This window comes from Micromonospora olivasterospora (genome assembly GCF_007830265.1).
In the GTDB taxonomy this organism is placed as follows: domain Bacteria; phylum Actinomycetota; class Actinomycetes; order Mycobacteriales; family Micromonosporaceae; genus Micromonospora; species Micromonospora olivasterospora.
Window position 1 is genome coordinate 2,980,991 of sequence record NZ_VLKE01000001.1, and the last position, 57,671, is coordinate 3,038,661.

Genomic DNA, 57,671 nt, shown 5'->3' on the forward strand with positions numbered 1-57,671 from the left:
TCCCTGGCCGCGACGACCAGCGGCCCGGGTGCGGTCCCGGTGCTGCGTCCCTGGCCGTTGGAGGAGGACGACGTGCCGATCGGGTCGACCCTGCGCGAGGGGGTGGACCCGGCCGAGTGGCCGATGCACGACTGGGAGGGGGAGAAGGAGCTGGCGGTCGGCGTCGCCCGGCCGCGCGCCGACCGTCCCCCGATCTACGTGGCGGTGCCGCCCCGGGCGCTGGTCGAGGAGGCGCCGGTGGTGCGCCAGCTCGCCCAGGCCGTGGCCGCGGCGGTGGAGGCGCAACGGTCGCTGCACGAGGAGCACCGGATCGCGGTGACCCTGCAACGCAGCCTGCTGCCCCGCCGGCTGCCGCAGGTGGCCGGGCTGGACCTTGCCGTCCGGTACGAGCCGGCGAGCGCCCAGACCGAGGTCGGCGGGGACTTCTACGAGCTGGTGATGCTCGGCGACGAGCTGCTGGTGGCGATCGGCGACGTGGCCGGCCATTCGCTGCACGCCGCGACGGTGATGGCCGAGCTGCGGCACGCCGTGCGGGCGTACGCGATCGAGGGGCACCAGCCCGGGGCGATCCTGAATCGGGTCGACGAGCTGATGCGGGCCCTGCTCCCGGGCGAGCTGGCGACGGTCTGCGTGCTGCTGCTGCACCCCGGCACCGGCCGGATCCGACTGGCCAGCGCCGGGCACCTGCCGCCGCTGCTGACCCGGGACGGCGAGGTGGAGTACGTCCAGCACACCGCCCCGCTGCTCGGCGTCCGGGCGGAGCGCCCCGCCGACCTGGAGTTCGTCCTGCCGGCGGGGGCGACGCTGGTGTTCTACACCGACGGGTTGATCGAGCGCCGCGACGCGACCATCGACGACGGGCTGGCCGCGCTGGCCCGCTGCGCGCGGCGGGTGGACGACGACCTGGACGCGTACTGCCAGCGGCTGGTGGTCGAGCTGGCCCCGACGGAGATCCACGACGATGTCGCGGTCGTCGCCGTCCGCCGCCGGTAAGCAGGTAAAAGCCTCTTCTGACACGCGGGCCCGCTGGTTCACACCGTGCTGATTGGACGGTTACCGTGGGCGTGGCCACCGCGTGCACGGCCGACGCGCCGAGGCCGCCATCCCCGCACGTCCGACCGGTACGGAGGCTGTCCGTGGAACTGTCGCCCATGCTCGAACACTTCGCCGAGGAGTTGCGGCTGGCCCGGGCGGTCGCCGGGCTGTCCCAGGCGGCCCTGGCCGAGGCGGTCAGCTACTCGGCGGCGCTGGTCGCCAAGATCGAGCAGGGGGACCGCCGGCCGAGCGCCGACTTCGCCCGCCGCTGCGACACCGTGCTCGGCACGGAGGGCCGCCTCGCCCGCATCCAGCGCCGGATCAGCCGCGAGTCGGTGGTGCCGTACTTCCGCGAGTACGCCGGGATCGAGGAGGAGGCGGTCGCGCTGCGCGGGTACGAGCCGCTCTACGTCCCGGGCCTGCTCCAGACCGAGGCGTACGCCCGCGCGGTCCTTTCTGGAAGCGGACTGCTCTCGGCCGAGGAGGTCGAGCGGCAGGTGGCCGCCCGGCTGGAGCGGCAGGAGATGCTGACCCGGGAGCACGCGCCGACACTGACCGTGGTGCTCGACGAGTCGGTGCTGCGCCGCACGGTCGGCAGCCCGGAGACCATGCGGGAGCAGGCGCGGCACCTGGCCAAGGTCGGGGAGTCGCTGCCCCGGGTGCGCATCCACGTGGTGCCGCTCGCCGTGGGCGCCTACGCCGGGCTCGAAGGCCCGTTCGTGATCGCCACGCCCCCGGTCGGGGAGGATATCGTCTATGTCGAGGATCAGCTCGGCGGGAAGGTGACGGACCGCCCCGAGGATCTGCGCCGGATCGTCGCCGTCTGGGAGTCGATCCGTGGTGAGGCGCTGCCCCACCAGCAGTCGATCGAGCTGATCACGCGGATGACGGAGGCGGAGACGTGGACCTGACCGGCGTGAGCGCGGGCGGCGTGGACCTGACGGATGCCCGGTGGCGCACCAGCAGCCGGAGCAACGGTACGGGCGGCAACTGCGTCGAGGTGGCCGGCAACCTGCCGGGCGTGGTGGCCGTACGCGACTCGAAGGACCGCGGCGGGCCGGTGCTGGCCTTCCGGCCGGCGGCCTGGCGGGCCTTCGTCAACCAGTTCGACCGCTGACCGAGCGCGCGTACGCGGCCGGGGAGACCCCGGTCGCTGCGGTGAACTCGCGGACCAGGTGGGCCTGGTCGGCGTAACCCAGGTCGGCGGCGAGCCGCGCCCAGTCGACCGGCCCGCCGGCGGCCTGCTCGATCGCCTCCTGCACCCGGTACCGCCGGATCACCCACTTCGGCCCGACGCCCACGTGGTCGAGGAAGAGGCGTTGCAGCCGGCGTACCGAAAGATCGTGCCGGCGGGCCAGGTCGGCGACCCGCAGCAGCCCCCGGTCGACGCGGATCTCCTCGGCCAGCGCCGTCGCCTCCGTCGCGGCCGGGTCGGGCCGCGGGTCCCAGGCGAGCAGCAGCGCGTCCAGGGTGGCGCGGCGCTCGTCGTCCGTACCCGCGCAGGCCTGCCGGCCCGCGACGAGGCCGGCGGGCACCGGGCGGCGCCGGCCGGTCAGCTCGGCGACGGGCCGCCGCCAGAACGGCCGGAACGCGCCCGGGCGGAACTGCACCCCGCTGACCCGGCCGGTGCCGGCCAGGGTGACCCGGAACAGCTCCCGCCCGACCCCGGCCACCTCGGCGGTTTGCGGGCCGGCGCCGACTCGCTGGAACACCAGGTTGACGGCCGGGTGCGGCAACACCCGCTGCTCGAAGGGCTCGGCCAGCTCCCAGTCGATCAGCCAGTAGTGCTCGACGTACGGCCGCAGCGCGACGGCGGGCAGCCACCGCCGGAAGCGGACCTCGCGCCGCAGCCGGCCGGGGTCGAGGATGCCCCGGCTGTCCGCGCGCGGTTCGTGTCGCATTTCTTCAAGACCACCCGTTTACGCTGCCCTTATGGCCACGAAGACTAGCGATCTGCTGGCGGCCGCCGCGCCGCGTACCGTCGCGGTGGTCCGCGCGATCACCGACGACCAGCTCGACCTGCCCACCCCCTGCGTGGAGTACACCGTCCGGGAACTGCTCAACCACCTCTACCAGGTGGTGGTCAACTTCCAGTCGCTGGCCGCGCGGCAGGCGGTGGACTGGTCGGAGAAGCCGGACTACCTGACCGACGGCTGGCGGGAGCGGTTCGCCGCCGAGACCGAACGGCTCGTCGAGGCGTGGGCGGACCCGGCCGCCGAGGAGGGCGTGTCGCCCGGCATGGGGCTGCCGCAGCAGACCGTCGGCGCGATGGCGCTGGCGGACCTCACCGTGCACGGATGGGACCTGGCCCGGGCCACCGGCCAGCCGTACGACGCCGAGCCGGCCGCGACGGACACGCTGCACGGCTTCATGGACGCGATGGGCGACACGGGCCAGAAGATGGGCGCCTTCGGCGCGCCGGTGGACGCTCCGCCGGACGCCACCCCGCTCGACCGGATCCTCGCCCGGATGGGCCGCCACCCGGGTTGGACTCCCCGAGACTGAGACCGGAGCGAATGGCCTGACGGGCGTAACTCCGCAGCCGGCGGTGATGCTGCTGCGACCGGGAGCCCGGCACCGGGCCCCGGGGCCACCAGCCCCAGGCGTCGCCAGCGGGAGACCAGCAGATGCAGCACCAACCGGCCGGGCGGTCCGCGATCGACTCGTACGGTCCCACAACGGGTCATCAGCCATGATGGAACAACGGGCACGGACACTCCTGGCGATCACGAGCCGTAAGCTAGGCGTAAGCAGCTTCATGATCATGGTTGTCCGTGCCCGCCTCGTATCTGGGGCAGCGCGTCTGACCTATTTGCGCGGGCTCTTACGCGGAATGGCTCATTGCGTCCGGGGATTTACGAGGAGGCGTTCGGCCCGATCGAAATATTCGGCTCATCGCGTCGGCGGACATCGGCCACTTCACGCTCCGCCGAGGCTGCCCCCGCCGTCAACGCGCAGCGTCTGGCCGGTGATGTAGCCGGCCTCGTCCGACAGCAGGAACGCGATCGCGGCGGCGATCTCCTCCGGGCGGCCGAACCGGCCCACCCGCGACGCGGCGCGGTACCGGGCGACGCTTTCCGAGCCTTCGGGGTTGTACTGCCAGAACAGCTTGGTCTCCGTCGGCCCGGGAGCGACCGAGTTGACGGTGATCCCCGCCGGGCCGAGTTCGTTCGCCCAGGCCCGGGAGAAGAACTCCAGGGCGGCCTTCGCCGCCCCGTACGCCGTGCGGTCCTGTAGGCCCACCGTCACCACGCTGGTGACGTTGACGATCCGGCCCCACCCTCGCGCCCGCATCGACGGCAATGCCGCCTGCGTCACTTGAACCGCGGCCCTGACGTGCAGGTCGTAGACCTCGGCCAAGTCGTCGAGGTCCACCGCGCCGATCATGCCCGTACGACCGTTCCCGACGTTGTTGACGACGGCGTCGACGGGACCGCCGGAGAGCACCTTCTCCAGCGCGACGTCCGTCGCCCTGCGGTCGGCCAGGTTCACCTCGTAGAACTCCCCGGGAAACTCTGCGGGTGCGGACCGTGCCAGGCCGACCGGCACATGGCCGAGGCCCGCCAGCCGCTCCGCCAGGGAGTACCCGATTCCCTTTGACGCGCCGGTGATCAGCATCCTTCTCGTCGTCATCCCTCGCCCTTCCTGCTTCCAACTACTTTGGAGTGATCGATTTTGAGCGTCTGTTTAGCCCAGTGCGGATATGGGCGGCTGTTTCGCTGCTACAGTGGGGGCCCGCTGGTTCCCGTGGTGGCGCGACGAGGGGCAAGGCTATGGGCCCGTGTCGTTTCTGGATGCTTCCGTCCCGCGCTCCGACGTTGCGTTCGGCGGAGAAGTTTCGTCTCGCGCTCCCAGATGCCGCACACGAGGGTTGTGACCCAGGGTCTGGTCGGTGTCCACGGGCACAGAAACCAGCACCGAGCGCCCGTTGGGGGTGCGACAATCGGCGAGGACTTCATCGAGGTTGGACAAATCCGGTTCCAGCCGCCATGCCTTCCACCTGTAGGCAATGGCTGCCGCGACGAAGTCGAGAGGCGGGAGCACACTGTGAAAGCGATCGCGTCCCACTTCGGGAGCGATCTTGTCGTATCCCTGTTGGATAATGCCGTAACCGCCGTTGTCGATGACGAACACGACTATCCCGAGATCAGCCACATCGGCCAAAGCGCCCCCGTAGAGACGGAAGCAGCCGTCGCCGGTGAAGCAGAACACGTCGGTGTGTGGCGAGGCGATTTTGGCCCCAACGGCGTGTCCGAAGGCGCTGCCCATCGTCGACGCTTGGTGCGCACTGAAGACTTGAACGGCCCCGCTGGGTCGCTGAGTGACGAACTGTCGGTCCTTGTAGGCCAGGCACACGTCATCGAACACAAGTGTCCCGGGCCTCCATTGTCGATGCAGCCTGAGGAGCAGTTCGGCAAAGTCCACCGATCCTGGTGCCGGGGTATAGGGCGGTGTGGGGTCGTTGAGATTGGTCGGGGCGTAGGGTTGGCGGATGCTGTCCACGGGCCCCTGCTCGAGGAGCGGTAGCACGGCGGCAAGGACCTGGCCGATGTCGCCCCTCACCAGCCGGTATTCCCCGGCGCATCGGTGCGCGAACCCGCCGTTGCGGCTACCGTACGGGTTTTGCCAGGCGGTAATGTGCACCACGGTTCCGGCTTTGATCCGCTCCATGCCCAGCACGTACTCACCGGGATCGAGGCCCAGAGCAATGACCACGTCATCGGATGTCAGGCTCTGCCATAGCTCGTTCGCCCGGTCGTTGCCGCCGAAGCCGATGCAGCCATAGGCGAAGGGACTGTCGGCGGATACCGCGCTCGCCGCGCTCTGCGACCACACGGTGGGTGCGCCGAACGTGTGAGCTAGCCGCTTCGTCAGGCTTGCTACTCCTGGGCAACGGGCTACCTCTTCCCCCACGAAGAGAACCACCCTGCGCCCCCGTACCAACGACCGCAGGTGCCGTTCCAACGCTGACGCGTCCACCTGCGGCCCCAGGGAATCCAATTCGCTTTCCGGAATGTCGCAGGTGGGCATCGCAGAGTTTAGGGCTTCCGGGGCCACAGCGAGAACGACCGGACGCGAATCGCTGAGCAACCGCCTCGCCTTCTCGAGTTGCGTATCGATGTCGTGGATGTCTTCGATCAGAAGGCACCCGTCCCCAATCTCGGCCCTCAGTTGTGCGACAATGTTCATGCCTTCGGGCGTCACATCTTGGAGGGGGGCCAAGCCCGCAGACGTGCCGGCATTGAGGCCGACCAGATATACGGCGGGGATATTGTGCATCTTCGCATCGCTGATTCCGCACGAGGCCAGCTTCGTAGCGCCTCCTGCCGTGGCGACTGCGGCAGCGATACGGCCCGTCGCTAGATAGTGGCCAACGGGGACGAAGCCGGCGACGAACTCGTTCAGTGTCAGCAAGAAGGGGCGTTTGTCATCAGCGTCGGGCCGACAGTCGTCAGCACCGGCCGCCGAACGGAAGGGTTCGAGCTGGGTGGTGAAACGCAGAATATTGCCGCCTGTGACACCGGCATAGCAGGTCACACCCATGTTCCGGAGCAGGGCAATAATTCGGCTGCTTCCGTCCATTCCTTCTCTCCAAGAGCAGATGGGGCGTTCATGCGGGCGGTAGCCGGTCAGTGCAATCGAGTCGCACGGGGCTATCTGGGCATCAAAAAGTTCTTGAACCCCTCAAAGCGCGATTTACCGACGAGGTCAACGCACGCAGCACCGCGTCGCCGATGTTATCCGCTAGGCCGGCACCCCACGTGGCGCCGCGTTCGGTTACCACCCTGCTGTAGGCCGCGATCTCGCCGCACTCCTCGGCGCGGGCGGCCTGAGTGATAACATCGGCCGTCTCAATCTGGATGCCGCATTGAGCCATAGCCACCTTGAACGCGGACAACTGGTCGATGCCGGCGCCTTCTCCGTGGATTTCCCGACCGTCGACGGTGTACAGGACGTGGACACAGACCCTGTCATCGCCATCATCAGGGTGACCAGAATGGTCCGTAACCCGGAGGTAGTCGTCCGTTTTCAGATACTCCTCGGCGAACACCTCCCACAGCAGCTTGGGGCCAACCTCCTGCCCTCGAGCGTCGCTGATTTTCTGCACCGCCTCCGACAGTTCCGCTTGCAGGGGGCGCGGCAACTCCAAGCGGAAAACGGTCTTGAGGACGTAGGCGATGCCGCCTTTGCCCGACTGACTGTTGATCCGCACGACTGCCTCGTAGGACCGCCCCAGATCCTGGGGGTCGATCGGGAGGTAGGGCACGCGCCAGGGCTGTTCTCCCGGGGCTGTCCCGGCCTTGAGCGCAGCCTGCTCCAGCGCGTCGAAGCCCTTCTTGATCGCATCCTGGTGTGTTCCTGAGAAGGCCGTGTACACGAGATTGCCACTGTAGGGATGGCGATCGTGAACGGGCATCTGAGTGCACCATTCGACGACCCGGCGAATGCCATCGATGTCGGAGAAGTCTAATTGCGGATCGATTCCCCGCGTAAGAAGGTTGAGTGCCAGGGTCACCAGACAGACGTTGCCTGTCCTCTCGCCATTGCCAAACAGCGTTCCCTCGACTCGATCGGCGCCGGCCATCATCGCCAGTTCTGCCGAGGCGACCGCCGTGCCACGGTCGTTGTGGGGATGGACCGAGAGAATGATTGAGCCACGATTGTCGAGGTTCCGGTGCATCCACTCGATCTGGTCCGCGTACACGTTGGGTGTGTCAACCTCCACAGTGGACGGTAGGTTGAGCGTGACCGGGCGGTCCGGAGTGGCACACCATCGTGCCGCGACGGCATTGCAGAGTGCCAGGGCGAACTCAGGTTCGGTGAGATTGAACGCCTCAGGTGAATACTCGAACCGTACAGCCGCGGAGGGCATACGGTCCGCGCCGCGAAGCACCCGCTCGGCGGCATCCAGTGCTAACTGGGTTATTCGCTCTTCGTCCAACGCGAAAACAACCTTGCGCCACTCTGGCGCGGTGGCATTGCAAAGGTGTACGATGGCATTTCTGACACCTGCCAGGGACTCGAATGTCCGATCAATCAGTTCCGCGCGGGCGGGTGTGAATACAGAGATGGTGACGTCGTCGGGAATGAGATCACGTTCGACGAGCTGGCGGACAAAGTCGAAATCGGTGGCACTTGCCGACGGGTAACCGACCTCGATCTCCTTGAAACCCATCGCCACCAGCAACGCAAACAGCTTGCTCTTGCGCGTCGGGTCCATCGGGTTGGGTAGAGCCTGATTGCCGTCGCGCAGGTCGACCGAACACCATAGCGGGGCGTTCTCGATAACCCGCGACGGCCACCGACGCTCTACTGCGGCCGCAGCGATTTGTGGTTCGGGGCGACGGTACCGGGCGGTCGGTGGCGAGAAGCTGAGTTGCGGGTTCCACCATGGTTGGCCTTGTCGGGCCAGGCGTGCGGGCAGCCGGAGTTCGGGCAGTGGCGGTTCCTCGAGATAGCTGGTGGACATGTTGTTGGCCTTCCTCATTCAGTTGCCTTGCGGCACGCGCGTGGGGGGTTTTAGCGTCTTCAGGTATTCGCGCAGGGTGGGACGCTGCCCCCATGCCGCGACACTCGCGATGCACAGGTCGTCGAACGAAGGGTCCTCAACTTGGTTGGCGAACGTCGCAAGATCGGCTGCGGTGATCCCGAACTGCTCATCCAGGTCGGCCGCAATGTGCTCGGCGGTGAGCCGCCACGCTCGTCCCATCGGCGTGCCGCCGACACCGTGGCTCGATGCGTGAACCCCCGTATGGATCAGCCCATTCGCACGCAACTGCGCGGGGAATGACCGCGACCATTCGTAGTCACTTCCCATCCGTTTGGTGGCGACCGCCATGATCGCCTTGCTGACCCTGCGGTACAGCGGATTCGGCGATGAGTCGAACGGGAACGGCCCGGTGTCTTCGAGAAGCAGCCAGCCACCTGGTGCCAGCCAGCGCACCACCTTGGCGAGCATGGCGTCACGGTCGATGAGGTGCTCAAACACAAACCTGGAACAGATCAGATTGAAGCTGCCCTCCGGGAAGGCGTCGACAGTCACATCGTGCGTGATGACTTGCAGGTTCGACGGACGTCCCTCTTCGGGGATCAAACTGGTATCGAGATCGGTGGCGATCACCTCGCCATGAGGACACTGGGTCGCCAGCCAGTGTGCGATCGTGCCGACGCCAGATCCGATCTCCAAGCAGTTCCAGTCGGACTGGATGCCGAGGCGTTCGATCCGGTGGATAGTGTCCTGGTCGAACGCTTCGGCCAGGGCAGTCAATCGCTCTGCCTCCGCATTGTGGCTATGCGTGAAGAGAAGATGACCATAAGGCGCTGCCGTCAAAGCCATAGCTTCGGACGTATACAAGCCGGCCATTGTCACCTAACCACCTCTTACAGATACCGAAACGGGTTAGCGGGCAGGCGCAGCCCACCCTCAGCAATAGGGTTCGACATCCCCCTGGCGGGGATATGGGAAGAGTCGCAAACGTGGCTCGCCTCACGATACCCGCAACGCGATAAGTGGGGAAGATTTTCGTCGCATCTGATGCTTTGCAGCGCACGCAGCCACGACAAATGTCGAAAATTCGGGTTTATCCACGGAGCCTTCCGAGTAACGGTGGAAGGACTTACAGTGGTCTACCCGGCCGACGGTTAAAGACTGGTGACAGTAAGCATTCAGGCCATTCGCGAGGCGTGATGGTGAGTGTGGGGATGCGCGGATCGCCGAGTTGGTGGACAGGCTGGCCCGGTTGGCGCATCTGCTGTCGCGGAACTCGTCCAATTCGTCGCTGCCGCCGTCGCGGACGATGATGCGGGTCGCACGCCGCCCAGGCCGAGCCCGGGCAGTGCCGCGAAACGGGTCCGGGGCAAGCAGCCGGGTGCGCCACTGGGCCCACGCCCGATCGCCCGGAGCTGCTGGCCCTGCTCGCCGTCGCGCTGGTGCTGGGGATCGTCCGGCTCGCCGTGCAGGTGGCCTGTGCCCAGCTCCACGTGCGGCGGGTCCGCCGGCCCCGGGGACACCGGCCGGTGGTGAACGTGCCGGTGTCGGTAATCGTGCCCGCGTACAACGAGGCGGCGAACATCGCGGCCACCGTGCGGTCGCTGGTCGGCAGCGCGTACCCGGCGCTGGAGGTGATCGTCGTGGACGACGGCTCCACCGACGACACCGCCGGCATCGTGGAACGGCTGCGGCTGCGCGGCGTACGGGTGATCCGGCAGGCCAACGCCGGCAAGCCGGCGGCGCTGAACACCGGCATCCGGGCGGCTCGGGCGGAACTGCTGGTGCTGGTCGACGGGGACACCGTGTTCCAGCCCGACACCGTCCACCGGCTCGTGCAGGGCTTCGCCGACCCGACCGTGGGCGCGATCTCCGGCAACACGAAGGTCGCCAACCGGCGGCGCCTGCTCGGCCGCTGGCAGCACCTGGAATACGTCATCGGCTTCAACCTCGACCGCCGGATGTACGACGTGCTGGAGTGCATGCCGACGATCCCCGGCGCGATCGGCGCGTTCCGCCGGGAGGTGCTGCTCGCCGTCGGCGGCGTTCCCGCGGACACCCTCGCCGAGGACACCGACCTGACCATGCGGGTGCTCCGGGCCGGCTGGCGGGTGGTGTACGAGGAGAAGGCGATCGCCTGGACCGAGGCCCCGTCGACGCTGCGCCAGCTCTGGCGGCAGCGGTACCGCTGGTGCTACGGGACGATGCAGGCGATGTGGAAGCACCGGCACGCCCTGCGCGAGCCGGGATCCGGCGGCCGGCTCGGCCGGCGCGGCCTGCCGTACCTGACCGTGTTCCAGATCGTGCTGCCGCTGGCCGCCCCGGCCGTCGACGTGTTCGCTGTCTACGGCCTGCTCTTCCTGCCGTGGGCGTCGCTCGCCCTGGCCTGCGTCGGGCTGCTGCTGCTCCAGGGCCTGACCGCCGCGTACGCGCTGCGGCTGGACGGGGAGCGGTACGGGCCGCTGTGGTCGCTGCCGCTCCAGCAACTCGTCTACCGCCAGGTGATGTACCTGGTGGTGGTGCAGTCGGTGGTGACGGCGCTGATCGGCAACCGGCTGCGCTGGCAGCGGATGATCCGCACCGGCGACGCGGCGGCCCTGGTCGGCGCGCAACGGTGAGGCGGCGACCGTCGCGCCAGGGATCCGTCCTTCCCCTCCCGGGCCGGGAGGTCGCAGGATAGCCGGATGGACCTCGTGCCGATCGACGACATCCGGGCCGCCGCCGCCGACATCGCCGCGACCGTGCTCCGTACGCCGCTGCTGCGAACCCGCTGGGACGACGAGCTGTGGCTGAAGCCGGAGAACCTGCAACCGGTCGGGTCGTTCAAGCTGCGCGGGGCCACCCACGCGGTCGCCCGCCTCGACCCGGCCCGGCGCGAGCGGGGCGTGGTCACCCACTCGTCGGGCAACCACGGCCAGGCCCTCGCGTACGCGGCCCGCGCGGCCGGGATCCCCTGCACGGTGGTGGTGCCGGAGGGCGCCCCGGAGGTGAAGGTGGCCCAGATCCGCGCGCTGGGTGCGACGGTGCTGCTGGTGCCGCCCGCGCGGCGGTTGGTCGAGGCGCAGCGGGTGGCCGCCGAGACCGGGGCGGAGCTGGTGCCGCCGTTCGACGACCCGCGGATCATCGCCGGCCAGGGCACCATCGGCCTGGAGATCCTCGACGACCTGCCCGGCGTGGAGGTGGTGCTGGTCCCGGTCGGCGGCGGCGGCCTCTCCTCCGGGGTGGCCACGGCGGTCAAGGCGCTGCGCCCGGCGACCGCCGTGATCGGCGTGGAGCCGCTCCTCGCCGCCGACGCCCGCGACTCGCTCGCCGCCGGGCGGCTCGTGCCATGGGACGTGGCGGACACCTACCGCACCTGCGCGGACGGGCTGCGTACCGGCCTGTCCGAGCTGACCCTCGCCCACCTGCGGGAACGGCTCGACGGCATCGTCACGGTGACCGAGGAGGAGATCCGCGCGGCGGTGGGCCGGCTGGCCCGCGACGCCCGGCTGGTGGTCGAGCCGAGCGGCGCGGTGGCCGCCGCCGCCCGGCTGTTCCGCCCCGACGAGCTGCCGGCCGGGCGTACGGTCGCGGTGCTGACCGGCGGCAACGTCGACCCGGCGCTGCTCGCCGACCTCGTCGCCGCCTGACGCCGCCGCGAGGCCGGAAGCAGCCGGCCGCCTTCCTCACACTCCCAGGCGGTCGAGGATCCAGGCGTTGATGAACGCCTCCTCACGCCAGGAGTCGTACCGGCCGCTGGGCCCGCCGTGACCGGCGCCCATCTCGGTCTTGAGGAGGTAGTCGCCCTGCGGCGCCACCGCGCGCAGCCGGGCGATCCACTTCGCCGGCTCGTGGTAGAGCACGCGGGTGTCGTTCAGGCTGGTCACCGCGAGGATGGCCGGGTAGTCCAGCGGGGCCACGTTCTCGTACGGCGTGTACGACTTCATGTACGCGTACACCTCCGGGTCGGCCAGCGGGTTGCCCCACTCCTCCCACTCGGTGACGGTCAGCGGCAGCGACGGGTCGAGGATCGAGGTGAGCGCGTCCACGAAGGGCACCTGCGCGACGATGCCGGCGAAGGCGTCCGGGGCCAGGTTCGCCACCGCGCCCATGAGCAGGCCGCCGGCCGAGGCGCCCCGGGCGACCAGCCGGTCGGGCGAGGTCCAGCCGGACTTGGCCAGGTGCCGGGCGCACGCGACGAAGTCGGTGAAGGTGTTCTTCTTGGCCAGCAGCTTGCCCTGGTCGTACCAGCGCCGGCCCAGCTCGCCGCCGCCCCGGATGTGCGCGACAGCGAAGACCACCCCGCGGTCCAGCAGGGACAGCCGGGCCACCGAGAACCACGGGTCCATGCTCGACTCGTACGAGCCGTACCCGTAGATCTCGCAGGGGGCGGAGCCGTCGCGCGGGGTGCCGACCCGGCACACCAGTGAGATCGGCACGCGGGTGCCGTCGTCGGCGAGGGCCCACTCGCGGTGCTGCTCGTAGTCGGCCGGGTCGTACTCGCGGCCGTCCGGGCCGGGCAGGACGGGCTTGCGGCGACGGAGCACCAGCTCGCGGGTGACGAGGTCGTAGTCGTACACCGAGTCCGGGGTGACCAGCGAGGCGTAGCGCACCCGCACCTGCCGGGTCCGGTACTCCGGGTTGGCGTGCAGCCCGACGCTGTAGATCGGCTCGGGGAAGTCGATGTCGTGGCCCTCGCCGCCGCCGATCGGCAGCACCCGCAGGCTGGTGAGGCCGTTCGTGCGCAGCGAGACGACCAGGTGGTCGGCGAACGCGTCGACCGCCTCCAGCCGGGTGCCGGGGGTGTGCGGGATCAGCGGGACCCAGTCGCCCGGCGCGTCGGCCGAGGTGTACGCCAGCGCGAAGTCCTCGGCCTCGTGGTTGTGCAGGATCAGGAACCGGTGCCCGTGGTGCTCCACCGAGTACTCGACGCCCTGCCGGCGCGGGGCGACGACGGCCGGCTCGCCGGTGGGGTTGCCGGCCGGGATGACCAGCACCTCGCTGGTGACCTTGCTGTGGATGTCGACGAGGATGAACTTCTCCGACCGGGTCAGCTCGACGCCGACCCAGAAGCGTTCGTCGTCCTCCTGGTGGACCACCACGTCCTCGCCGGCCGGCGCGCCGATCCGGTGCCGCCAGACCCGGTTCGGCCGCCAGGCGTCGTCCACGGTGACGTAGAAGAGCACCGAGGCGTCGGCCGACCAGGCGGTGCCGTAAAAGGTGTCGGGCACCTCGTCGGCCAGCACCTCACCGGTGGTCAGGTCCTTCACCCGCAGGGTGAACCGCTCGTCGCCGGCGAAGTCCGTCGAGTACGCCAGCCAGCGCCCGTCCGGGCTGACGTCGAACGTCCCCAGGGCGAAGAAGTCGTGGCCGTCGGCGAGCAGGTTGCCGTCGAGCAGCACCTCCTCGCCCTCCAGCGGGGTGCCGTCCAGGCTCGTCGGCGGCTCGGTCTCGCCGTCGCGGACCGCCCGCCGGCAGTGCACGCTGTACTGCTGGCCCTCGACCGTGCGCGTGTAGTACCAGTAGCCGCCCTTGCGGACCGGCACCGTCAGGTCGGTCTCCTGGACGCGCCGGCGGGTCTCCTCGAACAGCGTTTCGCGCAGCGCCTCCAGGTGCGCCGTCCGCGCCTCGGTGTACGCGTTCTCCGCCGTGAGGTAGGCGATCGTCTTGGGGTCGTCCTTGGCGTGCAGCCAGGCGTACTCGTCGACGACCGTGTCGCCGTGGTGGGTGCGCTCGGTGGGGACGCGCTGGGCGACGGGCGGCGTGGTCTCGGTGGTCACGCCGGTCAGGTTACCGGCCCCCGCGCGCCCGCGCCCGCCCCGCGCGCCACCCCGCTCGCGCGACTCGCCGACGGACCGTTCGAACACATGTACGATGACCGGCATGGCGGCAGCGGCAAGTTCGATCGACCGGTCCGGGGCAATGAGCATCACGCGTCGACTCACCGAGATCTGTGGCCCGCCCTTCGCCCGGTTCGCCGGCGCGGCCGACGAGGTCGCCGGCCGGCCGGCCCGGTGGGTGGCGGTGCCCGGCAACCCGCAGGCCGCGGCCGAGGTGCTGCGGCTGGCCGCCGCCCACGACCTGACGGTGGTGCCCCGCGGCGCCGGCACGAAGATCGACTGGGGTGCGGCACCGGAGCAGGTCGACATCCTGCTCGACACCGGCCGGCTGGCCGGGATCGGCCACCAGCAGCCGGGCGCCCCGGTGGCCGACGTCGGCGCGGGCACCCCGCTGCGGGCGGTGCAGGCGACCCTGGAGCGTACCGGGCAGCGGCTGGCCCTCGACGCGCCCTCGCCGGGCGCCACCGTCGGCGGGGTGCTGGCCGCCGACGAGGCGGGCCCGCTGCGGCACCGCCACGGCGGCCCCTGCGACCAGCTCGTCAGCGTGCGCTACCTGGACGCCGACGGTGAGCTGGTCAGTGCCGGCGGCGGCCGGCGTGGCCTGGAGCTGGCCCGGCTGCTCTGCGGGTCCCAGGGCACGCTCGGGGTGCTGGTCTCGGCCACGCTGCGGGTGCAGCCCGTGCCGGCCAGTCGGTTCTGGGTCGTCCGGCCGGTGTGGACGCCGCTGGAGGTCTACGACGTGGTCCGCGCGGTGCTGGCCGCCCGGCTGGATCCGGCGGCCGTCGAGCTGGACCTGCCCGCCCGGGCCACCCGGGTGCACCCGTCGGTCCACCCCGACCACCCGTCGATGGCGGCCCGCGCCCGCCACCCCTCGATGTTCCGGCGCCGGCTGGGCGTGACGGGGGCGGGCAGCCTGGCGGTGCTCCTGGAGGGCGGCCCCGCGGATGTCCACGAGCGGGCCGAACGCCTGCTCGCGGTGCTCGGCGACGGGGCGAGCGTGGAGCACTCGGCCCCGCCGTGGTGGCGGCGCTACCCCTTCGGCCCCGGCGAGACCGCGCTGCGCATCGAGGTGCCGATCACCGACCTGCACGCGGCGGTATACGCGCTGCGGGACGCGGCCGGCGGCCCGGTGCCGGTCCGGGGCTCCGCCGGCCAGGGAGTGGTGCACGCGGCCCTGCCCAATTCCCTGCCGCCCGAGCGGGTGGCGTCCATCGTCACCGCGGTGCGCGGGGTGCTGCTCGCCCGGCACGGCCGGTGCGTGGTGGTCGCGGCGCCCGCCCCGGTGCGGCAGGCGGTCGACCTCTGGGGCGAGCTGACGAGTCTGCCCCGGCTCCGGGCGGCGAAGGCCCACCTCGACCCCCACCAGCGCCTGGCCCCGGCCGCCTCCCCGGCGGCCTGTGACGCGCCCCCGGCGCTGGTGCTGGCCGCCCCCCGCACCCCCGCACCCCCCGCACCCCCGCACGCCGCGATCTTGCACTTTCGGCCCTTGATTCGCGTTATTAGCCCGAATTGCCGGGGCCAAAACTGCAAGTCACCCGGTCTTTTCGGGACGCCTCGCAGGCGTGAAAATGGTGGACAGGTCGCCCGCCGACGCCGATCGATCTTGGTCTAGTTGAGGCCGTCTGCAAGTCTGGCGCCGCGTGTGTGCGGTCGATGTGGCCAAGGAGTCGGGGATGGTGTGTACCCGGCTACCCGCCGCGGGTGGGCGGCGGGTGAGCCGGGTGTGGCAGGTGACGGCGACCACGAACGCGGTCAGTGACCTTGCCGCCGATCTGGTGGCGGCGGGGGTGGAGAAGGTCACCGTGGAAAGCACGTCGGACTACTGGCGGATCTGGTTCTACCTGTTCGAGGCAGCCGGGTTGGACGTGCAGTTGGTCAACGCCCGTGACGTCAAGAACGTGCCCGGGCGGCCGAAGACCGACAAGCTGGACGCGGTGTGGTTGGCCAAGCTCACCGAGAAGGGCCTGTTGCGGCCCTCGTTCGTGCCTGCGGCTCCGGTGCGGGTGTTGCGTGACTACACCCGGATGCGGGTGGATCTGGTCCGGGACCGGACCCGCTACTGGTCGAGGTTGGAGAAACTGCTTGAAGACGCCCTGATCAAGGTGTCGTCGGTGGCCTCCACCCTGCGGACGGTGTCGACGCGGGACATGGTTGAGGCGTTGATCGCCGGTCAACGTGATCCGGCGACCCTCGCCTCGCTGGCCCACGGAGCGCTGCGCCGCAAACGCAACGCCCTCATCGAGGCACTCACCGGCCGCTTCGACGACCATCACGGCGAGTTGGCCCGGATCCTGCTCGACCAGATCGACCGCCTCGACACCGAGATCGCGAAACTCACCACACGGATCGGGCAGATACTCGACGACATCGACCCACCGTCCCAGCCGGGCGGCGGCGACGGCGACACCCCGGCGCCAGACGCCCGGCGGCGCCTGGCCGAGATCCCGGGCATCAGCACCGAGTCCGCGCAACTGATCATCGCCGAGATCGGTCTGGACATGACACGGTTCCCCACCGCGGCGCACCTGGTGTCCTGGGCGAAGCTGTGTCCGCGCACCATCCAGTCCGGTACCAGCCTCACCGCGGGCAAGACAGGCAAAGGCAATCCGTACCTCAAAGGCGCCCTCGGTATGGCCGCAGCCACCGTCGCCCGCGGCAAGGGAACGTTCCTGTCCGAACGCTACCGGCGTCTGGTCACACGTCGAGGCAGAGGCAAGGCCAAGGTCGCCGTCGCCCGCTCCATCCTCGTGATCATCTGGCACCTGCTCAACGACCCAACCGCCCGTTACCACGATCTCGGCGCCGACTTCCACGAACGCCGTATCAACACCACCCGGAAGATCAACAGCCTGGTCCGGCAACTCGAAGCCCTCGGCCACACCGTCACCCTGCAACCGACAACCTGACCCCACACCCCCACCCCGCCCGGGCTGGCCATCAACACCGGGCCAGCCCACCGCGCCCAAAACCCGTCGTGGTACAGGTCATTTACCGGTCAGATCGCGGGAGCTGGGTGGGGGTGGGGGCGGGGCGGGGCGCGGGGGCGGGGAGGGGGCGGGAGGGGGTCAGAGGGGGTTAGAGGCGGTCGTTGCGGAGGACCAGGATTGCTATGTCGTCGCGGGGGGCCTCGACCGAGAAACCGATCGCGGCGGAGCGCAGCCGGGCCGCGACCACGTCGGCCGAATGGCCGGCCAGCGGGGCGGCCGACTCGCGCAGCCGCTCGGTGCCGAACAGCTCCCGGCCCCGGCGGCGCTCGGTCACCCCGTCCGTGTAGAAGACCAGCGCCTCGCCGGGAGCGAGCGGGATCTCGGCGGTCGGCGAGGCGATCGAGTCGAGCAGGCCGAGCGCCGTGCCGCCGCTGCCGACGAAGTCGGCCCCGCCGGTGGAGCGCAGCAGCACCGGCCGGTCGTGGCCGGCCAGGTGCAGGGACACGTCGAGCTGGTCGCCGTCGCCCGGCCCGACCGCCGCCATGGCCAGGGTGCAGTACCGCCCGCTGCCCCGCTCGACCAGCGTCTCGTTGAGCCGGCCCAGCACCTCGGGCAGCGGCTTGCCGTCGGCGACCAGCACCCGGATCACGTCCCGGACCAGCCCGGTGACCGCCGCCGCCTCGACGCCCTTGCCGGAGACGTCGCCGATCACCACCAGCCAGCGCCCCCCGGGCAGCGGCAGCACATCGTAGAAGTCGCCGCCGACCTCGGCGTCGCCGCCCGTCGGGACGTACTCGGCGGCGAAGCCGATGCCCTCGACCACCGGCAGCACCGGCGGCAGGAGCGACTGCTGGAGGGTGTGCGCGACGCGGCGGCGCTCGGCGTGGATGCGGGCGTTCTCGATGGCCAGGGCGGCCCGCCGGGCCACGTCCTCCAGCACGGCGACCTCGTCCGGGTCGTGCCGGTGCCGCTGGTGGCGGCCGACCGCCAGGGTGCCCAGCCGCTGGCCGCGCGCCACCAGTGGCACGGCGAAGCCCTCCATCGGCCCGCCGAGCGGCACCTGCGACCCGATCCGGGACGCCTCGCGTAGCCGCGCCTGCATCGAGTCCGGGCCGGTCTCCCGGAGCACCTTGTGCAACTGCGGCAGCACGGCCTCGTCGGCGTGGGTGGCCGCGGCCAGCCGCAGCCGCCCCCACTCGTCGGCGGTGTGCACCGCGCACCACTGGCCGAGCCGGGGCACCACGAGCTGCGGGATCAGCGCCATGGTCAGTTCGACGTCGAGGGACTGGGCCAGCAGCTCGCTCGCCTCCGCCAGGAACGTCAGCCAGGCCTGCCGGCGTACGTCGGCCCGGCGCAGCCGGTCGTTCTCCAGGTGCAGCGAGAGCCGCTCGGCGGTGAGCACGGCGAGCGGGCGCGCGTACGTGGAGGGCGCCGCGTCCAGCTCCAGCTCCCCGGCGTACGGCCGGTGCACCGCCAGCGGCACCCGGAGCAGCTCGTTGCCCTCGCGCGGGGCGCGGCCGTAGCGGGCCAGCACCTGCCTGCCCTGCCCGTCGCCCCGGTCCAGGCGTACCGCGCCGCCGGCCGCGCCGACCATCTCGGCCAGCCGGGCGAGCAGGTCGGTGGCGAAGTCGGGCAGCGGGTCCTCGGCGTACGGCTCGGGGGCGGTCTGCATCAGCTCGCTGACCGCCCCGGCGCTCGGCCCGGGGTGCTCGGCCGGGGCGCCCCCACCGGCGGCCGCGGCGGCCGGACCGACGGCGACGCCCGCCCCCGGCGTGGCGGCCCGCTGCTCGGCGCCGGCGTCGGGGCGGTCCAGCCGGAACCACACCCCCTTGCCGGTGGGCAGGTACGTGGTGCCCCACCGGCTGGCGAAGTGGTCGACCAGCAGCAGCCCCCGGCCCCGCTCCGAGACCTCGCCGATCTCCGCGCTGTCGTTGCGGACGCCGACGTTCAGCTCGTCGACCGTGCCGGGGGCGAAGTCGGAGACGGTGACGGTGAGCCCGACATCGTCCGCGACGACCTCGATGTCCAGTTCGGTGCGGGCGTGCTCGACGGCGTTGGTGGTGAGCTCGGTGGTCAGCAGCAGGGCCTCGTTGAGCAGGTCGTCGAGGTACGCGGCGGCGAGCACGGACCGGACCAGGGCGCGCGCAGCGGCCGGCGTCCGGCGGTCGGCGGGCAGCCGTACGCGCCGGACGCGCTCGTCCGGACCGCCGATCCCCGCCGGCCCCACCTCCGGTGACATCCCTCGTATCCTCCACCGCCGCCCCACCGGAAGCCAAGCCGTACCGGTCGGAAGCCAAGCCGTACCGGTCGGAAGCCAAGCCGTACCGGTGAGCTGGATCGATCCGACGGGCGTGGCGGGCCTGCGGCGGCGCGACATCGACAGTCACGCGGGCACAATGGTGGGATGGCCAGTGCGTCGGCATGCGCCCGGCATGCCCGGATGCGCCGGCGGCCCCCGAAACTGAGCGAGGAATGATGACCACGGCGAAAAACTCCGCAGCCGCGGACCCCTCCGCGCCGGATCAGGCCGCCATGCTCAGCGAGCTGGCGGAGGCGTTGCGCCGGGTGCGCACCGGCGACCTGAAGGTGCGCCTGCCCCGCCGCGCGGGCGTGGCCGGCGAGGTGGCGGACGCGTTCAACGACGTGGTGGCGCTCCAGGAGCGGCAGCACCTCGACCTGCGCCGGATCAGCCGGATCGTCGGCCGGGACGGCCGGCTCACCGAGCGCCTCGACGAGGAGGGGCTGGAGGGTTCCTGGGCCGAGGGCCAGCGGGCCGTCAACTCGCTGATCGACGACCTGGGCCGCCCGACGACGGAGATCGCCCGGGTGATCGTGGCGGTGGCCGACGGGGACCTCTCCCAGCAGATGGCGCTGGAGATCGACGGTCGGCCGCTGCGCGGCGAGTACCTGCGGATCGGCCGCACGGTCAACACCATGGTCGACCAGCTCTCGTCCTTCTCCAACGAGGTGACCCGCGTCGCCCGGGAGGTGGGCACCGAGGGCGAGCTGGGCGGCCAGGCCGACGTCCGCGGCGTGGCCGGCACCTGGAAGGACCTCACCGACTCGGTGAACACCATGGCGTCGAACCTGACGTACCAGGTGCGGTCGATCTCACAGGTGGCCACGGCGGTGGCCCGGGGCGACCTGTCGCAGAAGATCACGGTGTCGGCGAAGGGCGAGGTCGCCGACCTGGCGCACACCATCAACTCGCTCACCGACACGCTGCGCCTGTTCGCCGAGCAGGTGACCCGGGTGGCCCGGGAGGTGGGCACCGAGGGGAAGCTCGGCGGCCAGGCTGAGGTGCCGAACGTCGCGGGCACCTGGAAGGACCTGACCGACAGCGTCAACTCGATGGCGTCGAACCTGACCGCGCAGGTGCGCAACATCGCCCAGGTCTCGACCGCCGTCGCGCGGGGTGACCTGTCGCAGAAGATCACCGTCGCCGCGCAGGGCGAGATACTGGAACTCAAGGACACCGTGAACACGATGGTGGATCAGCTGTCGTCGTTCGCGGACGAGGTGACCCGGGTGGCCCGCGAGGTGGGCATCGAGGGCAAGCTGGGCGGCCAGGCCCAGGTGCGCGGCGTCTCGGGCACCTGGCGCGATCTCACCGAGAACGTCAACCAGCTCGCCGGCAACCTGACCAGCCAGGTCCGCAACATCTCCCAGGTGTCCACGGCGGTGGCGAAGGGTGACCTGTCGCAGAAGATCACCGTGGATGCCCAGGGCGAGATCCTGGAGCTGAAGAACACCGTGAACACGATGGTGGATCAGCTGTCGTCGTTCGCGGACGAGGTGACCCGGGTGGCCCGCGAGGTGGGCACGGAGGGCAACCTGGGCGGTCAGGCGCAGGTCAAGGGCGTTTCGGGTACGTGGCGGGACCTGACGGACAACGTGAACTCGATGGCGTCGAACCTGACGTCGCAGGTGCGCAACATCGCCTCCGTCACCACGGCGGTGGCGAAGGGTGACCTGTCGCAGAAGATCACGGTCGACGCCCGGGGCGAGATCCTGGAGCTGAAGTCGACGGTGAACACGATGGTGGATCAGCTGTCGTCGTTCGCGGACGAGGTGACCCGGGTGGCCCGCGAGGTGGGCACCGAGGGCAAGCTGGGCGGGCAGGCCCAGGTGCGCGGCGTCGCCGGGACCTGGCGCGACCTGACCGACAACGTGAACTCGATGGCGTCGAACCTCACGGCGCAGGTGCGCAACATCGCCCAGGTGTCCACGGCGGTGGCGAAGGGTGACCTGTCGCAGAAGATCACGGTCGACGCGCAGGGCGAGATCCTGGAGCTGAAGTCGACGGTGAACACGATGGTGGATCAGCTGTCGTCGTTCGCGGACGAGGTGACCCGGGTGGCCCGCGAGGTGGGCACCGAGGGCAAGCTGGGCGGTCAGGCGCAGGTCAAGGGCGTTTCGGGTACGTGGCGGGACCTGACGGACAACGTGAACTCGATGGCGTCGAACCTGACGTCGCAGGTGCGCAACATCGCCTCCGTCACCACCGCCGTGGCGAACGGCGACCTGTCGCAGAAGATCACCGTGGACGCGCAGGGCGAGATCCTGGAGCTGAAGAACACCGTCAACACGATGGTGGATCAGCTGTCGTCGTTCGCGGACGAGGTGACCCGGGTGGCCCGCGAGGTGGGCACCGAGGGCAAGCTGGGCGGTCAGGCGCAGGTCAAGGGCGTCTCGGGCACCTGGCGGGACCTGACGGAGAACGTCAACCAGCTCGCCTCGACGCTCACCACCCAGCTGCGGGCCATCGCCCAGGTGTCGACCTCGGTGACCCGGGGCGACCTGACCCAGCGGATCGCCGTCGAGGCGCAGGGCGAGGTCGCCGAGCTGAAGGACAACATCAACCAGATGATCGTCACCCTCCGGGAGACGACGAAGAAGAACGCCGAGCAGGGCTGGCTCGACTCGAACCTGGCCCGGATCGGCGGCCTGCTCCAGGGCCAGCGCGACCTCGGCGAGGTCTGCCGGATGATCATGTTGGAGGTGACCCCGCTGGTGGACGCGCAGCTCGGCGCGTTCTTCCTGGCGGACGCCTCCGACGGCAGCATGCGGCTGCGGCTCACGGCCTCGTACGGGTACGTCGCGCGCGGCCACGACGTCACGTTCGGGCCGGGCGAGGGGCTGGTCGGGCAGGCCGCGCTCTCTCGCCGGACGATCCGGGTGAGCGCCGCCCCGGACGGCCGGCTCACGCTGCGTTCCGGGCTGGCCGACACCCCGCCGGCCGACCTGGTGGTGCTGCCCGTGCTGTTCGAGGGCGAGCTGCTCGGGGTGATCGAGTTCGCGAACGTGGCCGCGTTCTCCGACCTGCACCTGGCGTTCCTGGAGCGGCTGGTGCTCACCATCGGCGTGGCGGTCAACACCATCCAGGCCAACCGGCGTACGGAGGAACTGCTGGCCCAGTCCCAGCGGCTGGCGCACGAGCTCCAGGAGCAGTCGGCCGAGCTGCAGCGCACCAACGCCGAACTGGAGGACAAGGCCAAGCTCCTGTCGGAGCAGAAGGGCAACATCGAGACGAAGAACCGGGAGATCGAGCTGGCCCGGCTCGGCCTGGAGGAGAAGGCGCGGCAGCTCACCCGGGCCTCGGCGTACAAGTCGGAGTTCCTGGCCAACATGAGCCACGAGCTGCGTACGCCGCTGAACTCCCTGCTGCTGCTGTCCCGGCTGCTGGTGGAGAACTCGGAGCGCAACCTCACCCCGAAGCAGATCGAGTTCGCCCGGACGATCCACAGCGCCGGGTCGGACCTGCTCTCGCTGATCGACGACATCCTCGACCTGTCCAAGATCGAGGCGGGCCGGATGGACGTGGAGCCGACCGAGGTCCGGTTCGACGAGATTCGCGCGTACGTCGAGCAGGCCTTCGCCCGGCTGGCCGAGGAGAAGGGTCTCGACTTCCACGTACGGGTCGCCGACGATCTGCCTCCGGCGCTGGTCACCGACGCCCAGCGGCTGCAGCAGATCCTGCGCAACCTGCTCTCCAACGCGGTCAAGTTCACCGACGACGGGGCGGTGACGCTGAAGATCGCGCCCGCGCCGGAGAACGCCGTGTTCGACGTGCCGGCCCTGACCAACGCCCGGCAGGTGATCGCCTTCACGGTGATCGACACCGGCATCGGGATCTCCGACGACAAACTGTCCCTGATCTTCGAGGCGTTCCAGCAGGCGGACGGCACGACCAGCCGCCGCTACGGCGGCACGGGGCTGGGCCTGTCGATCAGCCGGGACCTGGCCCGCCTGCTCGGCGGCGCGATCGCCGTGGCGTCGGCGCCCGGCGCGGGGTCGACGTTCACGCTGTACGTGCCGGACGTGCTGGCGCCGGACGCGGTGGTCGCCCCGGCGCCGCCGTCGCCGGCCCGGGCGGGCCTGCCGTCGTCGCTGCTGATGCCGCCGCCCGAGCTGCCGGAGCCGGCCGAGACGCCGGCCACCCGCCGCCTGGAGGGCGTCACCGTGCTGATCGTCGACGACGACGTGCGGAACGTCTTCGCGCTGACGAGTGCATTGGAACTGCACGGGATGACCGTGCTGTACTCGGACAACGGGGCGGACGGCGTCCGCCTGCTGGCCGAGCATCCGGAGGTGGACATCGTGCTGATGGATGCGATGATGCCCGACCAGGACGGATACGAGACCACCCGGCAGATCCGACGTAACCATCGGTTCGCCGACCTCCCGGTCGTCTTCCTGACCGCGAAGGCGATGCCGGGCGACCGCGAGTCCGCACTCGCGGCGGGGGGCAGCGACTACATCACCAAACCGGTCGACCTGGACGAGCTGATCGAGTTGATGGCGTCCTGGGTGAGCGACGGCCGAGGCGAGGAGAATCTGTGAGCCAGACGGCCAAGGCGCTGCTGGTCGACGACCGGCGGGAGAACCTGATGGCCCTGGAGGCCATCCTCCAAGGGCTTCCGGTGCAGTCGGTCGCCGTGGAGAGCGGCGAGGCGGCACTCAAACAGCTGCTGGTGGACGACTTCGCGGTCATCCTGCTGGACGCGCAGATGCCGGACATGGACGGCTTCGAGACCGCCAGCCACATCAAGCGGCGGGAGCGCACCCGGCACGTACCGATCATCTTCCTGACGGCGGCGGACAAGGACGCCCAGCTCGCCCTGCGCGGGTACGCGGTCGGCGCGGTGGACTACCTGACCAAGCCGTTCGACCCGTGGGTGCTGCGGGCCAAGGTGTCGGTCTTCGTCGAGCTGTGGGTGAAGACCCGCCAGCTCGCCGCCCAGTCGGACCTGGTCCGGGAGCGCGAGGCGCAGTGGCGCGTGCTCACCGACGCGGTGGACGAGGCGAGTGCCCTGCTCCGCGCCGACGACCCCGAGTCCCGGGCCCGGGCGCTGGACCTGCTCGAACAGGCCCGCTGGGGCAACCCGGACTGACCTGTCCGGCGGGCGGTGGCCCACCGAGCCGAGCTTGTCAGGTCAGGCGGGGCCCGCCGCGCCGACGGTGTCAGGCGGGCGGTGGCCGCCGCGCTGATCCTGTCAGGCGGGCGGTGGCCCGCCGCGTTGATCCTGTCAGGCGGGCGGTGGCCCGCCGTGGCCGGTGGCGGCGCGGCGGGCCCGCCACCGCGCGCCGAGCGAGTCGATCTCCTCCTGGACGAAGAGGAAGAAGTCCAGCATCTCGGCGACCCGCTCCCCGGCCGGGGTGGTCCGCCCGAGCGCGTCGACGCCCCCGCCGGCGATGTCGATGAAGTTCTTGTAGAGGCCGGTCTTGGTGATCGTGGCCTCGTACCAGGGGTTGTCCGGCACCCGGTAGCGGTCCCGGCGGGAGCGCGGCACCGGCTCCCGGATCAGCATCCCGAACTGGGTCAGGTACCGGACCGCGCCGGAGACCGCCGCCGCGCTGACCCCGAGCCGCTCGCCGATCTCGGCGGCGGTCAGCGGGTCGTCCGCGCTCATCACCGCGAACAGCACGCGGGCGGCCATCCGGGGGAACCCGACCTCCGCGAAGGCCATGGCCATCCTCTCGACGAAGAGGTGGACCTCCTCCTCGTTGGGGCGGGTCGGGTCGGCGGCGGTCATTCCTGGCTGCTCCTCGGCGTCCGTCGGGTATCTGATGGTGCCCCAGCTCCCACAGTCTTCACAAGTTTGTGAAACAAGCGTAGCTTCCGAAGTATGGAAACTCCCATAGAGGTTTCCGGCCTGGTCAAGACCTTCGGCCGGACCCGGGCGCTCGACGGACTCGACCTCACCGTCCGCGCCGGCGAGGTGCACGGCTTCCTCGGCCCCAACGGCGCCGGCAAGTCCACCACCATCCGGGTGCTGCTCGGCCTGCTGCGAGCGGACGCGGGGGCCGTCCGCCTGCTCGGCGGCGACCCGTGGCGGGACGCCGTCGCCCTGCACCGCCGCCTGGCGTACGTGCCGGGCGACGTGACCCTCTGGCCCAACCTGACCGGGGGCGAGGTGATCGACCTGCTCGGGCGGATGCGCGGCGGCGTCGACCGCGCCCGCCGCGACGAGCTGCTGGAGTCGTTCGAGTTGGACCCGCGCAAGAAGGGCCGGGCGTACTCGAAGGGCAACCGGCAGAAGGTCGGCCTGGTCGCCGCCCTCGCCTCCGACGCCGAGCTGCTGATCCTCGACGAGCCGACCTCCGGGCTGGACCCGCTCATGGAGGAGGTCTTCCAGCACTGGGTGGGCCGGGCCCGCGACCAGGGGCGCACCGTGCTGCTCTCCAGCCACATCCTCGGCGAGGTCGAGGCGCTCTGCGACCGGGTGACGATCATCCGCAACGGCCGCGCCGTGGAGACCGGCACCCTGACCGAGCTGCGCCACCTCCAGCGCACCTCCGTCGACGCCGACCTGGCCGGGCCGCCGCACGGGCTGGCCGACCTGCCCGGCGTACACGACCTGCGCATCGACGGCCACCGGGTCCGCTTCGACGTGGACACCCCGGCCCTCGACGGCGCGCTGCGCAGGCTGACCGAGATCGGCGTACGGAGCCTGGTGAGCCGGCCGCCGACGCTGGAGGAGCTGTTCCTGCGGCACTACGAGGCCGTGCCTGAGGTGGCTTCCCGGTGAGCGCGAGGAGTGAGCGGGGTTTGCGAGCCCCGCAGTCGCGAACGAAAGGTGGCACCCGGTGAGTGCGAGGAGTGAGCGGGGTTTGCGAGCCCCGCAGTCGCGAACGAAAGGTGGCACCCGGTGAGTGCGAGGAGTGAGCGGGGTTTGCGAGCCCCGCAGTCGCGAACGAAAGGTGGCACCCGGTGAGCGCGAGGAGTGAGCGGGGTTTGCGAGCCCCGCAGTCGCGAACGAAAGGTGGCACCGTGACCGGCACCCGGCATCTCGCCCGGCTGATCCTGCGCCGGGACCGCGTCCTGCTGCCGATCTGGGTGCTGCTGATCGCGGCGCTGCCGGCGAGCTACGCCACGACGTACGCCGAGCTGTACCCGAGCGCCGCCGAGCGGGCCGCGTACGCGGCCACCACCGCCGGCAACCCGTCGATCGTGGCGTTGCTCGGCCCGGTCCACGGCGACAGCGTCGGCGCGCTCGCGGCCCAGCGCGCCGGGCTGCTGCCCCTGATCGTGGGGCTGATCAGCCTGCTCGTCGTCGTCCGGCACACCCGCGCCGAGGAGGAGGCGGGCCGGCGGGAGTTGCTCGGCGCCACGGTCCTCGGCCGGTACGCCGGGCTCGCCGCCGCGCTGCTCGTGACGTACGCCGCGGACCTGCTGCTCGGGCTGCTCGTCGCCGGTGGCCTGGTCGCCACCGGCCTGGCGGCGGCCGGCTCACTGGCGTTCGGGCTGTCGGTCGCCCTGACCGGGATCGCCTTCGCCACCGTGGGCGCCCTCGCGGCGCAGCTCACCGAGAGCGCGGGCGGCGCCCGGGGGTTGGGCGTCGGGGTGCTCGGGGTGGCGTACCTGCTCCGGCTGGCTGGGGACGCCGGCGGGACGGAGTGGCTGAGCCTGCTCTCCCCGCTGGGCTGGGCCCAGCGCACCCGCCCGTACGCCGGGGAGCGCTGGTGGCCGCTGGCGCTGCTGGCCGGGCTGGCCGTGCTGGTGGGTGTGCTGGCGTTCCGGCTCTCGGCCCGCCGGGACCTCGGGGCCGGCGTGCTGCCGGCGCGACTCGGCCCGGCCGCCGCCGGCCCGGCCCTCGCCGGCCCCTGGGGGCTGGCCTGGCGGCTGAACCGGGTCGCGCTGCTCGGCTGGGCCGTCGGAGCGGCTGCGCTCGGCGCGGTGCTGGGCGGCGCCGCCGAGGCGGCCGGGGACGCGGTACGGGGCAACGAGGCCGCCGCCCGGCTGCTCGAGCGCCTGGGCGGTTCGGCGTCGGTCGCCGAGGCGTACCTCGGGGCGACCCTGAGCATCACCGCGCTCGCCGCGGCCGGCCACGGCATCCAGGCCGCCCTGCGGATGCGTACCGAGGAGGCCGGGCAGCGCGCGGAGCCGGTGCTCGCCAGCGGCGTGAGCCGGTCCCGGTGGTTGCTCGGCCACCTCGGGTTCGCGCTGCTCGGGCCGGCGGTGATGCTGACGGTGACCGGCCTGGTCACCGGGCTCGCCTACGGGCTCAGCGTCGGCGACGTGGCCGGCAGGGTGCCGCGGCTGACCGGGGCGGCGCTGGCCCAGGTGCCGGCGGTCTGGGTGCTGGTCGGGCTCGCCGTGCTGCTGTTCGGCCTGCTGCCCCGGATCAGCGTCGGGGCGGCCTGGGGGGCGCTCGCCGCCTGCCTGCTGCTCGGCCAGCTCGGCGCGATCCTGGACCTGAGCCGGTGGCTGCTGGACCTGTCCCCGTTCACCCACACCCCGCAGGTCCTCGGCGGCCCGGTCTCCGCCCCCCCGCTGCTGGCGCTGACCGCCACTGCCGCCGCCCTGGCTCTGGCGGGCCTGGCCGCCTTCCGTCACCGCGACGTCCCGACCTGACCGCAGGGCCGCGGCGCGCGTCGGGCCCGGGGGCCGGCGAGGGCCTCGTCGATCATGGAGTTGGCGGCGTTTCCGATCTCCGCGGTGCCGCCAACGCCATGATCAATAGCAGGGGAGACGGGGTCGGGCGTCAGCCCGCCGGGTGGCCGTTGCGGATCATCAGGGCCGAACGGAGGCCGGTGATGTCCAGGACGCGGAGCAGGAAGTCGCCCACGTTGGTCAGGACGAGCAGGCTCTGGGAGCGGCTGGCCTTGCGGCTCAGCACGACCAGGGTGCCCAGCCCCTGGGAGTCGCAGAAGGTGACCCCGCCCAGGTCGAGGACGACCCGCGGGGGCGCATCGGTGAGCACCTCGTTGACGACGGTCGACAGTTGGGCGGCCGTGAGCATGTCGATCTCACCGGCAAGGCGAAGCACGACTTCATCGCCTGTCCGATGTACCGTGATGGACAGTTCGGCACGATCCACCGCGTCAGCCTATCGCGATCTCGCCGGCCCGGCCCGTCGAGCCGACCAGACGTCGATCGAGGCTGCCCGACGCCGCCGACCGGCCGCCGCAGCCGGTCCCGGACGCCCGCCCGCCGGCCGTTCTCCGCCCCGCGCCGTCCCGGTCCGGGCCGCCGTCGCGCGTGAGCCCGGTAACCGCCGGCCCGGGGTGGCTGCCGATTCACCGTCCGACGCTGACACAATGGCGGCATCGTGACCGACACCTTTTCCGCCGGATCCGGCCGTCACCCGGCCGACGCGCCGGCCTCCGAGGCCCTGTTCGACCGCGCCCGCGCCATCGTGCCGGGCGGGGTGAACTCGCCCGTGCGCGCGTTCCGAGCCGTCGGCGGCACCCCGCGCTTCATGGTCCGGGGGGAGGGTCCCTGGCTCCATGACGCGGACGCCCGGCGCTACGTCGACCTGGTCTGCTCGTGGGGACCGTTGATCCTCGGGCACGCCCACCCGGAGGTGGTGGACGCCGTCCAGGCCGCCGCCGCCCGCGGCACCAGCTTCGGCACCCCCACCCCGGGTGAGGTGGAGTTGGCCGCCGAGATCGTCGGCCGTACCCCGGTCGAGCAGGTCCGGCTGGTCAACTCGGGCACCGAGGCCACCATGTCGGCGATCCGGCTGGCCCGGGGCTTCACCGGCCGCTCCAAGATCGTCAAGTTCGCGGGCTGCTACCACGGGCACGTCGACGCGCTGCTCGCCGCCGCCGGCTCCGGCGTGGCGACCCTCGGCCTGCCCGACTCGCCGGGCGTCACCGGCGCGGCGGCGAGCGAGACCATCGTGCTGCCGTACAACGACCTCGCCGCCGTCGAGGAGGCGTTCGCCGCCGAGGGTCAGCACATCGCCGCCGTGATCACCGAGGCGGCGGCCGGCAACATGGGCGTGATCGCCCCGCGCGACGGGTTCAACCAGCAGCTCGCCCGGATCGCCCACGCGCACGGCGCGCTGCTGATCGTCGACGAGGTGATGACCGGGTTCCGGGTCTCCCACTCTGGCTGGCACGGCCTCGAACCGGTCGACGCCGACCTGTGGACGTACGGGAAGGTCATGGGCGGCGGCCTGCCGGCGGCCGCGTTCGGCGGGCGCGCGGAGATCATGGCCCGGCTCGCCCCGGCCGGCCCGGTCTACCAGGCCGGCACGCTCTCGGGCAACCCGCTGGCCTGCGCCGCCGGGCTGGCCACGCTGCGGCTGGCCGACGAGGCGGTGTACCGGAAGCTCGACGACACGGCCGCCGTCGTGGGCAAGCTCGCCTCCGACGCGCTGGCCGCCGCCGGGGTCCCGCACCGGCTGTCGTACGCGGGCAACATGTTCTCGGTCTTCTTCACCGACGCCGAGGTGGTCGACTACGACAGCGCGCGGACGCAGGACGTCCCCGCGTTCACGGCGTTCTTCCACTCGATGCTCGCCAGCGGGGTGTATCTGCCGCCGAGCGCGTTCGAGGCGTGGTTCGTCTCGGCGGCGATCGACGACGCCGCTCTGGAGCAGATCGCCGCCGCGTTGCCGGTGGCGGCGAACGCGGCGGCAGCGGCGGGTCACGGGGGGTAGCGGCGGTGAGCAAGACGGTGGTCCACGTGCTGCGGCACGGCGAGGTGCACAACCCGGATCAGATCCTCTACGGCCGGCTGCCCGGCTTCCGCCTGTCGGAGCTGGGCGTGCAGATGGCCAAGGCGGCGGCCCAGGGCCTCGCCGAGCGGGACGTGGTGCACGTGGTGGCCAGCCCGCTGGAGCGTGCGCAGCAGACCGCCGAGCCGATCGCCGCCCAGTTCGGCCTGCCCGTCGGGGTGGACGAGCGGCTGATCGAGAGCGCCAACTGGTTCGAGGGCAAGAAGGTCTCCCCGGGCGACGGGTCGTTCCGCGACCCGCGCAACTGGTGGGTGCTGCGCGACCCCGTCACCCCGAGCTGGGGCGAGGCGTACCGGGCCATCGCCGAGCGCATGTTCGCCGCCCTGCACGCCGCCCGGGTCGCCGCCGAGGGGCGCGAGGCCGTGCTCGTCTCCCACCAGCTCCCCATCTGGACGCTGCGCCGGTACGTCGAGCGCAAGCGGCTCTGGCACGACCCCCGCAAGCGGCAGTGCGGCCTGGCCAGCCTCACCTCGTTCCACTTCGACGGTGCCAAGGTTGCCGGGATCGGCTACTCCGAGCCCGCCGCCCACCTGATCGCCATCTCGCCGACCGCGCGGACGGCCAAGGGGGCCTGACATGCGAGCCCGGAGGTGGATCGGGGGACTCCTCGCGGCCGTGGCGACCACGGCGGCGCTGGCCGGCTGCACCGGCGAGAGCCAGGAGCAGCGCTGCGCGACCCGCGACGGCGTCATCGAGTGCGCCCCCGACCAGCGCTCCGCCGCCCCGAAGCTGGCCGGTGAGCTGCTCACCGGCGGCGGCTACGACGTCGCCACGGCCCGCGGCCAGGTGGTCGTGCTCAACTTCTGGGGCTCCTGGTGCGCGCCCTGCCGGGCCGAGGCGGACGACCTGGAGGCCGTCCACCAGGCCACCAAGGGCTCCGGCGTGACCTTCCTCGGCATCAACGTGCAGGACAACCGGGACAAGGCCCTCGCGTTCGAGAAGGGCCGGGTCACCTACCCCAGCCTCTTCGACCCGCCGAGCCGGCTCGCCCTCGCCTTCGACATCTCGCCCACCACCATCCCCACCACGGTCCTGCTTGACCGCGACGGCCGGGTGGCCGTGGTGATCCGGTCGGCGGTCACCCGGGAGAAGCTGCAGCCGATCGTCGAGCGGATCGCCGCCGAGAAGCCGGCACCAGACGGTTCCCGCTGATGGGCGAGACCTTCCACGACCTCGCGCAGAGCGGCCCGCTGCTGCTGGCGGTCGGCGCGGCGGCGCTCGCCGGGCTGGTCAGCTTCCTCTCCCCGTGCGTCCTGCCACTGGTCCCCGGTTACCTCTCGTACGTCACCGGCCTGGCCGGCGCCGACCTGGAGGGCCGGGGGACGGGCCAGCCGGACGTGACGCCCGCCGGGGGCGGCGGCGTGGCGGTGCGCGAGGCGACCCGCGAGCGGGCCCGTACGGCGGCGGTCAAGGGCCGGGTGCTCGCCGGGACGCTGCTGTTCATCGGCGGCTTCACCGTCGTCTTCACCGCCACCGCGATCCTGTTCGCCAGCGTCGGCAAGGTTTTCATCCGCTACGAGCGGGCCCTGGAGATCGTCGTCGGCGCGCTGGTCGTCGTGCTCGGGCTGGCCTTCGTCGGGCTGATCCCCGGCCTGCAACGGGAGTTCCGCATCCACCGGCTGCCGTCCGCCGGCCTCGCCGGGGCGCCGGTCTTCGGCGCGGTCTTCGCGCTGAGCTGGATGCCCTGCACCGGCCCGACGCTCGGCGCGGTGCTCGGCATGGCCACGCCCGGCGGGCAGACCGACCGGGCCGTGGTGCTCGCGGTGGCGTACTGCCTCGGGCTGGGGATACCGTTCGTCGTCTTCGGGCTGGGCTTCCACCGCCTGCTCGGGGTGTTCCGCGCCGTCCGGCGCAACAGCCGCTGGGTCACCCGGGTCGGGGGCGTGCTGCTGATCCTCATCGGCCTCGCGCTGGTCACCGGCGGGTGGACCAACTTCGTGATCTGGTTGCAGACGACCGTCGGCGTGGGCGAGGTGAGCATCTGATGACGACCGTGGCGGACCGGCCCACCACGCCGGCCCCCGAGGCGCCCCGCCGCCGGCCCAACCCGGTGCTGACCCTGCTGCGCAACTCGTGGCGGCAGCTCACCAGCATGCGTACGGCGCTGATCCTGCTCTTCCTGCTCGCCGTCGCGGCCATCCCCGGCTCGGTGCTGCCGCAGCGCGGCGTCAACCCGGAGAAGGTCAACGAGTACTTCGTCGACCACCCCGACCTGGCCCCCCGGCTGGACCGGATCGGCGCGTTCGAGGTCTTCGGGTCGGTCTGGTTCTCCGCGATCTACCTGCTGCTGTTCACGTCCCTGATCGGCTGCATCGTGCCCCGGCTGCGCGACCACGTCCGCGCGTTGCGCGCGCAGCCGCCGGCCGCGCCGAGGCGCCTGGACCGGCTGCCCCAGCACGCCACGCTCGCCGTGGCCACCGACGCCGAGGCCATCGCCGCCGAGCTGCGCCGGCGCCGCTGGCGGGTCGTGGTACGCGGCACGGAGGTCTCCGCCGAGAAGGGGTACCTCAAGGAGACCGGCAATCTGCTCTTCCACGTCTCGCTGGTCGCGGTGCTGCTCGGGGTCGCGCTCGGCTCCTGGTACGGCTGGCACGGCAACCGCCTGCTGGTGGCCGGCGCGGAGAACGAGTTCTGCAACACCCGGCAGCAGTACGCCGAGGCCAAGCTCGGCCCCCGCGTCGACAGCGCCGACCTGCCCCCGTTCTGCCTGACGCTGGACCACTTCGACGCGCGGTTCCTGGAGTCCGGGCAGCCGGACTACTATCGGGCCACCGTCGACGTGACGGACAAGGACGGCAAGCCCATCCGGGCGGCGGCGTCGTTCTCGGTCAACGACCCGTTGCGCCTCGGCGACGCCAACGTCTACCTGCTCGGCCACGGGTACGCGCCGATCCTGCGCTACACCGACCGGTACGGCAACTCCCAGACCAGCGCGATCCCGTTCCTGACCACCGGGGACGCCACCCTCACCAGCGAGGGCGTGGCACCGTTCCCGGACGTCAACGTCGACCCGAAGACCGGCCAGCGCGATCCGAACCTCCAGGTCGCCTTCGAGGGGCTGTACCTGCCCACCGCGCCGCAGCAGGGGCCGTTCAACCGGTCGGAGTTCCCGACCGAGCGCAACCCGGCGGTGGTGCTGGTCGCGTACCGGGGGAACCTGGGCATGGACGCCGGCATCCCCGGCTCGGTGTACAAGCTCGACCAGCGCCAGGTCACCAACGGCAAGCTCAAGCAGGTCGGCAACAAGAAGCTGGCCGTCGGCGAGAAGTGGACGCTGGACGACGGCAGCGTGCTGGAGTTCCTCGGCACCAAGCCGTACGTCACCCTGTCGGTGCGGTACGACCCCGGCTCCACGCTGCTGCTGGCCAGCTCGGCGGTGTTGCTGATCGGCCTGATGGGCGCCCTGTTCGGCAGGCGCCGCCGGGTCTGGTTCCGGGTGACGCCCGCCCCGGCGGGCGACGCCGGCGACCCCGCCGGCGGATCTCCGACGAGCGGTAGTAGCTTGGTGGAGGCCGGTGGCCTGCCGCGCACCGACTATCCCGGGTTCGCCGACGAGTTCGCGCAGCTCGTCGCCGCCGTGCGCGGCGACGGGGAGCCGGCCGGGCGGCCCGACGCCGGGCGCCCCGCCGGGACGCGAGAAGGAGCCGAGTGATGTCCGCACTCTCCGACCACCTGGTCACGTTCGCGACCCTGGCGTACCTGGTCGCGATGATCTGCCACGCCGTCGAGTACGCCCTGGGTGACGCCCGGGCCCGCCTCGCCGCCCCGGCCGCCGCGCCCGCGCGCGAGCTGGTCGGCGCCGGGGTCGGCGGCTCCGGCGGCGTCGTCAAGGCCCCGCCGAGCCGGTCGCGCCCGCTGCCCCGGCCGACCGCCCGGCGCGGCGGGCCCGGCTGGCCGGCCTCCTCGGAGTCGGGGTCACCGCGCTCGCCGCGGCGCTGCACCTGGCGGCCACGGCCACCCGCGGGATGGCCGCCGGCCGGATGCCGTGGGGCAACATGTACGAGTACGTGCTCACGGTCTCGTTCATCGGGGTCGCCGCGTGGCTCGTCGTGCTCTGGAAGCGCCCCTCGCTGCGCCGGCTGGGGCTTTTCCTCACCCTCGTCATGGTGCTGCTGTTGGCGTTCGCCGAGCTGAAGCTCTACGTCGAGGTGGTGCCGCTGATGCCGGCGCTGCAGTCGTACTGGTTCGTCGTCCACGTCTCGACGATCATCTTCGCCTCCGGCGTCTTCCTGCTGGGCGTGGTGCCGGCCGTCGCGTTCCTCATGCGCAACGGGTACGAGCAGGGCAGGCGCAGCTTCCCGTACACCCTGGCCCGGCGGCTGCCGGCGGCGGCCGGCCTGGAGCGGCTGACCTTCGCGCTGCACGCCTTCTCGTTCCCGCTGTTCACCTTCGCGGTGATCGCCGGGGCCATCTGGGCGGAGGCCGCGTGGGGCCGGCCGTGGGGCTGGGACCCGAAGGAGACCTGGGCGTTCATTTCGTGGGTGGTGTACGCCGGCTACCTGCACGCCCGGGCCACCCCGAGCGTGCGGCGCAACGTCGCCACCTGGATCGCGGTGCTCGGATTCCTCACCATGCTGATGAACCTGTTCGGCGTGAACTTCTTCTTCACCGGCCTGCACTCGTACGCCGGGGTCAACTGAGCACATAGGCCGACGCAGGGCCGAGGTACAGTTTTCTGTACACGCGCCACGGAGGTGACCATGCGGACCGTGAACTTCACCCAGCTACGTCAGAACCTGGCCGCCGAGCTCGACAGCGTCATCAACGACGCGGAGGAAGTCGTGGTGACCCGGTCGGGCCACGAGCCGGTCGTCATCGTCCCCCTCGCCGAGTACGAGGCGATGAAGGAGACCGAGTATCTCCTCCGTAACCCGAGCAACGCCGCGGCGCTGCGCCGGTCGATCGCGGAACTCGGGCGAGGCGACGCCGAGGAGCGGGAACTCATGGACCCGGCCTCGGTTCGTGATGTCGCGTGAGGCTGGTCTTCACGCCGACGGCATGGAGCCAGTACCTCAGTCACACCGACCGTAAGTTGGTCAAACGGATCAACGATCTCATTGCCGACGTCATGCGTAACGGCTACGAGGGCATCGGCAAGCCGGAACCGCTTCGCGGGGAGTTGTCGGGCTTCTGGTCCAGGCGGATCGATCGCGAGCACCGGCTGGTGTACCGGATAAACAACGCCGGGGTGCCGACGTCTGGCGCCGGTCCCGGCGCCGGTACGACAGCGCCGTGCTCGGGCCCACGTTCGAGGAGATCGTCCGCCAGTGGGCTCTTCAATTCGCCGATCCCGAACTCCTCGGCGGGATCGTGGCGGAGGCGAGCGCGGCGACGCTGACCGACCCGTCCAGTCGTACCAGCCACGAGCTGGACCTGGTCGCGCTCGGTGAGCCGCCCTTCGGTGACGGGGCACGCCCGGTGCTCGCGATCGGCGAGGTCAAGTGGGGGCGGACGCTGGGCCGGCCCGACCTGGAGCGCCTGGCGCGGGTGCGCGACCTGCTGGCGGGGCGGGCGGGAGTCGACGCGTCGGACGCCCGCCTGCTGCTGGCCAGCGCGACCGGCTTCACCGAGGAGTTGGCGCGGACGGCCGACGGCCGGCGGGACGTGGTGCTGGTGGACGCCGCCCGCCTGTACGCGGACTGAGGCGGGCCGGGTCACACCACCCGGCTTGGCTCGCCGGACGGCCGGTGGGGGAGACTGGCAGGCATGGCGGCTCGTGGCTTCCCGTACACCGATCTCAAGGACTTCCTCGCGGCGCTGGAGCGGGCGGGGGAGCTGCGGCGGGTGAGCGTCCCGGTCGACCCGACGCTGGAGATCAGCGAGATCGTGACCCGGACGGTGCGGGCCGGCGGGCCGGCGCTGCTGTTCGAGCGCCCCACCCGGGGCGAGATGCCGGTGGCGGTCAACCTCTTCGGCACCGAGAAGCGGATGGCGATGGCGCTCGGCGTCGACTCGCTGGACGAGATCGGCCAGCGGATCGGCGCGCTGGTCAAGCCGGAGCTGCCGGTCGGCTGGTCGGGCATCCGCGAGGGCCTCGGCAAGGTGCTCCAGCTCAAGTCCGTGCCGCCGCGCAAGGTGAGGACCGCCCCCTGCCAGCAGGTGGTCTACCGGGGCGACGACGTCGACCTGAACCGGCTGCCCGGCCTCCAGGTGTGGCCCGGCGACGGCGGGGTCTTCCACAACTTCGGGCTGACCCACACCAAGCACCCGGAGACCGGCAAGCGCAACCTCGGCCTGTACCGGCTCCAGCAGCACTCCCGCAACACCCTCGGGATGCACTGGCAGATCCACAAGGACTCCACCGCGCACCACGCGGTCGCCGAGCGGCTGGGGCAGCGGCTGCCGGTCGCGGTGGCGATCGGCTGCGACCCCGTCGTCTCGTACGCGGCCAGCGCGCCGCTGCCCAGCGACATCGACGAGTACCTGTTCGCCGGGTTCCTGCGCGGCGAGCGGGTGGAAATGGTGGACTGCCTGACCGTCCCGCTCCAGGTGCCGGCGCACGCCCAGGTGGTGCTGGAGGGCTACCTGGAGCCCGGGGAGCGGCTGCCCGAGGGGCCGTTCGGGGACCACACCGGCTTCTACACCCCCGTCGAGCCGTTCCCCGTGCTGCACGTCGAGGCGATGACCATGCAGCGCGACCCGGTCTACCACTCGATCGTCACCTCGAAGCCGCCGCAGGAGGACCACGGCCTCGGCAAGGCCACCGAGCGGATCTTCCAGCCGCTGCTCAAGCTGCTGATCCCGGACATCGTCGACTACGATCTGCCGGCCGCCGGAGTGTTCCACAACTGCGCGATCGTGTCGATCCGCAAGCGGTACCCGAAGCACGCCCAGAAGGTGATGAACGCGATCTGGGGCGCCCACCTCATGTCGCTGACCAAGCTGATCGTGGTCGTCGACGAGGACTGCGACGTGCACGACTACCACGAGGTCGCCTTCCGCGCGTTCGGCAACGTCGACTACGCCCGGGACCTGCTGCTCACCGAGGGGCCCGTCGACCACCTCGACCACTCGTCGTACCAGCAGTTCTGGGGCGGCAAGGCGGGCGTCGACGCCACCCGGAAGCTGCCGGAGGAGGGCTACACCCGGGGCTGGCCGGAGGAGATGACCATGTCGCCGGAGGTCGTCTCCCTGGTCGACAAACGCTGGAAGGAGTACGGGATCCGATGACCGCGGTGCTGGAGCCCGTCGAACGCCCGGGCCGGGTGAAATCGTTCCTCCGGCTGGTCGCGATCGAGCACTCGGTCTTCGCGCTGCCGTTCGCGTACCTGTCGGCGCTGACCGCGATGCAGGTCCACGGCGGGCGGGTGCGCTGGCTGGACCTGCTGCTGATCACCGTGGCGATGGTCGGGGCGCGGACGTTCGCGATGGCCGCCAACCGCATCCTCGACCGGCGGATCGACGCCCGGAACCCGCGTACCGCGAACCGGGAACTGGTCACCGGCGCGGTGAGCGTGCGGACGGCCTGGACCGGCGCGGCCGTCGCGCTGGTCGTCTTCCTGGCCGCCGCCGCCCTGCTCAACCCGCTCTGCCTGGTGCTCGCGCCGCTGGCGGTGGTGCCGCTGGTCGTCTACCCGTACGGCAAGCGGTTCACCAACTGGCCGCACGCCATCCTGGCGGTCGCCCAGGCGGTCGGCCCGGTCGGCGCCTGGCTCGCGGTCACCGGCACCCTCGACGGCTCGGGGCCGGCGTGGCTGCTCGGCGCGGCCGTCGGCCTGTGGATCGGCGGCTTCGACCTGATCTACGCCTGCCAGGACGCCGACGTCGACCGGAAGATCGGCGTGCACAGCGTCCCGGCCCGGTACGGGCTGCGCTTCGCCCTGCACGCCTCCACCGTCGCGCACGTGGTGACGTTCGCGCTGTTCATCTGGTTCGGCGCGCTGATCGGGTTCGGCTGGCTCTGGTGGATCGGGCTGGCGCTGACGGCCGTCGCGTTCGGCTACCAGCACCTGGTGGTCAGCCCGACCGACCTGGGCCGCGTCAACCGGGCGTTCTTCACCGCCAACGGGTTCGTCGGCATCGCGCTGTTCGTCTTCGCCCTGCTCGACCTGGTCGTCCGCCTCGGCCTGCGCCCCTGACCCGCGCCCCTCACCGCACCGCGTAGCGGGCGCTCTCCAGGGTCCAGTCGACGGTGCCCCGGACGGCGTCGGCCACCCCGTCGAGGTGGGCGGCGACGGCCTCGTCCAGCCCCGGGCCGAACGACGGCACCGCCGCGCGCAGCGCCACGAACTGGCTCATCGTCGCCCGCCAGCGCTCGGCGGCCAGGTCGACCGCCTCGGTTACCGGGACGCCCCGCTCGGCGGCCAGCGCCAGGACCAGGTTGTGCCCGCCCGCGGTGGCCCGGTCCCGCTCCAGCGAGGCGATGTCGTTGTACCAGGAGAGCAGGTCGTTGCCGGCGTCGGCGAGCCGGAGTAGCGCCGGGTGGTGGTAGACCGCGTCGGGCAGCGGTCGGCCGCTGACGAACTCGATCAGCGGGTACGCCACGTACGCCGCCGAGGTGGCGCGGCGCAGCTCGACGTACCCGGCCACGTCCGGCGGCCGGCCGGCCGCCTTCTCCAGCGCCTCCCGCCACGCGCCGTGCAGGTGGTGGCCGACCGCGGCGGCGAACCGCAGCCGCCAGCGGACGGGCATCCGGCGGCGCGGCTCCCGCCAGGCCCGCACCAGCAGCCGGCGCAGCGGGCCCGTGAGCCCCGGATGGCGGGCCCGGGGACCCTCCCGCAGCACCGAGAGTGCCCCGTCGCGCAGCGCGCGGATCTGACCGGGGGTCAGCCGGCCCGGCCCGTCACAGGCGTCGTCGACGAGGAAGAACCAGGTGAACAGGGCGGCCAGCGAGCGCAGGTCCGGCTCGGTTGCCCTCGGGTAGAGCCGGCCGGCGTACCGGGCGAAGGCGGCGCGGGACAGCCGGTCCAGGGCCGGGCGGTCCAGCGGCAGGCCGAGGCCGGGCAACTGCCCGTCGAGCCACCGCTGCACCCCGTCGGCGTGCGGCGACAGCCGAGGCGGGATCGGGCATTCGGAGCGTAGCGACCAGAGGACCGCGTGAATCATTTTCCGATTCCTCCCCGTGTGGGCGCGCTTGCCCCGAAAGCATGGCAGGTCGGCCCGGCGCGTGAGCGGCCGGGCTGTGTGTGTGTATGTATGGGGGGCGCTCGTCGCCGGCCCCGCTCGACCAGGCAGGCTGGACCGTATGCGCGAACCATGGGTGGTGGGGGTCTCCGGGGCCTCGGGTACGCCGTACGCGGCGGCGGTCATCCGCGGGCTGCTCGACGCGGGCGAACCCGTGGACCTGATCGTCTCCCGGGCCGCCCGCCTGACCATCCTCGACGAAACCGGACGGGGCTTCCGCGACGGGCACTGGGCGGACGACCTGGCGGCCTGGCTCGGGCGCGACCTGTCCGGCGACGACCTGCGGCACTGGCCCGCCGGTGATCTCGCCGCCGGCCCCAGCAGCGGCTCCTACCGGGTGCGCGGCATGGCGGTCGTCCCGGCGAGCACGGCGGCCTGCGCCGGCATCGCCATCGGGCTCTCGAAGGATCTGTTGCAGCGCGCGGCGGAGGTCAACCTCAAGGAGCGCCGGCCGGTGGTGGTGGTGCCACGCGAGACGCCCGTGACCCGCAGCCACCTGGAGCACCTGATCGCCCTGCTCGACGCCGGGGCGGTGGTGCTGCCCGCCAGTCCCGGATTCTACGGCGCCGGGGCGTCCGCCTCGGCCCAGCAGCTCGTCGACTTCGTGGCGGGCAAGGTGCTCGACGCGCTGGGCGTCCCGCACACCCTGTTCCGGCGCTGGGCCGGCGAGCTGGGCGCGGACCGCGCCTGACCCGGCGCGGGGTCCGCACGCGGATCGGGTGGCCGGCACGCGGACCGGACGTACCGGTCCGCGCCCCGTGTGGTTCACCCGGTCAGTACATCCCGGCGTTGGCCGGGCCGGCTCCCGGGCCCGGCGAGGTGGCCGGGCCGGCGTTGCGGGGCCTGCCCATGTCGTCGGACTCCTCCAGCATGCCCTCCCCCTCGAGCAGGGCCCGCACCTCGGATTCCCGGAATCGACGATGCCCGCCTGGAGTCCGGATGCTGCCTATCCGGCCGGCCGCCGCCCACCTGGTCACGGTCTTCGGATCCACCCGGAACAGCGCGGCGACCTCACCCGGTGTCAGCAGGCGATCTCCAGTGTCCACAGCCCCCTCCTCGCGTCGACGAAGCCCCCGGCTGAACACACTGCCCCCGGCTGGTGCGAGCCCAGAGCCGTCATGAGGGACGTATGGCAATTACAGCACCAGCGACCTGGCCTGTCCGCCAAACGCGAAAAACGCACTGAGTGGGAAGTTAGTCAATGGTACTGGCGCGGTTCCCTCTTCACTCGGGGTCTGCGGACTCTCACCTTCTGCTCTCTGCAACGTGAGCCGGACGCCGAACGTTACGCCCGAACGACTAGGGTCACAGGACGTGGACGCCATCGACCGGAGCCTCGTGGAGCTGCTGCGCGGCAACGCCCGACTCTCCTACGCCGAGTTGGCCCGCCAGGTCGGCCTGTCCGCCCCCGCGGTGCACGAGCGCGTCGGCAAGCTGGAGTCCAGCGGGGTGATCCGGGCGTACCGGGCCGAGGTGGAGCCCGAGGCGATCGGCCTGGGCGTGACCGCGCTGATCGGCATCGTCGAGGACTCCGGCGGGGACACCGACGACGTGCTGGAGACGTTCCGGCGGATGCCGGAGATCGAGTCCTGTTACTTCATGGCCGGCGTCGAGTCGTTCCTGCTCAAGGCCCGGGTGGGCACGATCGCCGAGCTCGAGCAGCTGATCGTACGGCTGAACCGGACGCCCGGGGTGGCCTCCACCCGGACGGGGATCGCGCTGTCGACGAAGTGGGAGAACCGCCCGCAGCCGATCGAGCCGCCCTCGGCCTGACGGGCGCGTGCTCCAGGGTCACCGTGCGCCGATGAGGACGACAGGGCGGGGCGCGGCCGTGGTCACCGGGGCCGCCGGCGGGCTCGGCCGCGGGATCGCCGCCGCGCTGCACGCCGACGGGTGGCAGGTGCTCCTCACCGACCTGGACGCCGACGCCGTGGCGGCCGTGGCCGCGCCGCTCGGCGGCTGGTCCCGGGCGCTGGACGTGCGGGACGAGGCCGCCTGCGTCGAGGTCGCCGCGGCGGCTGCGGGCCGGGTGGCCGGCGGGCTCGGGCTCTGGGTGAACAACGCCGGCGTCCTGACCACCGGGCCCGCCTGGACGCACGACGCGTCGACCCGGCGGCGGCTCGTGGAGGTGAACGCGCTCGGCGCCATGACCGGGACCCTCGCCGCCCTGGCCGCGCGGGCGGCGCGGCAGGCCCGCCGGGCCCGACCGGACACGAGCCCACCTCGCTTGTAACGTTGCCGGCGTGACTCATCTCGACCGGTGCGACGAGGCCAGCCGGACGTGGGTGACCGAGGCGATCGCCGCGGTCGAGGCCGACGCCAACCGGTCCGCCGACACCCACCTGCTGCCGTTCCCGCTGCCGCGGGAGTGGGGCATCGACCTCTACCTCAAGGACGAGTCGGTGCACCCGACCGGGTCGCTGAAGCACCGGCTGGCCCGCTCGCTGTTCCTGTACGGGCTCTGCAACGGCTGGATCGGCCCGGGTACGACGATCGTCGAGGCGTCCTCCGGTTCGACGGCGGTCTCCGAGGCGTACTTCGCCCGGATGCTCGGGCTGCCGTTCATCGCGGTCATGCCGGCGTCCACGTCGCCCGAGAAGATCGCCCAGATCGAGTTCCAGGGCGGGCGCTGCCACCTGGTCGACGACCCGGCCAAGGTGGTGGTCGAGGCGCGCTGGCTGGCCGAGGACTCGGGCGGCCGCTTCATGGACCAGTTCACGTACGCCGAGCGGGCCACCGACTGGCGGGGCAACAACAACATCGCCGAGTCGATCTACGCGCAGCTCGCGCTGGAGCGGCACCCCGTACCGGCGTGGATCGTGGTCGGCGCGGGCACGGGCGGCACCAGCGCCACCATCGGCCGCTACACCCGGTACCGTCGGCTGCCGACCAAGCTCTGCGTGGTCGACCCGGAGAACTCGGCGTTCTACCCGGCGTGGCAGGCCGGCGACTGGTCGGTGCGCACCGGCCAGGGCTCCCGGATCGAGGGGATCGGCCGGCCCGGCGTGGAGCTGTCCTTCCTGCCCAGCGTGGTGGACCGGATGGTCCAGGTGCCGGACGCCGCGTCGCTGGCCGCCATGCGGGCCGGCTCCGGCCTGCTCGGACGGCGGGTCGGCGGCTCCACCGGCACCAACCTCTGGGGCGCGTTCGGCCTCATCGCCGGGATGCTCGCCGAGGGCCGTACCGGCTCGGTGGTCACCCTGATCTGCGACCCCGGCGACCGGTACGCCGACACGTACTACGACGACCGTTGGGTGGCCGAGCAGGGCCTCGACCTCGCCCCGCACCTGGCCACGATCGACCGCTTCCTCGTCACCGGCGCCTGGCCGGCGGGATAGGGCGTCAGCGGGGGGCGACGCGCTCGGCGAGGCCGGGGTAGCGGACCACCCAGCCGTCCGCGTCGACGTCGAGGTCGGCGGTGAACGTGTCGCTGGCGAAGCGGATCCGGCCCGGGCCGAGGGCCGTGTAGACCTGCTCGGCGGCGACCACCGTCAGGCTGGGCACCAGCACCCACGCCACGGTGACCCGGCGGGCCGTCTCCGGCGTCGCCGAGACGAGCCCGAGCCGGCGTACCGGCAGGATGTTGAACAGCACCGAACCGCCGAGGTCGACGTCGACGGCGTCGACCAGCCGGCCCGGGTCGTCGGCGCCCGGCAGCCCGGCCGGGGGATGCCCGGCGGCGCGCAGCGCCGCGTCCAGGTCGCCCTGCTCCGACGCGGTCGCCCGCCATCGGCCGTCGCCCGCCTCCAGCCGTACGCCCCGCTGCCAGCCCGCGCCCTCCGCCTCCACCTCCACCCGCGTGGTGACCCAGTCGGGGCCGGTCGTGAGCTGGTAGCGGCACGTGTAGGGGATCGGGTCGACGGCGAGCGCGACACCCCGCGCCCGCAGCCCGCCGCGGTCGTCGAGCACCGCGTGTTCGGCACCGGCGGTGTCCGTCCGGGTCCAGAGGATCGACTTCGGCAAGGTCGCCATGGACCGGACGTTACGCCATCCGTCGGGCACCGGCCGCACATGCGAGGACGCCGCCGCGGAGCGCGGGCTCCGCGGCGGCGTTCCAGGTGTCGTCCGGGATCAGTGGGTACGCGCCGGCGGCCGTCCGCCGAACCCGCGCCGGTCCTCCCGCGGCCGGTCGTCGCGGCCGCGCCCCTCCGGGCGGAAGCCGCCCCGTCGGTCGCCGGTACGCGGGTCGCCGCCCCGCTCGCCCCGCTCCGTGAAGCGCCGCTCGCCCTGCGGGCGGTCGCCGAAGCGCCCCTCGCCCTGCGGGCGGTCGCCGAAACGCCCCTCGCCCTGCGGGCGGTCGCCGAAACGCCGCTCGCCCTGCGGGCGGTCGCCGAAACGCCCCTCGCCCCGCGCGTCCCGATCCGCGTAGCGTCCCTCGCCCCGTGGCCGGTCGCCGAAACGGCGCTCGCGGTCGGCGAAGCGGCGCTCATCGCGGTCACCGGGGTGGCGTTCGTCGCGGCTGCCGTGGCGCGCCTCGCCGCGGCCGTCCCGGTCCGCGTACCGCCGCTCGCCCCGCCCGTCCCGCTCGAAGCGGCGCGGGCCGGACGGGCGGTCGCCGGACCGGCGCGGGGCCGGCGGCTCGTCGCGCACCGGGACGCCGCTGGGCTCGCGGGCGCCGGTCAGCTCGGCCAGCGCCGGGTCGCCGGCCCGGACCTGGGTCTGCGCCGGCTCGACACCGGCCTTCTCCAGCATCGCGAGGGTGGTCCGCCGCTGCTTGGGCAGCACCAGCGTGGCCACCGCCCCGGACTCGCCGGCCCGGGCGGTACGCCCCGCGCGGTGCAGGTAGTCCTTCGGGTCCTTCGGCGGGTCCACGTGCAGCACCAGGGAGACCCCGTCGACGTGGATGCCCCGGGCCGCCACGTCGGTGGCGACCAGCACGTTCATCCGGCCCTCGCGGAACTCGGCGAGGGTGCGGGTACGCATCCGCTGGGTCTTGCCGCCGTGCAGGCCGCCGGCCCGTACACCGACCGCGGCGAGCTGCTGGACCAGCCGGTCCACCCCGAGCTGGGTACGGGCGAAGAGCATGGTCCGGCCGTCCCGGGCCGCGATGGACGCCGCGACGGCGAACTTGTCGTGCGGGGGGATCAGCAGCAGGTGGTGATCCATGGTGGACACCGCGGCGGTCGGCGGCGCGGTCGAGTGGGTCACCGGGTCGGTCATGAACCGCTTGACCAGCGTGTCGACGTCACCGTCCAGGGTGGCCGAGAACAGCAGCCGCTGGGCGTCGGCCGGGGTCTTCGCCAGCAGCTCGGTGACCTCCGGCAGGAAGCCCATGTCGGCCATCTGGTCCGCCTCGTCGAGCACCGTCACCTCGACGTCGTCCAGCCGGCAGACGCCCCGGGCGATGAGGTCGGCCAGCCGCCCCGGCGTGGCCACGACGATCTCCACGCCCCGGTTGAGCGCGTCGATCTGCCGGTCGTACGGCACGCCGCCCACGGCCGTCTTCAGGAACACGCCGACCGCCTTGCCGAGCGGCATGAGCGCGTCGTTGACCTGCATGGCCAGCTCCCGGGTGGGCACCAGTACCAGGGCCTTCGGGTGCAGCGGGCGGGCCCGCCCGCCGTCGGCGACCCGGGCGATCACCGGCAGGCCGAAGGCGAGGGTCTTGCCGGAGCCGGTCTGACCCCGGCCGAGGACGTCCCGCCCGGCCAGGGCGTCCGGGACGGTGGCCCGTTGGATCGGGAACGGGGTGGTGATGCCCTGCCGGTCGAGCGCCCGGACCAGCGGCCTGGGCAGCCCGAGCCCGGCGAAGTCGACGTCGGCTTCGGCTTCGGTCGTCGCGTCGGCCTCGTCGACCTGGGCCGCGCCGGTCGGGGCGTCCACGGCCTCGGCGGGGGCGGTGTCGGCGTTCTCCCCGGTCGGGGCGTCGAAAACGGACGGGAACGTGCTGGGATCAGCAAAGGTGGTCAAGAAATGCCTTTCGAGCGGGGCGCATCTTCGCGATGGCCTGTCGCAGCTGAACGCCGCCGAATCGCCCGCAAGACCGCCCATGGGCGCGCGTTGCGCGCGCCAGGTCAGTGATCACTACAAGTGTACGGCGGCGCGGCGAACCCGCCACTGCACCGTCGGGCGGTAGTGGGCGGGCTCACCTCCCGGTCGGGCCGGCGTCAGCTGTCGAGCAGGCCGCCCATCAGGCCGTTCATCGCGTCCCCCGCCAGCAGCACGACGAGCAGCCCGATCGCGACCAGGACGGCCAGCGACGCCACGAGGACGATCACCACCTTCCTGGTGCTGGACCGGGGCGTGGGGGAGTCCGACCAGCCCTGCGCCAGGATGTGCCCCGTCAGCGAGCCGGAGGTCTCCAGCGACCCGCCGGGCGGGAGGGCGACCGTGGCGAACCCGGGGCCGTCCGTGCCGTAGGCGGCGCTGGCCAGGTCCACGGTCCCCGGGTCCGGGCGGCCTCCGGAACCCCAGGCGGGCGCGCGGCTCCCCGGCGCCCCGCCGCTCGGGCTGGTGGGCGTCGTCGACCAGGCGACGGTGGGCGAGGCGCCGTACGTCGTTGGCGTGGGGGTGGCGGGGGCCGCGTCGGGCGCGGGGTCGTGCGGGGTGGGCGGGCTGGTGGGCGTCGACCAGGCGACGGTGGGCGAGGCGCCGTACGTCGTTGGCGTGGGGTGGCGGGGCCGCGTCGGGCGCGGGGTCGTGCCGGGTCGCCGGGCTGGTGGGCGGCGGCCAGGACGGCAGCGCGGGCGCCGGAACGACCGGCGGCGGGGCGGCCGGCGCCTGCGCCGACGCGGTCATCGGCGGCGGCGGGAACGGCGGCGCCGGCCTCGGCGCGGGCGGCGGTGGAGCCGGCGGCACCGGCGGCGCGGGCGGCGGGCTGGGCGGACCGGGAACCGGCGGCGGGCTGGGCGGACCGGGAACCGGCGGCGGGCTCGGCGGCACCGGGCCGGGGCCGGGCGGCGGGAGCGGCCCGGGCCGGGCGGCTGCGGGCCGGGTGCCGGCGGCGTGGGCTGGGGCCGCGGCGGGGCCGGCGCAGGCGGTACGGGACCCGGTACGGGCGGCGTCGGTGGCACGGGCGGAACGGGACCGGGCACGGGCGGCGTGGGCGACGGCGGGTGCGGTCCCGGTACGGGCGGGAGGGGCGCCGGGGCGGGCTCCGGTTCCGGGGTGGGCGGCACGGGCGGCTCGGCGGGCTCCGGTGGCCGGGCCGGCTCCGGCGGTTCCGGGTTCACCGGGGCGGACCGGTACACCTTGGCACCGCCGGTCACCGGTCCGGCGGCCGCGTCCGCCCCGGGTGTGGCGACGCGCAGGCCCGGCACGGAGGCGCTGGCCCGGGCCGCACCGGCCGCCCCGGTTCGTTGGCCCGGCACGACGGAGGCCGGCGGTGCGCTCGCCGGGCTGGCGGGGCCCGCGGGTGCCGCCGGACCGCCGGCAGCGGCGGCTCCGCCGCCCAGGGTCGCGCCCGGCGCGCCCGCACGGTACGTCGTGCCGGTTCCGCCCCTGGCCGGCAGCGCCGCCCCCGCCGGGGGCGCGGTGACGGTGGCGACGCTGGCCCGGGCCCGGGCGGCGGTCGCACGCCCGGCCGGCTCGGCCCGGCCGTCGTCGGACGCGTCCGCGCTCAGCGGGCCGTCAGCGAGCGGGGCTTCGGCCGGGTCGGCCGTACGGTCGGCGGGGCCGGAGTCGGCCGTCCGCGCCGGAACGTCTTGCTCGCCCATGGTCGCCCTCCGTGCCCGCACTCGCCCCGCCGGCCACGGCGTGAGGCCGCGGGGTTCTCCGTGTCACGGTGCCACATCCCGGCCCGGCCGCACAGCCGGAGTGGACGGTTGCGGCAGGCCGACCGCGGCTCAGGCGTCCGGCGATCCGCTGGCGCTCGCCGCCGGGCTGCTCGCCTTCGCCGACTTCGACGGGTCACCGGACGACGACGCGGCCGGCGAACCCGCCGACGAAGTGGACGGCTGGCCGCTCGGGGCCCCCGTGGTGGTCGTCGGCTCGGGGGTCGCCGAGCCCGTGGGCGTGGGAGTGGGCGTCGGGGTCGTCGGCTTCGGCGTGACGCTGGGCGTCGGGGTCGGGGTCGTCGGCTTCGGCGTGACGCTGGGGGTGGGGTCGGCTTCGGCGTCGGCGGCTTGGTCGTCGGCGTGGGGCGGGCGTGGGCGGGGCGGGCACGGCCCCGACGACCCGGGTGGCGGCGTACATCCGGGACCAGGCGACCTGGGAGATCTTCACGCGCTGGCCGGTGGTGGGGGCCTGCACCATCTTGCCGCCGCCGAGGTACATGCCCATGTGATAGATCGTCGTCCAGCTGCTGCCCGAGGCGAAGAAGATCAGGTCGCCGGGGAGCATGGCGTCGCGGCTCACGGCGCGGGCGCGGGTGGCGTAGTACTGGTCGCGGGAGACCCGGGGCAGCCCGTAGTAGCCCGCCGACCGGTACGCCGCGTACACCAGGCCGGAGCAGTCGAACGTGTCGGGGCCCTCGGCGGCCCACTCGTACCAGTCGCCGAGCTGGGCCAGGGCGTAGCGGACCGCGCCCAGCGCGGTGGGGTGCGCGACGAGGCCGTTGGCGCTCTGCCCCTGGACGTACGACGCGCCGAGCCGCTGCTCGACCGCCTCCTGCTGGCGCTCCAGCTCGATCAGCTGCTCGGCGTTGTCCTTGCGCAGCTTGAGCAGCTTCGTCTCCTGCTCGTGGAGCGACTTCTCCACGGCGGTGTACTGCTCACGGACGGTGCGCATCCGCGGGTCGGCGGCTGTCCACGCCTGGTACGCGATCTGCTCGGCGGCGCGGGCCCGGCTCAGCTCGCCGGCGGCGGCGGTGGTCGCCCCGTCGGTCTGCTCGCCCCGGCTGAGCTGCCGGAGCAGGGAGAGGTCGCGCAGGTCCCGGGCGAACTCGCCGGGCGGCAGCGCGGCGGCGGCCTTCAGCGCGGCGGCCGCGGCGCGGTCGGCGCCCTCCTGCGCGCGGGCCAGGTTGTCGCGGGCGGTCTTCAGGTCACGGTCGGCGGTGGCGAACTGGGCCTCCGCGTCGGCGCGTTGCTGGCGCAGCCCGAGCAGTTGGTCGCCGAGGAGGCCGACCTGGGTCTCGGCGGCGGCGATGGCCGCGGCGAGCGGGCCGTTGCCGAGCGGCGCCACGGGGGAGGTCGGACCCGGCGTGCCGGTCAGTCCACCTGGGCCGGTCGCGCCGGGCAGCCGCAGGCCGCCGGCTGCCACGGGGCGGGAGCCGGTGTCGGGAACGACGTTGGGCAGCGGCGGTTCGGCGTACGCGGGGGCCGCGATCGCCGCCGCGGCGACCGCGCTGAGCAGCGCGGACCAGAGCGCCGGCCGGAGCACCGGGGAGATCAGTGGACGCCACCGTCGTTGCCGTTGTCGTCCCTGCCCGCTCTGCGCCATTCCGCTCCCCGTCCGGCGTGGTTCGGCCGCGCCCGTGGGGCGCGGTGGGGCACCGCGAAGTGGCCCGCCCCAACCTGTCTTACCGTACGGACGCAGCGATGTCGATGCGCGGAGGGTAACGACCGGCTGAGAGTACCGGTGAGGTACGTCGCTGCGGCCGACCGGGCGGCGGGCCTGTCGGCCATCCGACGTAGGCTCGAACCGGACCGCAGGTGGAAGGGACGTGGCTTTCGATGGACGCCGGACTCAAGCGCGAGCTCGAAGCGAAGGTGCACGCGGGGGAGCGGCTGACCCGCGAGGACGGGATCGCCCTCTACTCGAGCGACGACCTGACCTGGCTGGGCCGGCTGGCCCACCACCGGCGCACCGAGCTGAACGGCGACCGGGTCATGTTCAACGTCAACCGGCACCTGAACCTGACCAACGTCTGCTCCGCGTCGTGCGCGTACTGCTCCTTCCAGCGGAAGCCGGGCGAGAAGGACGCCTACACGATGCGCATCGACGAGGCGGTCCGCAAGGCCAAGGAGATGGAGGACGAGCAGCTCACCGAGCTGCACATCGTGAACGGCCTGCACCCGACGCTGCCCTGGCGCTACTACCCGAAGGTGCTGCGCGAGCTGAAGGCGGCGCTGCCGAACGTCAGGCTCAAGGCGTTCACCGCGACCGAGGTGCAGTGGTTCGAGAAGATCAGCGGCCTGCCGGCCGACGCGATCCTCGACGAGCTGATGGACGCCGGCCTGGAGTCGCTGACGGGCGGCGGCGCGGAGATCTTCGACTGGGAGGTTCGCCAGCACATCGTCGACCACGCCTGCCACTGGGAGGACTGGTCGCGCATCCACCGGCTGGCGCACTCCAAGGGCATGAAGACGCCGTCCACCATGCTCTACGGCCACATCGAGGAGCCCCGGCACCGGGTCGACCACGTGCTGCGGCTGCGCGAGCTGCAGGACGAGACGGGCGGTTTCGTGGTCTTCATCCCCCTGCGCTACCAGCACGACTTCGTCGACTCGGCGGACGGCAAGATCCGTAACCGGATCCAGGCCCGCACGACGATGGCCTCGCCGGCCGAGTCGCTGAAGACGTTCGCGGTCTCCCGGCTGCTGTTCGACAACGTCCCGCACGTGAAGTGCTTCTGGGTGATGCACGGCCTGTCGGTGGCCCAGCTCTCGCTGAACTTCGGCGTGGACGACCTGGACGGCTCGGTCGTGGAATACAAGATCACCCACGACGCCGACTCGTACGGCACCCCGAGCACCATGCACCGGGACGACCTGCTGCACCTGATCTGGGACGCCGGCTTCCGGCCGGTGGAGCGCAACACCCGCTACGAGGTCGTCCGGGAGTACGACGCCGCCCCGTCGCTCGCCGAGCGGCGCGCCGAGCCGCAGCAGGTCTGGGCCTGAGCCGGTCCGACGAGATGAGCGGCACGGGTCAGCGCAGCCAGGGCGGGTTCCCCCGGCGGGACGCCGAGGGGCGGGTCGTCGCGTACGGCGACCTGCTCGGCATCGGTCTCGCGGGCGTGGTGATCGGGCTGCTGGCCCTGCTGGTGTTCGACTGGGGCTTCGCCACGGTCGGCGCGGGTGAGTTCGGCTTTGCCCGGGTGGCGGCGGCCCTGACGGCGGGCGTGGTCGCCGTGCTCGGCGGGATGCTGCTGATCGGCCAGGTCGCCGGACTGCCGCCGCTGCTCTCCGGCGGGCTGGCCGCCGCGGCGTTCACCCTGCTGTACGCGACGGTCTGGTTTCATGGCGTGCGTTGGCTCGGCCGCCGGACGGGCTGAACGACGATGCCGGCCCCGGGCGCGAACCGGGCCGATCGATGATGCCGGCCCCGGGGCGCGCCCCGGGTTGACCAACGCCGGCCTGGGCACGCCCGGGCCGAACATCCGCCCGGGCGTCGCGGCGGGGAACGGAGAGGGAACGTGAGCGCGGCGGTCAAGTACACGCTGGGCCGGATCGGGCTGTTCGTGGTGATCATCGCGGCGCTCTGGCCCGTCGAGATGAACATCTTCCTGAAGCTGATGCTGGCGCTGGTCTTCTCCGCCGCGCTCTCGTTCTTCCTGCTCCGCGGCTGGCGGGACGAGATGGCCGAGGAGATGGCCGGGGCGGCCGAGCGGCGCCGCGCCGAGAAGGAGCGGTTGCGCTCCGCGCTGGCCGGCGAGGACGAGCAGCCCAACCAGCGGCAGAGCGACGACGAGCGGTGACCGTGGCGCCGCCGCGGGCGGCGGTGCCACGGTCGATCCCGGACGCGACTACCAGTTGGTGGAGCCGGGGACCTGCGGCCACGGCCGGTTGTCCGGCTTGACCAGGTACGCGATGCCACCCGAGCCGCCGGCCACGGTGCCGTTGGCCCGGTGGCGCCTGGTGCGCAGCCAGATCTGCTCGAACTGCTCGCGCTTGTAGACGTTGCGCACCTCGGCGTTGGACGACGACGCCGGGTCGTTGACGATCACGTCACCGTCGGCGGTGAAGCCGACGACCACGAAGAGGTGGCCGGAGGTGCCGTAGTTCGACCCGTCCAGCTCCTCGGCGAGGAACGACTGCGACGTGATGACCGGGATGCCGGCCTTGATGAATCGCTCGACCTCGTCCAGCGAGTGCAGGCGGGTCACCCGGGCGTCGATGCCCGGGAAGGTCGCCGCGTACGCGGTGTTGAAGGGCCAGTTGCCGGCGCCCTCGTACTCGCTGTCCCAGGTCATCCGGGCGGCGTGGGCGACCTGCGGCTCGGTGTAGCCGGGGGTGATCCAGGACATGTCCTGGGCGGACGGCAGCTTGCCGTAGTACTCCAGCACCATCGTGGTCGACGTCGGGCTGCACCAGACCTGGCCGCCGCCGCCCCACTCCGGGTAGTTGCCGCGGTGGATCATCTGGGAGCGCGGCGGCACGGGCAGTTCGGTGCCCCACGCGATCCCGCCCTGGCTGGGCGTGACGGTGAACCGGTCGGGGATGTTGGAGCTCATCGCGCCGAGCATCCAGACCCGGGGCGACGCGGCCTGGCCGGGCTTGCGGTACAGGCTGAGCCGCAGCTGGTACGACCGCAGCAGCACCCCGGCCTCGGCGTCGTCGATGGAGAACGTGTCCGTCCAGATGGTCGACCACGGGTCACCCTGACCGTCCAGGGTGGCCCGCTTGATGTCCTGGTCGCCGGAGGCCCAGCGGCCCATCACGTACCACGGGGTCTGGTTGCCCGTGTTGTAGGTGCCCTGGAGCTCGACCTGCAGCCACGTGCCGGCCGGGGTGTCGGCGTTCCAGGACGCGACCAGCTCCGTCGCGTCGAAGCCGATCCGGGTCACCGGCGAGGTCCAGGTGGCGTACTCCCAGGTGCTGGTGGCGCCGGTGTGCTCGTCGGTGAAGTTGGTCGTGCCGGCGGGCCGGTCGATGGTGATTCCCGTGCGGTGACCGGGGAGGGCCCGGGTGCCCCGGTGCTCGCCGGAGCGCCAGTCGGGGTACGTGGACCACTCCTGGAAGGTGATCTGCTCGTCGTGCGCGACCACGGGCAGGTTGTTGTCGGCGTGGGCCGGCACGGCCGTGCCGACGAGGGTGAGCGCGGCGACGCCCGCGAGGGCGACCGCGCGTAGGGCTCTGCTGGCCATGTGATCTCCGCGAGGTGAGGCGGGTCAGGGCATCTTTGCTGGTCACTATCCCGCTTGGCGGGAAGTTTCGCCAGATCCTGGCGGATGGAAAACGATTGCCGGCGGGACGACCGGGCCGGGATGGATTGGAGAGTGAAAGATATTGATATGACCATGTGACGGGTGGTGAAGTGTGCAGCACGAAACGGGATCTCCCGTACTCCGAGGAGGTTGTCCATGGGCATCCCCGCCCCCGTCCGCCTGCGCCGCGCGCTGGTGCTCGCCGCCGCCGCCGGCCTGGGCCTCGTCACCGTGGCCGCCGGGCCGGTCTCCGCGCGACCCGCCCCGACCGCGCCGCCGACCCGGCCTCCGCCGAGTACCGGGTGCTCGGCCCGCGTACGCTGGCCGACCGCAACGCGGTGGCCCGCACCGGCGCCGCGATCGACTACGTCGAGCACGGCAAGCTGCACGTCACGGCCACCGCCGCCGAGGCGGCGGCGATCACCCGGCTCGGCTTCCGGCTGGAGAGGGAGTCCGCGCCCGCCCCCGCCGGGGACGTCGGCATCGCCGGCTTCCCGTCCGCCGACTCCAACTACCACGACTACGCCGAGCTGACCGCCAAGGTGAACCAGGTGGTCACCGACCACCCGGCCATCGCCCGCAAGTCCAGCCTCGGCCGCTCGTACGAGGGTCGCGACCTGATGGCCGTGAAGATCTCCGACAACGTCGGCACCGACGAGAACGAGCCGGAGATCCTGTTCAACTCCCAGCAGCACGCCCGCGAGCACCTGACCGTCGAGATGGCGATCTACCTGCTCGACCTCTTCACCGACAACTACGGCACCGACTCCCGGATCACCAACATCGTCAACACCCGGGAGCTCTGGATCGTCCCCACGGTCAACCCGGACGGCAGCGAGTACGACATCGCCACCGGCTCGTACCGGTCCTGGCGGAAGAACCGGCAGCCCAACAGCGGCTCGTCGTACGTCGGCACCGACCTGAACCGCAACTGGGGCTACAACTGGGGCTGCTGCGGCGGCTCGTCCGGCTCCACGTCGTCGGAGACCTACCGCGGCCCGTCCGCCTTCTCGGCCCCCGAGAGCCAGGCACTGCGGAACTTCGTCAACAGCCGGGTCGTCGGCGGCGTGCAGCAGATCAAGGCCAACATCGACTTCCACACGTACTCGCAGCTGGTGCTCTGGCCGTTCGGCTACACCACGGCGAACACGCCCACCGGGATGACGCTGGACCAGTACAACACCTTCGCCACGCTCGGCCAGCGGATGGCCGCCACCAACGGCTACACGCCCGAGCAGTCCAGCGACCTCTACATCACCGACGGCGACAGCCTCGACTGGCTGTGGGGGACTCACAAGATCTGGGCGTACACCTTCGAGATGTACCCCGGCTCGGCGTCCGGCGGCGGCTTCTACCCGCCCGACGAGGTGATCCCGCGGGAGACCTCCCGCAACCGGGAGGCCGTGCTCCTGCTCGCCGAGTACGCCGACTGCCCGTACCGGGTCATCAACAAACAGACCCAGTACTGCTGACCGGACCGGCCCGTCCCGCGCCGACGCGGGACGGGCCCACGTCGGCGGGGTGCGACCGGGGCGTGCGCTACCGTGGCACCGACCAGCCCGCAGCGAAGCCGGTGCGAACCCGGCGCTGTCCCGCAACTGTGATGCCCCAGCGGCGTCCGGCCCTCCCCGGGGCGGGCGCGGGGCCGGCCCGAGGCGGCCCGCCCCGACCCAGGCGTCGGCCTGTCGGCCGGCGCCGACGTGTGGGGCGAGCCAGGCCGCCTGCGGCGCGGTCGCGACAAGCGCCTTCGAGGAAGGGCGCCTCGCGGACGGGCGCCCGGCGACACGGCTCCTGTCGGCGAAGCACCACGCTCCTCGACCGACAGGAGGACAAGTGATCCGACGTACGCCCCGGCTGTTCGCCGCGACCCTCGCGGCGGCCGCGCTCGCGCTCGGTGCCTGCGCCGAGAAGACCGCCGACGCTCCCGAGCCCGGCGCCAGCTCGGCCGGCGCCGCCTTTCCGGCCACGGTCGGCGACCTGACGCTGGAGAAGCGCCCGGAGAAGATCGTCTCGCTCTCGCCGTCCGCGACCGAGATGCTCTTCGCCATCGGCGCCGGCAAGCAGGTCGCCGCCGCGGACAACAACTCGAACTACCCGGCGGAGGCGCCGAAGAGCGACCTGTCCGGCTTCCAGCCGAACGCCGAGGCCATCGCCGCCAAGAGTCCCGACCTGGTGGTGCTCTCCAACGACACCAACAAGATCGTCGACCAGCTCACCACCCTGAAGATCCCGGTGCTGCTCACCCCGGCGGCGACCACGCTGGAGGACACCTACCGGCAGATCACCGACCTGGGCACGCTCACCGGCCACGCGACCGAGGCGGCCGACGTCACCACCCGGATGAAGGACGAGATCGCCAAGCTGACGAAGGACCTGCCGCAGCGGTCGAAGAAGCTGACCTACTACCACGAGCTGGGCCCCGAGCTGTACAGCGTGACCAGCAAGACGTTCATCGGCTCGATCTACGCCCTCGCCGGCCTGGAGAACATCGCCGACCCGTCGGACGCCGACGGCAAGAACGGCGGCTACCCGCAGCTGTCCCAGGAGGTCATCGTCAAGGCCAACCCGGACTTCGTCTTCCTGGCCGACACCAAGTGCTGCCAGCAGTCCGCCGACACGGTCAAGGCGCGTACCGGCTGGGCCGGCATCACCGCGGTGAAGAACAACCAGGTCGTCGCGCTCGACGACGACATCGCCTCCCGCTGGGGCCCGCGCGTGGTCGACCTGCTGCGGGCCGTCGTCGACGCCGTCGCCAGGGTGCCGGCGTGACCCTCGGCAGGCAGCCCGGCACGGTCCTCGCCGACGGGTCGGGCGGGACCCTCGTGACGGGGCGCTGACCGGGTGTCGAAGACGGGTACGGCCGACCTCCCCGCGGGCCGGCCGGCCGGGCTGCGGCCCGGCTGGCTGGCCGTGGGGGTCGTCGCGGTGCTGCTCGCGCTGGTCGCCGGCGTGTCGCTCGGGCCGGTCAGCCTGCCGCCCGGCAGCGTCGCCGCCGAACTGCTCAACCTGCTGCCCGGCGTGCGCCTCGACAGCGGGCTGACCGAGCGCGAGGTCGCGATCGTCACCGAGCTGCGGCTGCCCCGGGTGGTCCTCGGGCTGCTCGTCGGCGGGCTGCTCGCCCTGGCCGGCGGCTGCTACCAGGGCGTGTTCCGCAATCCGCTGGCCGACCCGTACCTGCTCGGGGTGGCGGCCGGGGCCGGGCTCGCGGTCACCGCCGTCATCGCCCTCGGCGCCGGGGCCGGCGGCGCGCTGAGCGGGCTCCCGCTGACCATCCCGCTGGCCGCGTTCGTCGGCTCGCTCGGGGCGGTCGCCATGACGTACCTGCTCGGGGCGGCCGGCGGGCGGGGCCGCTCCCCGGCCACCCTGATCCTGGCCGGGGTCGCGGTGTCCGCGTTCCTCTCCGCCGGGCAGACGTACCTGCTCCAGCGCAACTCCGACAGCATCCAGCAGGTCTACTCCTGGCTGCTCGGTCGGCTGGCCACCGCCGGCTGGCACGACGTCCGGCTGGTCCTGCCGTACTTCCTGCTCACCGCCCTGGTGGTGCTGCTGCACCGGCGCGAGCTGGACGTGCTCTCCGTCGGCGACGACGAGGCGGCCAGCCTGGGCCTGCACCCGCAGCGGTCCCGGTACCTGCTGATCGCCGCCGCGTCGCTCGGCACCGCCGCCGCCGTCTCCGCGTCCGGGCTGATCGGCTTCGTCGGCATCATCGTCCCGCACACCGTGCGGCTGCTCGCCGGCGCCAGCTACCGGGTGATCCTGCCGCTGTCCATGCTGTTCGGTGGGGCGTTCCTGGCGCTGACCGACGTGGTCGCCCGGACCGCCGCCGCCCCCGCCGAGATCCCGATCGGCGTGGTCACCGCGCTGCTCGGCGGGCCGTTCTTCGTTCTGGTCCTGCGCACCGCCCGGCGGGTGCTGACGTGACCGGGGCGCCCGCCGTCGAGGTGCGGAACCTGCACGTCAGCCTGGACAAGGCGCCGATCCTGTTCGGCGTCGACCTGACCGTCGCCGCGGGCGAGTGGGTCGCCGTGATCGGCCCCAACGGCGCCGGCAAGTCGACCCTGCTGCGCGCCGTCGGTGGCCTGCTGCCCGCGCCGGGCGCCATCTCGCTCTTCGGTACGCCGAGCGAGGCGCTGCGCCGCCGCGACCGGGCCCGGGTCGTGGCCACGGTCGCCCAGTCCCCGGTCGTCCCCGCCGGCATGTCGGTGTTCGACTACGTGCTGCTCGGCCGGACCCCGTACGTCCCGCCGCTCGGGCGGGAGTCCGCCGCAGACCTGGCCGCCGTACGGGAGGTGCTGGACCGGCTGGACCTGGGCGGCTTCGCGCGCCGGGAGCTGGCCACCCTGTCCGGCGGCGAGCGGCAGCGCGTCTTCCTCGCCCGGGCGCTCGCCCAGGGGGCGACCCTGCTGCTGCTCGACGAGCCGACCAGTGCGCTGGACATCGGCCACCAGCAGGAGGTGCTGGAGCTCGTCGACCAGCTGCGCCGCGAGCACGGCCTCACCGTGCTCGCCACCATGCACGACCTCTCCCTCGCCGGCGAGTACGCCGACCGGATGGTCCTGCTGGCAGCCGGCCGGGTCGCCGCCGCCGGCCCGCCTCGCGACGTGCTGACCGAGGAGCTGCTGAGCAGGCACTACCGCGCCTCCGTCCGGGTCCTCCCCGGCGAGCACGGCCCCCTCGTCGTTCCCGTCCGCCCCCGGTGACCAGCCCTCACCGGGGAGGCGTGACGATCGAGAAGAGGGCGCCCTGCGGGTCGCGGAGCGCGGCGACGCGGCCCTGCGGGATGTCGCGGGGCGGGACGAGGACGGTCCCGCCCAGCTCGGCCGCCCGCGCGGCGGTGGCCTCGGCGTCCGCCACCGCGAAGTAGACCGCCCAGTACGCCGGCAGGTCGTCGGGGAAGTCGTCGGCCAGCAGCGGCGGCATCATCCCGGCGACGACCCGCTCGCCCAGCCGCCACCCCGTGTACGTCACCGGTTCCGCCGACTGCTCCTCCGGGTGCCAGCCGAAGACCAGCTCGTAGAAGACCTTCGCGCCGTCCGGGTCCGGCGTGATCAGCTCGTTCCAGCTCATCGCCCCGGGCACGTCGAACACCTCGGCCCCCCGGTGGGCCATCGGCTGCCAGGCGCTGAACACCGCGCCGGCCGGGTCGGCGAACACGGCCATCCGCCCCTGGTCGAAGACGTCGAAGGGCGCCACCAGCACCTGCCCGCCGGCCTCGGCCACCCGGGTGCTGACCAGACCGGCGTCGTCCGTGGCCACGTACGTCGACCAGATCGGCACCTGGTCCGCGGTGGCCGGCGGTCCGGCGCCGGCCACCGCCCGCCCGTCCTTCAGGAACGTGGT

48 protein-coding genes and 3 pseudogenes (2 of these 51 running past the window's edge) are annotated in these 57,671 nt (G+C 72.5%); 34 read left to right on the forward strand and 17 right to left on the reverse strand.

Going from position 1 to position 57,671, the window contains the following annotated elements:
- The 3 genes from JD77_RS13675 to JD77_RS13685 all read left to right on the forward strand — a co-directional run.
- Positions 1-993 carry the 3' portion of a SpoIIE family protein phosphatase gene (locus JD77_RS13675; protein ID WP_145777575.1) on the forward strand. The gene continues 549 nt to the left of window position 1, outside the view, so the window shows 993 of its 1,542 coding nt (coding positions 550-1,542); its start codon lies off the left edge, out of view; the stop codon is at positions 991-993.
- 143 nt (positions 994-1,136) lie between these two features.
- Positions 1,137-1,946 (forward strand): helix-turn-helix domain-containing protein, encoded by an 810-nt coding sequence (locus tag JD77_RS13680; RefSeq protein ID WP_145774728.1) that lies wholly within the window; start codon positions 1,137-1,139, stop codon positions 1,944-1,946.
- 20 nt (positions 1,947-1,966) lie between these two features.
- Positions 1,967-2,152, forward strand: a complete 186-nt coding sequence (locus JD77_RS13685; protein ID WP_145777576.1) for a DUF397 domain-containing protein — start codon at positions 1,967-1,969, stop codon at positions 2,150-2,152.
- On the opposite strand, the gene JD77_RS13690 is transcribed toward JD77_RS13685, so the two are convergent.
- Positions 2,133-2,936 carry a helix-turn-helix domain-containing protein gene (locus tag JD77_RS13690; RefSeq protein WP_145774729.1) on the reverse strand — a complete coding sequence of 268 codons (804 nt, stop codon included), beginning with the start codon at positions 2,934-2,936 and terminating at the stop codon, positions 2,133-2,135. The two genes, JD77_RS13685 and JD77_RS13690, sit on opposite strands and share 20 nt — an antisense overlap.
- A 31-nt stretch (positions 2,937-2,967) precedes the next feature.
- Here JD77_RS13690 and JD77_RS13695 point away from each other — a divergent pair, with 31 nt between their 5' ends.
- Positions 2,968-3,540: a TIGR03086 family metal-binding protein gene (locus JD77_RS13695; RefSeq protein ID WP_145774730.1), complete on the forward strand. Its 573-nt coding sequence runs from the start codon at positions 2,968-2,970 to the stop codon at positions 3,538-3,540.
- A 414-nt stretch (positions 3,541-3,954) separates the two neighbouring features.
- Here the strand turns inward: JD77_RS13695 and JD77_RS13700 are convergent, their stop codons facing one another.
- From JD77_RS13700 to JD77_RS13715, 4 genes are all read right to left on the reverse strand, one after another.
- On the reverse strand, positions 3,955-4,668 hold the full coding sequence (locus JD77_RS13700) for an SDR family oxidoreductase (RefSeq protein WP_145774731.1): 714 nt from the start codon (positions 4,666-4,668) through the stop codon (positions 3,955-3,957).
- A gap of 138 nt (positions 4,669-4,806) precedes the next feature.
- Entirely contained in the window at positions 4,807-6,618 is a 1,812-nt protein-coding gene (locus tag JD77_RS13705; RefSeq protein WP_145774732.1) for a thiamine pyrophosphate-dependent enzyme, read from the reverse strand.
- A gap of 82 nt (positions 6,619-6,700) precedes the next feature.
- On the reverse strand, positions 6,701-8,506 hold the full coding sequence (gene leuA, locus JD77_RS13710; protein WP_211372557.1) for a 2-isopropylmalate synthase: 1,806 nt from the start codon (positions 8,504-8,506) through the stop codon (positions 6,701-6,703).
- An 18-nt stretch (positions 8,507-8,524) separates the two neighbouring features.
- Positions 8,525-9,400, reverse strand: a complete 876-nt coding sequence (locus tag JD77_RS13715; RefSeq protein ID WP_246141281.1) for a class I SAM-dependent methyltransferase — start codon at positions 9,398-9,400, stop codon at positions 8,525-8,527.
- A gap of 566 nt (positions 9,401-9,966) precedes the next feature.
- Here JD77_RS13715 and JD77_RS13720 point away from each other — a divergent pair.
- A complete protein-coding gene (locus tag JD77_RS13720; RefSeq protein WP_342799648.1) occupies positions 9,967-11,142 on the forward strand; it encodes a glycosyltransferase family 2 protein in 1,176 nt (391 codons plus the stop codon).
- Between the two features lie 66 nt (positions 11,143-11,208).
- The gene (locus tag JD77_RS13725; RefSeq protein ID WP_145774736.1) at positions 11,209-12,153 is read left to right on the forward strand and encodes a threonine ammonia-lyase; all 945 of its coding nucleotides are present in this window, start codon (positions 11,209-11,211) and stop codon (positions 12,151-12,153) included.
- Between the two features lie 36 nt (positions 12,154-12,189).
- On the opposite strand, the gene JD77_RS13730 is transcribed toward JD77_RS13725, so the two are convergent.
- Positions 12,190-14,283: a S9 family peptidase gene (locus JD77_RS13730; protein WP_145774737.1), complete on the reverse strand. Its 2,094-nt coding sequence runs from the start codon at positions 14,281-14,283 to the stop codon at positions 12,190-12,192.
- Between the two features lie 142 nt (positions 14,284-14,425).
- Between JD77_RS13730 and JD77_RS13735 the strand changes: the two genes are divergently transcribed.
- Together JD77_RS13735 and JD77_RS13740 are read left to right on the forward strand one after the other, a co-directional pair.
- Positions 14,426-15,955, forward strand: a complete 1,530-nt coding sequence (locus JD77_RS13735; protein WP_425463567.1) for an FAD-binding oxidoreductase — start codon at positions 14,426-14,428, stop codon at positions 15,953-15,955.
- 28 nt (positions 15,956-15,983) lie between these two features.
- Positions 15,984-17,249 carry an IS110 family RNA-guided transposase gene (locus tag JD77_RS13740; RefSeq protein WP_281292102.1) on the forward strand — a complete coding sequence of 422 codons (1,266 nt, stop codon included), beginning with the start codon at positions 15,984-15,986 and terminating at the stop codon, positions 17,247-17,249.
- A 169-nt stretch (positions 17,250-17,418) separates the two neighbouring features.
- Here JD77_RS13740 and JD77_RS13745 read toward each other — a convergent pair whose 3' ends face one another.
- The gene (locus JD77_RS13745; RefSeq protein WP_145774739.1) at positions 17,419-19,509 is read right to left on the reverse strand and encodes a SpoIIE family protein phosphatase; all 2,091 of its coding nucleotides are present in this window, start codon (positions 19,507-19,509) and stop codon (positions 17,419-17,421) included.
- Positions 19,510-19,742: 233 nt separating this feature from the next.
- On the opposite strand from JD77_RS13745, the gene JD77_RS13750 reads away from it, so the two are divergent.
- Both JD77_RS13750 and JD77_RS13755 read left to right on the forward strand, forming a co-directional pair.
- Positions 19,743-24,113, forward strand: a complete 4,371-nt coding sequence (locus JD77_RS13750; protein ID WP_425463568.1) for a HAMP domain-containing protein — start codon at positions 19,743-19,745, stop codon at positions 24,111-24,113.
- Complete coding sequence (locus JD77_RS13755; RefSeq protein ID WP_145774741.1) at positions 24,110-24,664, forward strand: response regulator; 555 nt, start codon at positions 24,110-24,112, stop codon at positions 24,662-24,664. Before JD77_RS13750 ends, JD77_RS13755 begins: the two co-directional genes overlap by 4 nt.
- 135 nt (positions 24,665-24,799) lie before the next feature.
- Here the strand turns inward: JD77_RS13755 and JD77_RS13760 are convergent, their stop codons facing one another.
- On the reverse strand, positions 24,800-25,306 hold the full coding sequence (locus tag JD77_RS13760) for a GbsR/MarR family transcriptional regulator (protein WP_145774742.1): 507 nt from the start codon (positions 25,304-25,306) through the stop codon (positions 24,800-24,802).
- A gap of 93 nt (positions 25,307-25,399) precedes the next feature.
- Between JD77_RS13760 and JD77_RS13765 the strand changes: the two genes are divergently transcribed.
- Positions 25,400-26,302, forward strand: coding sequence for an ABC transporter ATP-binding protein (locus JD77_RS13765; protein WP_145774743.1), 903 nt, complete (start codon positions 25,400-25,402; stop codon positions 26,300-26,302).
- A 242-nt stretch (positions 26,303-26,544) separates the two neighbouring features.
- Complete coding sequence (locus tag JD77_RS13770) at positions 26,545-28,128, forward strand: ABC transporter permease (RefSeq protein ID WP_145774744.1); 1,584 nt, start codon at positions 26,545-26,547, stop codon at positions 28,126-28,128.
- Positions 28,129-28,258: 130 nt separating this feature from the next.
- Here the strand turns inward: JD77_RS13770 and JD77_RS13775 are convergent, their stop codons facing one another.
- On the reverse strand, positions 28,259-28,594 hold the full coding sequence (locus JD77_RS13775; protein ID WP_145774745.1) for an STAS domain-containing protein: 336 nt from the start codon (positions 28,592-28,594) through the stop codon (positions 28,259-28,261).
- Positions 28,595-28,825: 231 nt separating this feature from the next.
- Between JD77_RS13775 and hemL the strand changes: the two genes are divergently transcribed.
- The 11 genes and pseudogenes from hemL (at position 28,826) to mqnP (ending at position 38,319) form a co-directional block, all read left to right on the forward strand.
- The gene (gene hemL, locus JD77_RS13780; RefSeq protein WP_145774746.1) at positions 28,826-30,163 is read left to right on the forward strand and encodes a glutamate-1-semialdehyde 2,1-aminomutase; all 1,338 of its coding nucleotides are present in this window, start codon (positions 28,826-28,828) and stop codon (positions 30,161-30,163) included.
- Positions 30,164-30,168: 5 nt separating this feature from the next.
- On the forward strand, positions 30,169-30,816 hold the full coding sequence (locus JD77_RS13785) for a histidine phosphatase family protein (protein ID WP_145774747.1): 648 nt from the start codon (positions 30,169-30,171) through the stop codon (positions 30,814-30,816).
- Position 30,817: 1 nt separating this feature from the next.
- Positions 30,818-31,393: a TlpA family protein disulfide reductase gene (locus JD77_RS13790; protein WP_145774748.1), complete on the forward strand. Its 576-nt coding sequence runs from the start codon at positions 30,818-30,820 to the stop codon at positions 31,391-31,393.
- Positions 31,393-32,226: a cytochrome c biogenesis CcdA family protein gene (locus tag JD77_RS13795; RefSeq protein WP_145774749.1), complete on the forward strand. Its 834-nt coding sequence runs from the start codon at positions 31,393-31,395 to the stop codon at positions 32,224-32,226. The genes JD77_RS13790 and JD77_RS13795 overlap by 1 nt, the downstream gene beginning before the upstream one ends.
- Positions 32,226-33,893, forward strand: a complete 1,668-nt coding sequence (gene resB / locus JD77_RS13800; RefSeq protein ID WP_145774750.1) for a cytochrome c biogenesis protein ResB — start codon at positions 32,226-32,228, stop codon at positions 33,891-33,893. Before JD77_RS13795 ends, resB begins: the two co-directional genes overlap by 1 nt.
- Positions 33,893-34,881: pseudogene (gene ccsB / locus JD77_RS13805) on the forward strand (c-type cytochrome biogenesis protein CcsB). The gene resB and the pseudogene ccsB overlap by 1 nt, the downstream one beginning before the upstream one ends.
- A 60-nt stretch (positions 34,882-34,941) precedes the next feature.
- Entirely contained in the window at positions 34,942-35,217 is a 276-nt protein-coding gene (locus JD77_RS13810) for a type II toxin-antitoxin system Phd/YefM family antitoxin (RefSeq protein WP_145774751.1), read from the forward strand.
- Positions 35,214-35,579 (forward strand): Txe/YoeB family addiction module toxin, encoded by a 366-nt coding sequence (locus JD77_RS35485; RefSeq protein ID WP_145774752.1) that lies wholly within the window; start codon positions 35,214-35,216, stop codon positions 35,577-35,579. Before JD77_RS13810 ends, JD77_RS35485 begins: the two co-directional genes overlap by 4 nt.
- Positions 35,474-35,884, forward strand: coding sequence for a hypothetical protein (locus JD77_RS13820; RefSeq protein WP_145774753.1), 411 nt, complete (start codon positions 35,474-35,476; stop codon positions 35,882-35,884). Before JD77_RS35485 ends, JD77_RS13820 begins: the two co-directional genes overlap by 106 nt.
- Before the next feature lie 63 nt (positions 35,885-35,947).
- Positions 35,948-37,411: a menaquinone biosynthesis decarboxylase gene (locus JD77_RS13825; protein ID WP_145774754.1), complete on the forward strand. Its 1,464-nt coding sequence runs from the start codon at positions 35,948-35,950 to the stop codon at positions 37,409-37,411.
- A complete protein-coding gene (gene mqnP / locus JD77_RS13830; RefSeq protein ID WP_145774755.1) occupies positions 37,408-38,319 on the forward strand; it encodes a menaquinone biosynthesis prenyltransferase MqnP in 912 nt (303 codons plus the stop codon). The genes JD77_RS13825 and mqnP overlap by 4 nt, the downstream gene beginning before the upstream one ends.
- Before the next feature lie 10 nt (positions 38,320-38,329).
- On the opposite strand, the gene JD77_RS13835 is transcribed toward mqnP, so the two are convergent.
- Entirely contained in the window at positions 38,330-39,286 is a 957-nt protein-coding gene (locus JD77_RS13835; protein WP_145774756.1) for a terpene synthase family protein, read from the reverse strand.
- 139 nt (positions 39,287-39,425) lie between these two features.
- Between JD77_RS13835 and JD77_RS13840 the strand changes: the two genes are divergently transcribed.
- On the forward strand, positions 39,426-40,055 hold the full coding sequence (locus JD77_RS13840; RefSeq protein ID WP_145774757.1) for a UbiX family flavin prenyltransferase: 630 nt from the start codon (positions 39,426-39,428) through the stop codon (positions 40,053-40,055).
- 82 nt (positions 40,056-40,137) lie between these two features.
- On the opposite strand, the gene JD77_RS13845 is transcribed toward JD77_RS13840, so the two are convergent.
- On the reverse strand, positions 40,138-40,410 hold the full coding sequence (locus JD77_RS13845) for a BldC family transcriptional regulator (RefSeq protein WP_145774758.1): 273 nt from the start codon (positions 40,408-40,410) through the stop codon (positions 40,138-40,140).
- Positions 40,411-40,678: 268 nt separating this feature from the next.
- Between JD77_RS13845 and JD77_RS13850 the strand changes: the two genes are divergently transcribed.
- Genes JD77_RS13850 through cds1 form a run of 3 tightly spaced genes read left to right on the forward strand, consistent with a single transcriptional unit; the run spans position 40,679 to position 42,702 of the window.
- Positions 40,679-41,137 carry an Lrp/AsnC family transcriptional regulator gene (locus tag JD77_RS13850; RefSeq protein ID WP_145774759.1) on the forward strand — a complete coding sequence of 153 codons (459 nt, stop codon included), beginning with the start codon at positions 40,679-40,681 and terminating at the stop codon, positions 41,135-41,137.
- A 31-nt stretch (positions 41,138-41,168) separates the two neighbouring features.
- A complete protein-coding gene (locus JD77_RS13855; protein WP_145774760.1) occupies positions 41,169-41,597 on the forward strand; it encodes an SDR family NAD(P)-dependent oxidoreductase in 429 nt (142 codons plus the stop codon).
- 10 nt (positions 41,598-41,607) lie between these two features.
- Entirely contained in the window at positions 41,608-42,702 is a 1,095-nt protein-coding gene (gene cds1 / locus JD77_RS13860; RefSeq protein WP_145774761.1) for an L-cysteine desulfhydrase Cds1, read from the forward strand.
- Between the two features lie 4 nt (positions 42,703-42,706).
- On the opposite strand, the gene JD77_RS13865 is transcribed toward cds1, so the two are convergent.
- The 4 genes and pseudogenes from JD77_RS13865 to JD77_RS13880 all read right to left on the reverse strand — a co-directional run bounded on the left by JD77_RS13865 (position 42,707) and on the right by JD77_RS13880 (position 48,682).
- Positions 42,707-43,336, reverse strand: a complete 630-nt coding sequence (locus JD77_RS13865) for a putative glycolipid-binding domain-containing protein (protein WP_211372558.1) — start codon at positions 43,334-43,336, stop codon at positions 42,707-42,709.
- 99 nt (positions 43,337-43,435) lie between these two features.
- Positions 43,436-45,274 carry a DEAD/DEAH box helicase gene (locus tag JD77_RS13870; protein WP_145774762.1) on the reverse strand — a complete coding sequence of 613 codons (1,839 nt, stop codon included), beginning with the start codon at positions 45,272-45,274 and terminating at the stop codon, positions 43,436-43,438.
- 197 nt (positions 45,275-45,471) lie between these two features.
- Entirely contained in the window at positions 45,472-45,744 is a 273-nt protein-coding gene (locus JD77_RS13875) for a hypothetical protein (RefSeq protein WP_246140656.1), read from the reverse strand.
- Positions 45,745-47,148: 1,404 nt separating this feature from the next.
- Positions 47,149-48,682 (reverse strand): annotated as a pseudogene (locus JD77_RS13880) (C40 family peptidase).
- Between the two features lie 233 nt (positions 48,683-48,915).
- Here JD77_RS13880 and mqnE point away from each other — a divergent pair.
- The 3 genes from mqnE to JD77_RS13895 all read left to right on the forward strand — a co-directional run bounded on the left by mqnE (position 48,916) and on the right by JD77_RS13895 (position 50,882).
- Positions 48,916-50,085 (forward strand): aminofutalosine synthase MqnE, encoded by a 1,170-nt coding sequence (gene mqnE, locus JD77_RS13885; protein ID WP_145774763.1) that lies wholly within the window; start codon positions 48,916-48,918, stop codon positions 50,083-50,085.
- Positions 50,086-50,099: 14 nt separating this feature from the next.
- The gene (locus tag JD77_RS13890; protein WP_145774764.1) at positions 50,100-50,459 is read left to right on the forward strand and encodes a hypothetical protein; all 360 of its coding nucleotides are present in this window, start codon (positions 50,100-50,102) and stop codon (positions 50,457-50,459) included.
- A gap of 141 nt (positions 50,460-50,600) precedes the next feature.
- Positions 50,601-50,882: a DUF4229 domain-containing protein gene (locus JD77_RS13895; protein WP_145774765.1), complete on the forward strand. Its 282-nt coding sequence runs from the start codon at positions 50,601-50,603 to the stop codon at positions 50,880-50,882.
- Positions 50,883-50,930: 48 nt separating this feature from the next.
- On the opposite strand, the gene JD77_RS13900 is transcribed toward JD77_RS13895, so the two are convergent.
- Positions 50,931-52,271 (reverse strand): C39 family peptidase, encoded by a 1,341-nt coding sequence (locus JD77_RS13900; RefSeq protein WP_145774766.1) that lies wholly within the window; start codon positions 52,269-52,271, stop codon positions 50,931-50,933.
- A gap of 216 nt (positions 52,272-52,487) precedes the next feature.
- On the opposite strand from JD77_RS13900, the pseudogene JD77_RS13905 reads away from it, so the two are divergent.
- The 4 genes and pseudogenes from JD77_RS13905 to JD77_RS13920 all read left to right on the forward strand — a co-directional run.
- Positions 52,488-53,800 (forward strand): annotated as a pseudogene (locus JD77_RS13905) (M14 family metallopeptidase); the annotation flags it as partial.
- Between the two features lie 364 nt (positions 53,801-54,164).
- Positions 54,165-55,100 carry an ABC transporter substrate-binding protein gene (locus JD77_RS13910; protein WP_145774768.1) on the forward strand — a complete coding sequence of 312 codons (936 nt, stop codon included), beginning with the start codon at positions 54,165-54,167 and terminating at the stop codon, positions 55,098-55,100.
- Between the two features lie 72 nt (positions 55,101-55,172).
- Positions 55,173-56,252: a FecCD family ABC transporter permease gene (locus tag JD77_RS13915; RefSeq protein WP_145774769.1), complete on the forward strand. Its 1,080-nt coding sequence runs from the start codon at positions 55,173-55,175 to the stop codon at positions 56,250-56,252.
- A complete protein-coding gene (locus JD77_RS13920; RefSeq protein WP_145774770.1) occupies positions 56,249-57,031 on the forward strand; it encodes an ABC transporter ATP-binding protein in 783 nt (260 codons plus the stop codon). The genes JD77_RS13915 and JD77_RS13920 overlap by 4 nt, the downstream gene beginning before the upstream one ends.
- Before the next feature lie 7 nt (positions 57,032-57,038).
- Here JD77_RS13920 and JD77_RS13925 read toward each other — a convergent pair whose 3' ends face one another.
- Positions 57,039-57,671, reverse strand: partial view of a VOC family protein gene (locus JD77_RS13925; protein WP_145774771.1) — the 3' portion only. It continues 135 nt past the right edge of the window; the window shows 633 of its 768 coding nt (coding positions 136-768); the start codon falls outside the window, past its right edge; it ends in the stop codon at positions 57,039-57,041.

Excerpts from the sequence above, each read along its gene's own strand:
- JD77_RS13765 (WP_145774743.1), top strand. The coding sequence starts at position 25,400 with ATGGAAACTCCCATAGAGGTTTCCGGCCTGGTCAAGACCTTCGGCCGG.
- JD77_RS13700 (WP_145774731.1), bottom strand. The coding sequence starts at position 4,668 with ATGACGACGAGAAGGATGCTGATCACCGGCGCGTCAAAGGGAATCGGG.
- JD77_RS13735 (WP_425463567.1), top strand. The coding sequence starts at position 14,426 with ATGAGCATCACGCGTCGACTCACCGAGATCTGTGGCCCGCCCTTCGCC.
- JD77_RS13865 (WP_211372558.1), bottom strand. The coding sequence starts at position 43,336 with ATGGCGACCTTGCCGAAGTCGATCCTCTGGACCCGGACGGACACCGCC.
- leuA (WP_211372557.1), bottom strand. The coding sequence starts at position 8,506 with ATGTCCACCAGCTATCTCGAGGAACCGCCACTGCCCGAACTCCGGCTG.
- JD77_RS13825 (WP_145774754.1), top strand. The coding sequence starts at position 35,948 with ATGGCGGCTCGTGGCTTCCCGTACACCGATCTCAAGGACTTCCTCGCG.
- JD77_RS13695 (WP_145774730.1), top strand. The coding sequence starts at position 2,968 with ATGGCCACGAAGACTAGCGATCTGCTGGCGGCCGCCGCGCCGCGTACC.
- JD77_RS13835 (WP_145774756.1), bottom strand. The coding sequence starts at position 39,286 with ATGATTCACGCGGTCCTCTGGTCGCTACGCTCCGAATGCCCGATCCCG.
- JD77_RS13810 (WP_145774751.1), top strand. The coding sequence starts at position 34,942 with ATGCGGACCGTGAACTTCACCCAGCTACGTCAGAACCTGGCCGCCGAG.
- JD77_RS13790 (WP_145774748.1), top strand. The coding sequence starts at position 30,818 with ATGCGAGCCCGGAGGTGGATCGGGGGACTCCTCGCGGCCGTGGCGACC.
- JD77_RS13725 (WP_145774736.1), top strand. The coding sequence starts at position 11,209 with ATGGACCTCGTGCCGATCGACGACATCCGGGCCGCCGCCGCCGACATC.
- JD77_RS13745 (WP_145774739.1), bottom strand. The coding sequence starts at position 19,509 with ATGTCACCGGAGGTGGGGCCGGCGGGGATCGGCGGTCCGGACGAGCGC.
- resB (WP_145774750.1), top strand. The coding sequence starts at position 32,226 with ATGACGACCGTGGCGGACCGGCCCACCACGCCGGCCCCCGAGGCGCCC.
- JD77_RS13795 (WP_145774749.1), top strand. The coding sequence starts at position 31,393 with ATGGGCGAGACCTTCCACGACCTCGCGCAGAGCGGCCCGCTGCTGCTG.
- JD77_RS13855 (WP_145774760.1), top strand. The coding sequence starts at position 41,169 with ATGAGGACGACAGGGCGGGGCGCGGCCGTGGTCACCGGGGCCGCCGGC.
- mqnE (WP_145774763.1), top strand. The coding sequence starts at position 48,916 with ATGGACGCCGGACTCAAGCGCGAGCTCGAAGCGAAGGTGCACGCGGGG.
- JD77_RS13840 (WP_145774757.1), top strand. The coding sequence starts at position 39,426 with ATGCGCGAACCATGGGTGGTGGGGGTCTCCGGGGCCTCGGGTACGCCG.
- mqnP (WP_145774755.1), top strand. The coding sequence starts at position 37,408 with ATGACCGCGGTGCTGGAGCCCGTCGAACGCCCGGGCCGGGTGAAATCG.
- JD77_RS13715 (WP_246141281.1), bottom strand. The coding sequence starts at position 9,400 with ATGGCCGGCTTGTATACGTCCGAAGCTATGGCTTTGACGGCAGCGCCT.
- JD77_RS13750 (WP_425463568.1), top strand. The coding sequence starts at position 19,743 with ATGATGACCACGGCGAAAAACTCCGCAGCCGCGGACCCCTCCGCGCCG.
- JD77_RS13760 (WP_145774742.1), bottom strand. The coding sequence starts at position 25,306 with ATGACCGCCGCCGACCCGACCCGCCCCAACGAGGAGGAGGTCCACCTC.
- JD77_RS13890 (WP_145774764.1), top strand. The coding sequence starts at position 50,100 with ATGAGCGGCACGGGTCAGCGCAGCCAGGGCGGGTTCCCCCGGCGGGAC.
- JD77_RS13900 (WP_145774766.1), bottom strand. The coding sequence starts at position 52,271 with ATGGCCAGCAGAGCCCTACGCGCGGTCGCCCTCGCGGGCGTCGCCGCG.
- JD77_RS13690 (WP_145774729.1), bottom strand. The coding sequence starts at position 2,936 with ATGCGACACGAACCGCGCGCGGACAGCCGGGGCATCCTCGACCCCGGC.
- JD77_RS13705 (WP_145774732.1), bottom strand. The coding sequence starts at position 6,618 with ATGGACGGAAGCAGCCGAATTATTGCCCTGCTCCGGAACATGGGTGTG.